At 56.1% G+C, this 56,182-nt stretch carries 57 protein-coding genes, 1 tRNA gene, 1 other RNA gene and 1 pseudogene (2 of these 60 running past the window's edge); 38 read left to right on the top strand and 22 right to left on the bottom strand.

Going from position 1 to position 56,182, the window contains the following annotated elements; all coding sequences use genetic code 11:
• Positions 1-712, bottom strand: the beginning of a protein-coding gene (locus JQR90_RS12630) for a phosphoethanolamine transferase (protein ID WP_010794991.1). It extends 974 nt beyond the left edge of the window; the window shows 712 of its 1,686 coding nt (coding positions 1-712); it begins with the start codon at positions 710-712; its stop codon lies off the left edge, out of view.
• A gap of 207 nt (positions 713-919) precedes the next feature.
• Here JQR90_RS12630 and JQR90_RS12635 point away from each other — a divergent pair, with 207 nt between their 5' ends.
• The 7 genes from JQR90_RS12635 to JQR90_RS12665 all read left to right on the top strand — a co-directional run bounded on the left by JQR90_RS12635 (position 920) and on the right by JQR90_RS12665 (position 11,315).
• The gene (locus tag JQR90_RS12635; protein ID WP_010794992.1) at positions 920-1,420 is read left to right on the top strand and encodes a thioesterase family protein; all 501 of its coding nucleotides are present in this window, start codon (positions 920-922) and stop codon (positions 1,418-1,420) included.
• Positions 1,421-1,703: 283 nt separating this feature from the next.
• On the top strand, positions 1,704-4,145 hold the full coding sequence (gene nirB / locus JQR90_RS12640; protein WP_010794993.1) for a nitrite reductase large subunit NirB: 2,442 nt from the start codon (positions 1,704-1,706) through the stop codon (positions 4,143-4,145).
• A gap of 95 nt (positions 4,146-4,240) precedes the next feature.
• Complete coding sequence (gene nirD, locus JQR90_RS12645; RefSeq protein WP_010794994.1) at positions 4,241-4,594, top strand: nitrite reductase small subunit NirD; 354 nt, start codon at positions 4,241-4,243, stop codon at positions 4,592-4,594.
• A gap of 51 nt (positions 4,595-4,645) precedes the next feature.
• Positions 4,646-7,381: a nitrate reductase gene (locus JQR90_RS12650; protein WP_434140037.1), complete on the top strand. Its 2,736-nt coding sequence runs from the start codon at positions 4,646-4,648 to the stop codon at positions 7,379-7,381.
• Positions 7,382-7,674: 293 nt separating this feature from the next.
• The gene (gene cobA, locus JQR90_RS12655; protein ID WP_010794996.1) at positions 7,675-8,433 is read left to right on the top strand and encodes a uroporphyrinogen-III C-methyltransferase; all 759 of its coding nucleotides are present in this window, start codon (positions 7,675-7,677) and stop codon (positions 8,431-8,433) included.
• A 185-nt stretch (positions 8,434-8,618) separates the two neighbouring features.
• Positions 8,619-10,205, top strand: a complete 1,587-nt coding sequence (locus tag JQR90_RS12660) for a putative bifunctional diguanylate cyclase/phosphodiesterase (RefSeq protein ID WP_010794997.1) — start codon at positions 8,619-8,621, stop codon at positions 10,203-10,205.
• A gap of 93 nt (positions 10,206-10,298) precedes the next feature.
• Positions 10,299-11,315, top strand: coding sequence for a ligase-associated DNA damage response exonuclease (locus JQR90_RS12665; protein ID WP_010794998.1), 1,017 nt, complete (start codon positions 10,299-10,301; stop codon positions 11,313-11,315).
• A 39-nt stretch (positions 11,316-11,354) separates the two neighbouring features.
• Here JQR90_RS12665 and JQR90_RS12670 read toward each other — a convergent pair whose 3' ends face one another.
• Complete coding sequence (locus tag JQR90_RS12670; protein WP_073449341.1) at positions 11,355-12,596, bottom strand: DUF2254 domain-containing protein; 1,242 nt, start codon at positions 12,594-12,596, stop codon at positions 11,355-11,357.
• Between the two features lie 222 nt (positions 12,597-12,818).
• Here JQR90_RS12670 and JQR90_RS12675 point away from each other — a divergent pair, with 222 nt between their 5' ends.
• The gene (locus JQR90_RS12675; RefSeq protein ID WP_073449343.1) at positions 12,819-14,537 is read left to right on the top strand and encodes an ATP-dependent DNA ligase; all 1,719 of its coding nucleotides are present in this window, start codon (positions 12,819-12,821) and stop codon (positions 14,535-14,537) included.
• Positions 14,538-14,563: 26 nt separating this feature from the next.
• Here JQR90_RS12675 and fecA read toward each other — a convergent pair whose 3' ends face one another.
• The 7 genes from fecA to JQR90_RS12710 all read right to left on the bottom strand — a co-directional run bounded on the left by fecA (position 14,564) and on the right by JQR90_RS12710 (position 20,661).
• The gene (fecA, locus tag JQR90_RS12680) at positions 14,564-16,948 is read right to left on the bottom strand and encodes a TonB-dependent Fe(3+) dicitrate receptor FecA (RefSeq protein WP_010795001.1); all 2,385 of its coding nucleotides are present in this window, start codon (positions 16,946-16,948) and stop codon (positions 14,564-14,566) included.
• An 83-nt stretch (positions 16,949-17,031) separates the two neighbouring features.
• Entirely contained in the window at positions 17,032-17,997 is a 966-nt protein-coding gene (locus tag JQR90_RS12685) for a FecR domain-containing protein (RefSeq protein ID WP_010795002.1), read from the bottom strand.
• Positions 17,970-18,482, bottom strand: coding sequence for a sigma-70 family RNA polymerase sigma factor (locus JQR90_RS12690; protein WP_010795003.1), 513 nt, complete (start codon positions 18,480-18,482; stop codon positions 17,970-17,972). Before JQR90_RS12690 ends, JQR90_RS12685 begins: the two co-directional genes overlap by 28 nt.
• A 148-nt stretch (positions 18,483-18,630) precedes the next feature.
• A complete protein-coding gene (locus tag JQR90_RS12695; protein ID WP_010795004.1) occupies positions 18,631-19,344 on the bottom strand; it encodes a DUF2726 domain-containing protein in 714 nt (237 codons plus the stop codon).
• Positions 19,345-19,492: 148 nt separating this feature from the next.
• On the bottom strand, positions 19,493-19,750 hold the full coding sequence (locus JQR90_RS12700) for a hypothetical protein (RefSeq protein WP_010795005.1): 258 nt from the start codon (positions 19,748-19,750) through the stop codon (positions 19,493-19,495).
• A 74-nt stretch (positions 19,751-19,824) separates the two neighbouring features.
• Entirely contained in the window at positions 19,825-20,502 is a 678-nt protein-coding gene (locus JQR90_RS12705) for a M15 family metallopeptidase (protein WP_010795006.1), read from the bottom strand.
• A gap of 24 nt (positions 20,503-20,526) precedes the next feature.
• A complete protein-coding gene (locus JQR90_RS12710) occupies positions 20,527-20,661 on the bottom strand; it encodes a hypothetical protein (protein WP_256205441.1) in 135 nt (44 codons plus the stop codon).
• 251 nt (positions 20,662-20,912) lie between these two features.
• Here JQR90_RS12710 and JQR90_RS12715 point away from each other — a divergent pair, with 251 nt between their 5' ends.
• The 8 genes from JQR90_RS12715 to pdeM all read left to right on the top strand — a co-directional run bounded on the left by JQR90_RS12715 (position 20,913) and on the right by pdeM (position 29,621).
• Complete coding sequence (locus JQR90_RS12715) at positions 20,913-21,692, top strand: transporter substrate-binding domain-containing protein (protein WP_010795007.1); 780 nt, start codon at positions 20,913-20,915, stop codon at positions 21,690-21,692.
• A 77-nt stretch (positions 21,693-21,769) separates the two neighbouring features.
• The gene (locus JQR90_RS12720) at positions 21,770-22,510 is read left to right on the top strand and encodes an ABC transporter permease (protein ID WP_010795008.1); all 741 of its coding nucleotides are present in this window, start codon (positions 21,770-21,772) and stop codon (positions 22,508-22,510) included.
• A complete protein-coding gene (locus tag JQR90_RS12725) occupies positions 22,507-23,217 on the top strand; it encodes an ABC transporter permease (RefSeq protein WP_010795009.1) in 711 nt (236 codons plus the stop codon). The genes JQR90_RS12720 and JQR90_RS12725 overlap by 4 nt, the downstream gene beginning before the upstream one ends.
• A 60-nt stretch (positions 23,218-23,277) precedes the next feature.
• The gene (locus JQR90_RS12730; RefSeq protein ID WP_010795010.1) at positions 23,278-24,390 is read left to right on the top strand and encodes a succinylglutamate desuccinylase/aspartoacylase family protein; all 1,113 of its coding nucleotides are present in this window, start codon (positions 23,278-23,280) and stop codon (positions 24,388-24,390) included.
• Between the two features lie 100 nt (positions 24,391-24,490).
• Entirely contained in the window at positions 24,491-25,255 is a 765-nt protein-coding gene (locus JQR90_RS12735; protein ID WP_416614402.1) for an ABC transporter ATP-binding protein, read from the top strand.
• 108 nt (positions 25,256-25,363) lie between these two features.
• Positions 25,364-28,003: a ligase-associated DNA damage response DEXH box helicase gene (locus JQR90_RS12740; protein ID WP_434140038.1), complete on the top strand. Its 2,640-nt coding sequence runs from the start codon at positions 25,364-25,366 to the stop codon at positions 28,001-28,003.
• Positions 28,004-28,094: 91 nt separating this feature from the next.
• Positions 28,095-28,877 carry a class D beta-lactamase gene (gene blaOXA, locus JQR90_RS12745; RefSeq protein WP_074823702.1) on the top strand — a complete coding sequence of 261 codons (783 nt, stop codon included), beginning with the start codon at positions 28,095-28,097 and terminating at the stop codon, positions 28,875-28,877.
• An 87-nt stretch (positions 28,878-28,964) separates the two neighbouring features.
• Entirely contained in the window at positions 28,965-29,621 is a 657-nt protein-coding gene (pdeM, locus tag JQR90_RS12750) for a ligase-associated DNA damage response endonuclease PdeM (RefSeq protein ID WP_434140039.1), read from the top strand.
• Positions 29,622-29,661: 40 nt separating this feature from the next.
• Here pdeM and JQR90_RS12755 read toward each other — a convergent pair whose 3' ends face one another.
• Together JQR90_RS12755 and JQR90_RS12760 are read right to left on the bottom strand one after the other, a co-directional pair.
• Positions 29,662-29,886 (bottom strand): hypothetical protein, encoded by a 225-nt coding sequence (locus JQR90_RS12755; RefSeq protein WP_010795015.1) that lies wholly within the window; start codon positions 29,884-29,886, stop codon positions 29,662-29,664.
• Between the two features lie 74 nt (positions 29,887-29,960).
• Positions 29,961-30,854 carry a polyprenyl synthetase family protein gene (locus JQR90_RS12760; RefSeq protein ID WP_150347007.1) on the bottom strand — a complete coding sequence of 298 codons (894 nt, stop codon included), beginning with the start codon at positions 30,852-30,854 and terminating at the stop codon, positions 29,961-29,963.
• Positions 30,855-31,012: 158 nt separating this feature from the next.
• Here JQR90_RS12760 and fni point away from each other — a divergent pair, with 158 nt between their 5' ends.
• The 6 genes from fni (at position 31,013) to JQR90_RS12790 (ending at position 37,707) form a co-directional block, all read left to right on the top strand.
• Positions 31,013-32,062 carry a type 2 isopentenyl-diphosphate Delta-isomerase gene (gene fni, locus JQR90_RS12765; protein ID WP_150347006.1) on the top strand — a complete coding sequence of 350 codons (1,050 nt, stop codon included), beginning with the start codon at positions 31,013-31,015 and terminating at the stop codon, positions 32,060-32,062.
• A complete protein-coding gene (locus tag JQR90_RS12770) occupies positions 32,063-33,340 on the top strand; it encodes a glycosyltransferase (RefSeq protein ID WP_434140040.1) in 1,278 nt (425 codons plus the stop codon).
• Entirely contained in the window at positions 33,337-34,518 is a 1,182-nt protein-coding gene (gene crtY / locus JQR90_RS12775; RefSeq protein ID WP_434140041.1) for a lycopene beta-cyclase CrtY, read from the top strand. The genes JQR90_RS12770 and crtY overlap by 4 nt, the downstream gene beginning before the upstream one ends.
• Positions 34,515-36,032, top strand: a complete 1,518-nt coding sequence (locus JQR90_RS12780; RefSeq protein WP_434140042.1) for a phytoene desaturase — start codon at positions 34,515-34,517, stop codon at positions 36,030-36,032. The genes crtY and JQR90_RS12780 overlap by 4 nt, the downstream gene beginning before the upstream one ends.
• Positions 36,029-36,955: a 15-cis-phytoene synthase CrtB gene (gene crtB / locus JQR90_RS12785; RefSeq protein WP_150347002.1), complete on the top strand. Its 927-nt coding sequence runs from the start codon at positions 36,029-36,031 to the stop codon at positions 36,953-36,955. Before JQR90_RS12780 ends, crtB begins: the two co-directional genes overlap by 4 nt.
• Positions 36,956-37,134: 179 nt before the next feature.
• Positions 37,135-37,707 (top strand): gluconate 2-dehydrogenase subunit 3 family protein, encoded by a 573-nt coding sequence (locus tag JQR90_RS12790; protein ID WP_125889267.1) that lies wholly within the window; start codon positions 37,135-37,137, stop codon positions 37,705-37,707.
• Between the two features lie 54 nt (positions 37,708-37,761).
• On the opposite strand, the gene JQR90_RS12795 is transcribed toward JQR90_RS12790, so the two are convergent.
• The 4 genes from JQR90_RS12795 to moaB form a co-directional block, all read right to left on the bottom strand.
• A complete protein-coding gene (locus tag JQR90_RS12795) occupies positions 37,762-38,262 on the bottom strand; it encodes a sterol desaturase family protein (protein WP_074823676.1) in 501 nt (166 codons plus the stop codon).
• 61 nt (positions 38,263-38,323) lie between these two features.
• On the bottom strand, positions 38,324-39,277 hold the full coding sequence (gene yegS, locus JQR90_RS12800) for a lipid kinase YegS (RefSeq protein ID WP_434140043.1): 954 nt from the start codon (positions 39,275-39,277) through the stop codon (positions 38,324-38,326).
• Between the two features lie 141 nt (positions 39,278-39,418).
• Positions 39,419-40,615, bottom strand: coding sequence for a molybdopterin molybdotransferase MoeA (locus tag JQR90_RS12805; RefSeq protein WP_434140044.1), 1,197 nt, complete (start codon positions 40,613-40,615; stop codon positions 39,419-39,421).
• Positions 40,612-41,151, bottom strand: a complete 540-nt coding sequence (gene moaB, locus JQR90_RS12810; protein WP_219652408.1) for a molybdenum cofactor biosynthesis protein B — start codon at positions 41,149-41,151, stop codon at positions 40,612-40,614. Before moaB ends, JQR90_RS12805 begins: the two co-directional genes overlap by 4 nt.
• A gap of 149 nt (positions 41,152-41,300) precedes the next feature.
• Here moaB and mobA point away from each other — a divergent pair, with 149 nt between their 5' ends.
• The 4 genes from mobA (at position 41,301) to JQR90_RS12830 (ending at position 43,362) form a co-directional block, all read left to right on the top strand.
• Positions 41,301-41,903 (top strand): molybdenum cofactor guanylyltransferase MobA, encoded by a 603-nt coding sequence (gene mobA / locus JQR90_RS12815; protein ID WP_219652409.1) that lies wholly within the window; start codon positions 41,301-41,303, stop codon positions 41,901-41,903.
• A 44-nt stretch (positions 41,904-41,947) separates the two neighbouring features.
• Positions 41,948-42,169: a YgdI/YgdR family lipoprotein gene (locus JQR90_RS12820; RefSeq protein WP_122042123.1), complete on the top strand. Its 222-nt coding sequence runs from the start codon at positions 41,948-41,950 to the stop codon at positions 42,167-42,169.
• Positions 42,170-42,249: 80 nt separating this feature from the next.
• Positions 42,250-42,326, top strand: a tRNA-Pro gene (locus JQR90_RS12825).
• A 211-nt stretch (positions 42,327-42,537) separates the two neighbouring features.
• Positions 42,538-43,362, top strand: coding sequence for a molybdate ABC transporter substrate-binding protein (locus JQR90_RS12830; RefSeq protein ID WP_434140045.1), 825 nt, complete (start codon positions 42,538-42,540; stop codon positions 43,360-43,362).
• A 35-nt stretch (positions 43,363-43,397) separates the two neighbouring features.
• Here the strand turns inward: JQR90_RS12830 and JQR90_RS12835 are convergent, their stop codons facing one another.
• From JQR90_RS12835 to JQR90_RS12850, 4 genes are all read right to left on the bottom strand, one after another.
• On the bottom strand, positions 43,398-43,637 hold the full coding sequence (locus JQR90_RS12835) for a hypothetical protein (protein ID WP_010795030.1): 240 nt from the start codon (positions 43,635-43,637) through the stop codon (positions 43,398-43,400).
• Between the two features lie 128 nt (positions 43,638-43,765).
• A complete protein-coding gene (locus JQR90_RS12840) occupies positions 43,766-44,080 on the bottom strand; it encodes a hypothetical protein (RefSeq protein WP_010795031.1) in 315 nt (104 codons plus the stop codon).
• An 86-nt stretch (positions 44,081-44,166) separates the two neighbouring features.
• The gene (locus JQR90_RS12845) at positions 44,167-44,382 is read right to left on the bottom strand and encodes a hypothetical protein (RefSeq protein WP_010795032.1); all 216 of its coding nucleotides are present in this window, start codon (positions 44,380-44,382) and stop codon (positions 44,167-44,169) included.
• Positions 44,383-45,238: 856 nt separating this feature from the next.
• The gene (locus JQR90_RS12850; RefSeq protein ID WP_010795033.1) at positions 45,239-46,048 is read right to left on the bottom strand and encodes an SDR family NAD(P)-dependent oxidoreductase; all 810 of its coding nucleotides are present in this window, start codon (positions 46,046-46,048) and stop codon (positions 45,239-45,241) included.
• A gap of 296 nt (positions 46,049-46,344) precedes the next feature.
• On the opposite strand from JQR90_RS12850, the gene ssrA reads away from it, so the two are divergent.
• From ssrA to JQR90_RS12900, 10 genes and pseudogenes are all read left to right on the top strand, one after another.
• Positions 46,345-46,698: a transfer-messenger RNA gene (gene ssrA, locus JQR90_RS12855) on the top strand.
• Between the two features lie 454 nt (positions 46,699-47,152).
• The gene (locus JQR90_RS12860) at positions 47,153-47,947 is read left to right on the top strand and encodes a hypothetical protein (RefSeq protein ID WP_010795034.1); all 795 of its coding nucleotides are present in this window, start codon (positions 47,153-47,155) and stop codon (positions 47,945-47,947) included.
• A 10-nt stretch (positions 47,948-47,957) separates the two neighbouring features.
• Positions 47,958-48,365 carry a hypothetical protein gene (locus JQR90_RS12865; protein ID WP_125912954.1) on the top strand — a complete coding sequence of 136 codons (408 nt, stop codon included), beginning with the start codon at positions 47,958-47,960 and terminating at the stop codon, positions 48,363-48,365.
• Positions 48,366-48,802: 437 nt separating this feature from the next.
• A complete protein-coding gene (locus tag JQR90_RS12870) occupies positions 48,803-49,087 on the top strand; it encodes a DUF4224 domain-containing protein (protein ID WP_010795036.1) in 285 nt (94 codons plus the stop codon).
• Positions 49,074-49,349: a hypothetical protein gene (locus tag JQR90_RS12875; protein WP_051370155.1), complete on the top strand. Its 276-nt coding sequence runs from the start codon at positions 49,074-49,076 to the stop codon at positions 49,347-49,349. Before JQR90_RS12870 ends, JQR90_RS12875 begins: the two co-directional genes overlap by 14 nt.
• 158 nt (positions 49,350-49,507) lie before the next feature.
• Entirely contained in the window at positions 49,508-49,795 is a 288-nt protein-coding gene (locus tag JQR90_RS12880) for a hypothetical protein (protein ID WP_010795037.1), read from the top strand.
• Between the two features lie 64 nt (positions 49,796-49,859).
• Positions 49,860-50,015, top strand: a pseudogene (locus JQR90_RS12885) (site-specific integrase); the annotation flags it as partial.
• Between the two features lie 42 nt (positions 50,016-50,057).
• Entirely contained in the window at positions 50,058-50,912 is an 855-nt protein-coding gene (locus JQR90_RS12890) for a hypothetical protein (RefSeq protein ID WP_010795038.1), read from the top strand.
• Positions 50,913-51,151: 239 nt separating this feature from the next.
• Positions 51,152-51,640, top strand: coding sequence for a hypothetical protein (locus JQR90_RS12895; protein ID WP_010795039.1), 489 nt, complete (start codon positions 51,152-51,154; stop codon positions 51,638-51,640).
• Positions 51,641-51,798: 158 nt separating this feature from the next.
• Complete coding sequence (locus tag JQR90_RS12900; RefSeq protein ID WP_122042118.1) at positions 51,799-52,002, top strand: hypothetical protein; 204 nt, start codon at positions 51,799-51,801, stop codon at positions 52,000-52,002.
• A gap of 199 nt (positions 52,003-52,201) precedes the next feature.
• Here the strand turns inward: JQR90_RS12900 and JQR90_RS12905 are convergent, their stop codons facing one another.
• A complete protein-coding gene (locus tag JQR90_RS12905; RefSeq protein ID WP_010795042.1) occupies positions 52,202-52,672 on the bottom strand; it encodes an Hsp20 family protein in 471 nt (156 codons plus the stop codon).
• A gap of 376 nt (positions 52,673-53,048) precedes the next feature.
• Between JQR90_RS12905 and JQR90_RS12910 the strand changes: the two genes are divergently transcribed.
• Positions 53,049-54,137, top strand: coding sequence for a hypothetical protein (locus tag JQR90_RS12910; protein ID WP_181591854.1), 1,089 nt, complete (start codon positions 53,049-53,051; stop codon positions 54,135-54,137).
• 182 nt (positions 54,138-54,319) lie between these two features.
• Entirely contained in the window at positions 54,320-54,652 is a 333-nt protein-coding gene (locus JQR90_RS12915) for a hypothetical protein (protein ID WP_010795044.1), read from the top strand.
• 119 nt (positions 54,653-54,771) lie between these two features.
• Here the strand turns inward: JQR90_RS12915 and JQR90_RS12920 are convergent, their stop codons facing one another.
• Both JQR90_RS12920 and JQR90_RS12925 read right to left on the bottom strand, forming a co-directional pair.
• Entirely contained in the window at positions 54,772-56,043 is a 1,272-nt protein-coding gene (locus JQR90_RS12920) for a cytochrome P450 (protein ID WP_010795045.1), read from the bottom strand.
• 135 nt (positions 56,044-56,178) lie between these two features.
• Positions 56,179-56,182 carry the final stretch of a DNA-3-methyladenine glycosylase gene (locus JQR90_RS12925; RefSeq protein WP_230382093.1) on the bottom strand. 554 nt of this gene lie beyond the right edge of the window, so the window shows 4 of its 558 coding nt (coding positions 555-558); its start codon lies off the right edge, out of view; the stop codon is at positions 56,179-56,181.

Here is a 56,182-nt window from a genome sequence, read left to right on the forward strand (position 1 = left end):
CGACCAGAACAGTCAATGTCTTGTGCGCACCGGCGCTGACGGGCGCCAGGCGTACAGCATCCGTACCGATCTCGCGCAGCGGACCCTTGGGTTTGGCCGTCGCGTCATGAACATAGCTGATCAAGGCACCCACAGAATTGCTGGGCGTCAGCTGCATATGGATCTCATGATGGTTACGGAACAGGGAAGACAGACTTTGATAGTTGAGCATGGCCACGCCGACTATAACCGCGGCGGTTAGGCCGCTGGCAATGGATTTGTTCAACAGCTCGCGCGGCCACCGGCGATACTGAACCGGTGTCCTCCAGAGCAGCCAGACCGGCAGCGCGCCGAGCAGAAGCAGATAGGCAGCCAGCTTGAATGACAGCAGATCCACCACTTCAGCCGTGTCAGTCTCCAGCGTGTTACGGAGCATCTCGGTATCGATCATGACACCGTACTGGTTCATGAAATAGGCAACCCCTGCGGCACTCAGAAAGAGCACACTTAGCAGCGGCTTGAAAACCCAGCGAAAGGCAAAAAAGGTCAGAATCAGGTTGAACGCTGCCAAGAACAGAACAGCCACTGCGCCCAAGGTGAGCACACCTTTCATATCGAGAGGTGTCACCACGTCGAACAGGTGAGTCCACAGTGGGACGTTGTAAAAAATCAGGAAAGCCGCACTCACGATCAGCGTGAGCCACTCGGGACGAACCGGTCTCAACTTCAGCATCTCGTACAACTCTTGAAATAAGATGACAAAAGTGTGGTGAGGGGCTCGTCAACGTTTCGTGAAGAAAGCCTTGTAAAAACGTTTCACTTAATTGCTTCTCAAACTGCCCCTCAAGGGTGTAAAAGAGAGAAGGAACCGTGATTCCAGACGGCATGCTTGCTAAGCTCCAAGCATAACCCTCAATAAGAAGATCATAGGGAGCTCCTCATGGCCCGCATCGAACTCAATCTTCCAAGCGACCAGTTTTATTTTACTACCCATCAAACGGTCCGCAGTACCGACATCAATGCCGGTGGCCACTTGAGTAACGAGTCGATGATTTCCATGATTTCAGAAGCTCGTACACGCTTCATGTTTTACTACGGTATCCGGGATGGTGCCGAGGATGGCATTGGTACCATGGTGACGGATCTTGCGACCGTTTATCTGGCTGAAGCCTTTGCAAGGGACAAGCTGCAATTTGACATTGGGGTCATGGACTTCAATAAATACGGGGGCGATATCATCTTCCGCATTACTCGGCCGGATACCGACACCACCATTGCGCTCGCCAAGTGCGGTTTTGTCTTTTACAACTATCGCGAAAAGCACATCGAGCCTATGCCCAAACCTTTCCACCGTATTTTCCCCAAGGTTAATTGGGTCAGTGATCGGCCAACGTCCAGTACGCAGAACGTCACGCCTATCAAGGAAAGTTCGCACGGATAGTGTGCAATGCGCTTCAAAGTGGTGCACAAAAGCTCAGAATAATCAGGATCTCCTGACAAAAAATAGAGCGCGGTCAGGCAGTTACATTCTTGGCACGTCCCCTGCTTAGTTTCTAGGCAGACATCAAGCGCAGCCTTCAACGGCGAACGGCAGCGCTCCCCCGACAGGCCTATGCAGGCCGATAACGGGACCGGACAAAGGCGTCCTCGCATTCATGTGCGGGACGCCTTTTTTGTTGCCTCGATTTCAAGCACGCCCGGTGGGCAGCTTGCGGAGACGCCTGATGAAAAAGCTCAAGCTGGTACTGATCGGTAATGGCATGGCTGGGGTACGCACCCTGGAAGAACTGTTCAAACTCGCCCCTGACCTGTATGACGTAACGGTCTTTGGCGCAGAACCACACCCGAACTACAACCGCATCCTGCTATCCCCCGTTCTGGCTGGCGAGCAGACCTTTGAGGAGATCGTCCTGAACGATCTCAACTGGTACGCCGAGCACGCTATCGAGCTGCATCTCAATCGCAGGGTTACGGAAATCGATCGCCAGAACCGCCGCGTCATAGCCGAAGACGGCACCGTGGCAGAGTATGATCGACTCATCATTGCCACCGGCTCCAACCCCTTCATTCTGCCCATTCCGGGCAAGGATCTGGAGGGTGTGATTGGTTATCGTGACATTGCCGATACCCAAGCCATGATCGATACGGCAGCCACGCATCGCCACGCAGTGGTTATCGGCGGTGGCCTCCTGGGTCTGGAAGCGGCCAACGGCCTCAAGCTACGCGGCATGGATGTCACCGTCGTTCATATCGGTGACTGGTTGATGGAGCGCCAGCTGGACAAGACGGCTGGCAACCTTTTGCAGACCGCCCTGGAAAGCCGTGGCCTCAACTTTCTGCTGCCCAAGCAGACCGCCGAGCTGCTCGATGACGGCAACGGTCGTGTCTGCGCCGTTCGTTTCGCCGATGGTGATCAAATACCTGCTGATCTGGTCGTGATGGCTGCCGGCATTCGTCCCAACTATACGCTGGCCGAATCGGCCGGATTGACCTGTAACCGCGGCCTGACCGTCGACGATACGATGCGCACCTCAGATCCAGACATCTTCGCCGTAGGAGAATGCGCAGCGCACCGAGGCATTGCCTATGGCCTGGTAGCCCCCTTGTTCGAACAGGCCAAGGTGTGTGCCAATCATCTGGCCCTTCAGGGCACCGCCGAATATCACGGCTCGGTGACGTCTACCAAACTCAAGGTTACGGGCATCGACCTGTTTTCTGCCGGGGACTTCATGGGCGGTGAAGGCTGTGAGGAGATCACCCTCTCCGATCCTATCGGCGGTATCTACAAGAAACTGGTGATAAGAGACGACATTCTCGTCGGCGCGTGCCTGTACGGCGATACGGCAGATGGCGGCTGGTACTTCCGCCAGATTCGTGAGAATCACAACGTTAGCGAAATCCGTGACCTGCTCATGTTTGGCGAGCATGCCATAGGCGATGCGGGCCATCAGGGGCAGGACAAGGCCATGCTGATGAGCGACGAAATGGAGGTCTGCGGATGCAACGGCGTCTGCAAGGGCACTATCGTCAAGGCCATCACTGAAAACAACCTGCTCTCCGTGGATGAGGTGAAAAAGCACACCAAGGCGGCCAGTTCCTGCGGCTCCTGCACCGGTCTGGTGGAGCAGATCCTGATCAATACGGTGGGCGGTGCGGCCGATGTAAAGCCCAAGAGCGAAAAACCGGTATGTAACTGCACTGACCATACCCATGGCTTCGTTCGTCAGGCCATCCGTGAGCAGCACCTGACGACCATTCCCGAAGCCATGACGGCCCTGGGCTGGAAAACGCCTAATGGCTGCGCCACCTGCCGCCCGGCACTCAATTACTACCTGATCTCCACGTGGCCGAGCGAAGCCAAGGACGATCCGCAGTCCCGCTTCATCAACGAACGCGCACACGCCAACATTCAGAAAGACGGCACCTATTCGGTTATTCCCCGTATGTGGGGCGGCGTAACCAGCGCAGCGGAACTGCGTCGTATTGCGGACGTGGCCGACAAATACAAGGTGCCCATGGTGAAAGTCACCGGAGGCCAGCGCATCGACCTGCTGGGTATCAAGAAGCAGGATTTGCCCGGGGTCTGGAAGGATCTGGACATGCCGTGCGGCCATGCCTATGGCAAATCCATCCGCACCGTGAAGACTTGCGTGGGCAGCGAGTTCTGCCGCTTTGGCACCCAGAACTCGACCCAGATGGGAATTGATCTGGAACATGCCCTGTTCGGCATGTGGTCACCGCACAAGGTCAAGCTGGCCGTCTCCGGGTGCCCGCGCAACTGCGCCGAATCCGGTATCAAGGACGTGGGCATCATTGGTGTGGACTCCGGCTGGGAGCTGTATATCGGTGGTAATGGCGGCATCAAGACCGAAGCTGGCGAATTCTTTACCAAGGTGAAAACGGCTGAAGAGGTCATGGAGTACAGCCTGGCCTTTATCGAGCTGTACCGCCAGGAGGCCTTCTACCTCGAACGGACCGTGCACTACATGCAGCGCGTGGGCCTTGAGCACATCAAGACTGCCATTCTGGACGATGCCGAGCGGCGCAAAGGCCTCTATCAGCAGCTGATGTTCGCCCTGTCGCTGGAACAGGACCCCTGGAAGGCGCGCATCGAACAGACGGCGCTCAAGAAGGAATTCGAACGGATTCCGGTGGCGGCGCTATAGACGTCTCTTGATCGATGGGTATCGCTTCGCTCACCACCCTCCTACGGAGCGGCCCATCGCGTATCCCTTTTACGCGACTTGAACAGGATTACCTCATGAACTGGCTGAACATCTGCGCATTGACCGATATCCCTCAACTGGGCGCCCGGGTCATCGAAGGTCCCAAAGGCGACATTGCTCTCTTCCGCACGTCTTCTGACGATGTCTTTGCCCTGGATGATCGTTGCCCGCACAAGCACGGCCCGCTGTCTCAGGGCATCGTCTTTGGCAAGACCGTGGCCTGCCCATTGCACAACTGGCAGATCGCTCTCGACTCCGGTGAAGCCCTGGCCCCGGATGTAGGGTGTGCCCACCGTTATCCGGTCAGGGTAGAAGACGGACGCGTCTATCTCGCTCTGGAGAAGACGCGCCGCAGCGCTCACATCATTGCCAGCACGACTGCCGCCTAATCGTTTGACCTGGCTCGCCGCCGGGCCCACGTGAACAGAATGGAGCACCCCATGACCATCCATCCTCACGAGCCGCGTGATGGCGCTGCTACCCAGATCACTGCTTCAACCTGCTGTTATTGCGGCGTAGGGTGTGGCGTGCTGATCGAACATGACGGTACTCGCATCCTGAATGTGACGGGCGATCCGGCTCATCCAGCCAATTACGGGAGGCTCTGTAGCAAAGGCGCTACGCTGCACCTGACCGGCGATCTGGATGCACGTGCGCTCTATCCCGAACTACGCCTGGGCAAGACGCTGGCACGCAGCCGGACCGATTGGGACAGCGCGCTTGACCACGCTGCCACCGTCTTTGCCGACACCCTCCGCGAGCATGGCCCGGACAGCGTGGCCTTCTATATCTCCGGCCAGCTGCTGACCGAGGACTACTATGCCTTCAACAAGCTGGCCCGTGCCCTGATCGGTACCAACAACATCGACAGCAACTCCCGGCTATGCATGTCGTCCGCGGTGGTCGGTTACAAGCGCAGCCTGGGAGCCGATGCGCCACCCTGCTCTTATGAGGATATCGAACACGCACAGACCCTGCTGATTGCAGGCAGCAACATGGCCTATGCCCATCCAGTCCTGTTCAGACGCCTGGAAGAAGCAAAGGCCCAGCGACCCGACATGAAAATCATTGTGGTCGATCCGCGCCGTACCGACACCTGTGAGTTGGCCGACCTGCACCTGGCCATTCAGCCGGGCACCGATGTTGCGCTCTTCCACGGCATCCTGCACCTGCTGCTCTGGGAGGGTTGGACCGACCGTCGCTATATCGATGCCCATACCGAGGGATTTGATGCCCTGAAAGCGTTGGTGCGAGACTATAACCCCAGCATGGTGGCAGAGCTGTGCGGCATTACCGTAGAAGCATTGACGACCTGCGCCCGATGGATTGGCGAATCGCCCGCGTTTCTGTCGCTCTGGTGCATGGGGCTGAATCAGTCCACTGCAGGCGTGGCCAAGAACTCAGCCTTGATCAACCTGCACCTGGCAACAGGCCAGATCGGCAAACCCGGTGCCGGTCCCTTCTCGCTGACCGGCCAGCCCAACGCCATGGGAGGACGTGAGACCGGCAGCCTGTCGAACCTGCTTCCTGGTCATCGTGAGGTAGCCGATCCTGTTCACCGTAGCGAAGTCGCGGCTTACTGGGGTATCGACGCGCTGCCTGAAACGCCCGGCCTTTCGGCTATCGAACTGTTCGATGCGGTGCACAGCGGCAAAATCAAGGCACTCTGGATTGCCTGTACCAACCCGGCTCAGTCCGTACCGGATCAGGCCAAAATTCATGAAGCCCTGGCCCGCTGTCCGTTCGTAGTGGTTCAGGAAGCCTTTTTCACGACCGAAACCTGTCGCTATGCCGACCTGCTGCTTCCTGCGGCCAGTTGGGGCGAGAAGGAAGGAACGGTAACCAACTCCGAGCGACGCATCAGCCATGTGCGCCGCGCCATCTCCGCACCGGGTGAAGCACGCTCGGACTGGGCCATCACGCTTGACTTTGCCCGCCGGCTGGAAAGCCGCCTGTACCCTGAGCAAAGCAGCCGATTCGCCTTCCCGACACCTGAAGCGCTCTTTGAGGAATACAAGCACCTGACGACAGGACGTGACCTGGACCTTTCCGGTATCAGCTATTCGCTGATCGATGCCCATGGGCCCCAACAATGGCCGTTTCCCACCGGCGCCAGCCAGGGCACGCCCCGCCTGTATGAAAACGGTGTGTTTCCCACAACGTCGGGGCGGGCACGCTTTGTTGCCGACGAGTACGCCGCGCCGAAAGAGAAGCGTGATGCCCGCTATTCGCTGACCCTCAATACTGGCCGCCTACGCGACCAGTGGCATGGCATGAGCCGTACCGGCACGGCGGCGCGGTTATTCAGCCATGTGGAGGAGCCACTTCTCTCCCTGCACCCGGACGACATGCGCCGCCGTCGGCTGATGAGCGGCCAGCTGACCCGTGTCAAAAGCCGTCGCGGCAGTCTTCTGGTCCGTGTCGAGTCGGACGAGAACATCAGACCGGGTCAAGCGTTCCTGCCCATGCACTGGGGGGATCGCTTTCTCAAAGGGCTCGGTATCAATGCCCTCACCCTCTCGGAATTCGATCCGCTCTCCAAGCAACCGGAGCTCAAACATGCCGGCATTGAAGTGGAAAAAGTAGAACTCCCCTGGGAGCTGTACGCACTGGTAGAAGGCCATGTACAAATGCGCTTCGAAACCCTGCGCCCACTGTTTGAAACCTTTAGCCATGCCAGTCTTACCCTGACTGGCCGTGACCGTCCGGCCCTGCTTATTCGCGCTGCACATGGGGAGTCACCGGACAAGGCCCTGCTTGCACAAATCTATAACAGTCTTAACCTGCTGGACGGACCGGTCATGGCCTATGACGATGCACGCCGCCAGGTGGGTAAGCGGGTTCGTATCGAGGCGGGCCGTATTACCGCGCTCTGCCTGACAGGTGAAACAGCAGCACGGCGCTGGCTCAAGAGCCTGTGGGAAGAAGGTCGAGCGGATCAGGACCTGCGCCGTTGGTTGTTGGCGCCCCTCAGCACGCCCCCTGGCAGCCAGACCGGGGTTAGTTGCAAAACGCTTTGCAACTGCATGAATGTCAGCGAAGCCGCCATTCGCGGCGGTATCGCTGAAGGACTTGACCTGAACGGGCTGAAGGCGTCGCTGGGCTGTGGTACGCAGTGCGGCTCCTGTGTTCCGGAGATCAAGCGCTTGCTGGCACGTACACCTGTCCATACCTGAAACGTCGGCAATAAGGCGCACCGTTTAGGTGCGCTAGTACCTAAACCTGTGCAAGAACACGGTAATGGACACTCATGATCATGATGAAAAGTGCTCTACACACCCACTTTCAATACTTGGCATAATCACTGCACTGATTTGTCTGACATAGGATGCGGCGCTCAACGGCGAGTGCGGCATTTTCTGAAGAGGCCTTCAAGGCCCGAACAGAACCGGACAAAGGCGTCCCTGCTGGTTACAGCGGGTGCGCCTTTTTTGTTTGTCCTGATTGAGTAGAACACGAGGGTATGTTCATGAATGCAAAAGTCTGGCTGATCGGCGCAGGCCCAGGTGATCCAGAGCTCTTGACCCTCAAAGCCGTTCGCGCATTGGGCGAGGCACAGGTAGTCCTGATTGACGACCTGGTCAATCCTGCCGTGCTGGAGCATTGCCCGCATGCACACATCATCAAGGTAGGCAAACGGGGCGGCTGCCGCTCAACGCCTCAAGCGTTCATTCATCGCCTCATGCTGCGTTATGCACGCCAGGGTAAGGTCGTGGCGCGCCTCAAAGGCGGCGATCCGTGCATTTTTGGCCGAGGCGGTGAAGAAGCCGAATGGCTGGCGAACCATGGCATTCAAAGCGAAATCGTCAACGGCATCACTGCCGGTCTTGCAGGTGCGACGAACTGCGGCATTTCACTGACTCATCGCGGCATTGCCCGTGGCGTTACGCTGGTCACAGCCCATACCCAGGACGACAGCTCATTGAATTGGGACGCCCTGGCCCGAAGTGGCACGACCCTTGTCATCTATATGGGCGTTTCGCGACTGAACGATGTACAGCAGGGGCTTCTGGCAGGTCAGATGGCTGCCTCTACCCCGGTCGCCATGATCGAAAACGCCTCCCTGCCGGAACAGCGGGAATGCCGAAGCACATTGGGAACCCTGTTAGCCGACGCAGCCCTCTTTCAGCTCAAGAGCCCAGCCATTCTTGTGATTGGCGAGGTCGCGTCTGCTGCCGAATCGCTTCGCCTGCCGCTTGAGCCTGTTCAGAAAACGCTTGTAGGATGACCAGAAAGCGCCTGCTCGTCACTGAGCGGGCGAGCCTTTAACTTCAAGTCACTTTATACATTCAAAGACTATATTCGTAGCATAATGCTACTATCAACTTTGCCAGCCTGCCGTCGATAACACGACAAGGACTTCACCTCAGTCCCAGGCCCTGCCCCTTGTTCGATCTTGCTACCGAGCTGCTCATGTCTCTGAAGACCTTTTTCTACTCACTGCATAAAAGGCATTTCAGAGACGTTGCCAGCATCATTGCCTTAGGTGTCTTACTGCTTGTCGTGATGATCGAATGTGATTTCTTCGAGCATCTTGTAGCCTTTAGCGCCAGACACGAAAGCTGGCAAGTCGACGAATGCATAACGGCATTCATCATCATTGGGTGGTGCGGCTTCTTCTTCGGATTCCGTCGCATCGCGGATATGCGTAAGGAAATCGAAGCACGCAAGCAGGCGCAGGAGGAAGCCTATCACCTGGCCAATCATGACAACCTCACGCACCTGCCGAATCGCCGCGCGTTGAATGAGCATTTCGCAAAAGCGATACGCGGCACGCGAGAGCCCTTCTTCCTAGCCATTTTCGACTTGGATGGATTCAAGGCCATCAACGATATATACGGCCATATTACGGGCGACCGGTTGCTCGAAGAGATTTCGCAGCGTGTGGCTACGGCTCTACCTAAAGGAGATTTTATTTGCCGCCTGGGTGGAGACGAGTTTGCTGTTCTGCTGCATTCCGCCAAGAGCGAGACCGCAGCCCACGCCATTCTGAAAGGACTGGCGGGTCTGGTTGCAACCCCGATGGTCCATGGTTCGACTGCACTGATGACGGCGGCCACATTTGGCGTTTCCCATTACCCCAATGATGGGCAGGACATCAGTACGTTGCTTCGTCGCGCCGATGTTGCGCTCTACCAGGGCAAACGCAACGGCAAGAACATCATTCGCTTCTTCGACATGGCCCAGGATCATATGCTGGAACAGCAATCCATGATTGCTCAGGCATTGCGCGAGGCCATCGAACACGGCTACGTCCGGCCCGAGTACCAGCCAATCGTTGCCTTGGATGGAATGACCATTGCCGGTTTTGAAGCGCTGGCCCGGCTTGATCATCCGATTCATGGATCCATCGTTCCCGACAAGTTCATTCCGGCGGCCGAGGAAAGCGGCCTGATGACCGAGTTGACGGATTATCTCCTGCGAAAAGCCTGTATCGATGCCAAATACTGGCCTACAGGCATTTATCTGTCCTTCAACCTGAGCGCGATCGATCTGCGCGATCCTCTGCTGCCGGACCGCATTGAACGTGTTCTGCTTGAGACCGGCTTTGCGGCCTCGCAGCTGGAAATCGAAATCACCGAAACCGCCATCGTCAAGGATATCCGGCAGGCCAAGCTCAACCTGGATCTGCTACGGGAGCTGGGCGTACGGGTCGCTGTCGATGACTTTGGCACGGGTTATTCCAGCATGGCGCAGATCAGCCGCTTTACCTTTGATAAGTTGAAAATCGATCGCGAGTTCATTGACTCCATGGCCATCAATGACAAAGATGACAAGATCGTGCGCTGCATGCTCGGGCTGGGACATGGTCTGAACATGCCATCCATTGCCGAAGGGATCGAACATGACTATCAAGTCCAGTGGCTACGCGAGGCAGGATGTGAATTCGGTCAGGGGTTCCTCTTCAGCAGGGCGGTGCCCAATTCCGAGGTTCCTGAGCTGCTGGAACGCCACGGTTGCTATAGGTCGGACGCCTCCCGCGCAGAGCCGGTGATTTAGGCCTACCCTTTCAGGTCACAAGGCGAGCGCAGCCCGCTCGAACTGATCCGCCCCGTTCCGCTCTTATTAGATAAGCCCATCAAGAGCGACACCATGGATCTTGTCATCGCCCGACCCGAAGGTCTCTATTGCCCTCCAGGGGATTTCTATATCGATCCCTGGCGCCCCGTCGAACGCTCCGTCATTACCCATGCCCATGGCGATCATGCGCGTGGGGGGAATCAACATTACCTGGCGTCAGCGCCCAGCGAAGGCATTCTTCGCTCCCGATTGGGGCAAGACATCAATCTGCAAACGCTGCACTACGGCGAAGTCATCGATCACCATGGCGTCAAAATCAGCCTTCACCCGGCTGGGCATGTTCTGGGCTCAGCCCAGGTCCGCTTGGAATACCAGGGTGAGGTCTGGGTAGCGTCGGGGGATTACAAGGTAGAACCGGACGGCACCTGTGACGCCTTCGAACCCGTGCACTGCCACACCTTCATTACCGAATCCACATTTGGCCTGCCTATTTATACCTGGCAGCCGCAGGCAGAGATTTTTGCGCAGATCAATGCCTGGTGGCGGCAGAATGCAGCGGAAGACCGCGCCAGCGTGCTGTATTGCTACGCCTTCGGCAAGGCACAGCGCATCCTGCACGGAATCGATGCGAGTATCGGCCCTATCCTGACCCACGGCGCTGTGGAACCGCTCAACCGGGTCTACCGTGAAGGGGGTGTGTACATCCCGGATACCCAGTATGCAGGGGACTTCAAGAAGAACGACCCTCTTCTGCGTAAGGCCCTGATCATTGCGCCGCCCTCGGCTGGCGGAAGCACCTGGATTCGCCGATTCGGCGAGCATAGCGATGCCTTCGCCAGCGGCTGGATGATGCTGCGTGGAACGCGTCGGCGTCGTGGCGTGGACCGTGGCTTTGTGCTCTCCGACCACGCCGACTGGCCTGGCCTGCTCTGGGCCATTGAGCAGACAGGGGCTGAACGGGTCATGGTGACCCATGGCTCTGTGGGAGTGTTGGTGCGCTACCTTCGTGAACAGGGACTGGATGCCCAAGGCTTTACCACGGAATACGGTGATGAAGACAACGAGCCCAACAACGAGAAGTCCGCCTAAGTGAAAAGAATATGCCCGTGCGCCTTTTGCTCGTACCAATCAATGCTTCAGCGCAATGTCATCAGGCAAGCGACTGTATCGAATCAAGGCGACCCGTTCATCATGCGGAACCCGCTTTATCAATGCATTCACCGAGTCGGCCAGCTTTTTGAGCACGGAAGGATTGGTCTGGCCAAAGTGATGAATCTGCTCGAATGCTAGCCCTACTGCCAACTCGAATGTCAGAGGGCGCTCGATCAACCGGATCTTTCCGTCGTCACCGCAATGTGTCCAGCAAGGCTTACGCTGCCCCAGGAACGTCAGTGTTTCACAAAGCCGGTCAATGGCTCGAAATGCCGTAGTAGGATCATTGATGGAAGGCGATAACGCCTTGATCGCGATATCTGCCATTTCTATCAGCCAATACTCGATATCCTGCTCGGGCGTACGATCCGATCCAAGAATGAACTTCTTTCTCAGCTCCGCCATGACAGTTGCATCAACCGCCTCGGCAGGCCAGATAGAGGCAATTGGATCACCGGGCAGGATAAAACTGCCGGTGCGGTGTTCCACACGAACCACCAGGCTCTGATTGTGCGCCAGCCTGAGCAGCCCCTTGCGGTCGATAGCCTGCAGGTATCCTCCCCGCTGCGTACACAAAGGATACCCGTTCTTATCCAGCGCCTCGCTCACATACGCATCGGGTTCGGCCCGGGGCTCATCGAGAGGTGCGAAGGCCTGTTCAATCTGTTCGTTGGCGCGGTGAGTCACCTGCTGCAGGATGACGGCAATCTGCATGGAGCGGGAGGCGTGATCGATGAAGTAGATGATCAAACCAACGCTGATCAACGCCAGCACTATGCCCAGCGCGATAGCGATCTGTGGAACGAAGGGGGCGGATGAGGGCGAGGCTGAGCGGATCATGCTCATGACAATCAAGGTGTACGTGAAGGTCCCGATCAGCAGGCCCAAGACCACTTGATTGGCTCGATCAGAAGTGAAGTTTCTGAGTTGACGCGGCGAGAACTGACTGCTGGACAGCTGAAGTGCAACGATCATGATGGAAAAGACCGTGCCCGTGACCGTCACCACACTGGTTCCAATCGCCGATAGCACTGAACGAGCCCCCTCCCCTGTACTACCCGCCAGCCACACCAGCCGATCACCTGCATTGATGATGCCCAGGCGCTCCAGGGACACGAGCGCCACGGCCAATCCGGCCGCCAGGAGCGCTATCACCATCGGGATAAACCAGAGACTGTCCCGGCAGGCGATCCAGATGAAGCGGATATGTTGGCCCATCTACTGCAACCTCATTGTCAGACAATCACTTAGAAGGCTGCAGTGGTCCTCCTGTTCCACGTCGCCTGATAAACCGGACAGGGGAACAGGAACACACCACATCACGAACTCCTTTCCCCATAACAGGCTCATAACAACAGCGAAGCGATATCGGATTAACAGAGGCTCGCGAGCGGCCCGTTACTGATTGCTTCTGAACGCTGTGTAGAAAGCGAGACCACGATGAAAGCCTTCGCCGACCTCTATGCCCGCCTGGATGCAACGACCTCAAGCAATGCCAAGCTTCAGGCCATGCAGGATTACTTCAACCAGGCCGAGCCTGCCGATGCAGCCTGGGCCGTTTACTTCCTGGCCGGCGGACGCCCGCGGCGAACGGTGCCCACGCGCCAGCTTCGAGAGCTGACGATTGCCGCCTCGAACCTTCCGGAATGGCTGTTCGAGGAGAGCTATCAGGCGGTAGGCGATCTGGCAGAAACGATGTCGCTGCTTATTCCTACCGCCAAGCATCTTTCGGATGAGGGTCTGGCGGTCTGGATGGAGGAGCGGCTTCTGCCCTTACGTGGCCTTGCGCCGGAAGAACTGGCTGAGCGCCTGCCGCAGCTGTGGTCGCAACTGGACCGGCCCAGTCTCATGGTCAGCCTTAAGCTTATTACCGGCGAGTTTCGGGTTGGCGTATCCAAGCTGCTGGTTACGCGCGCGCTCGCAACCATGGCAGGCCTGGATGCCAAGCGCGTAGCCCAGCGTCTGGTGGGCTATACGGACCTGTCCCATCGTCCGACTGCTGAAGCTTACCTTGCGCTGATCGCTCCCGAGTCGGACGATGAACATGCGCAGCGTGGCGGGCAGCCTTATCCGTTTTTCCTGGCGCATGCCCTCCAGCTACCCGTCGATCAATTCGATGCCCAGCTGGGGCCTGTCGAGAACTGGCAGGTGGAGTGGAAATGGGACGGCATCCGCTCGCAGTTGGTCAAACGCGACGGGCGCCTGTGGATCTGGTCTCGGGGCGAGGATCTGGTCACCGATCGTTTTCCCGAACTGCACGCGCTCGCCACCTGCCTGCCGGACGGCACTGTCATTGACGGTGAAATTGTCGTCTGGAAAGACGAGGAAAGCCCCGACCTGCTGATGAGCAGCAAAGAGGTCACCCACCAGCAGGCCGAACACGCGCCCGGCGAGCCTATTCCGTTTGGCGTCAAACCCTTTGCGCTCTTACAGCAGCGCATCGGTCGTAAAACCCTGAGCAAGAAGCTGCTCGACGATGTACCTGTAGTCATCCTGGCCTATGACCTGCTGGAATGGCAAGGCCATGACTGGCGCAGCCGCCCGCAGCATGAGCGTCGGGCGCAACTCGAAGCGGTCACCGCACAGTGCAACAGCCCTCTTTTACGCCCCTCCCCCCTTCTTGCCGGTGAAAGCTGGCAGGACCTTGCCCACCAGCGGGAGGGCTCCCGCACGCTCGGGGTGGAAGGCATGATGCTCAAGGCCCGGGACTCGCTTTATGGGGTGGGACGCACCAAAGACATGGGCGTCTGGTGGAAATGGAAGGTCGACCCGTTCTCGGTGGATGCGGTACTGATTTATGCCCAGCGCGGCCATGGCAGACGCGCCAGCCTATACACCGACTACACCTTTGCCGTCTGGGATGGCCCGCCGGGCACCGAGCGTACCCTGGTACCTTTCGCCAAGGCTTATTCGGGTCTGACCGACGAAGAAATGCGCAAGGTGGATGCCATTGTGCGCAAGACTACTGTCGAGAAATTCGGCCCTGTACGCAGCGTCCAGCCAACACTGGTATTCGAACTGGGTTTTGAAGGCATAGCCCTGTCCACGCGGCACAAGAGCGGCGTTGCCGTGCGCTTCCCGCGCATGCTGCGCTGGCGTCACGACAAGCCTGTTGAAGAAGCAGATACGCTGGACATCCTGCAAGGCCTGCTGGTTTAACCAGACAGGCCTCCTTTACAGACGTCTCAGAATGCGACCGATGTCTGTAGATAGACGGTACGCGGCTGCCCCAGGTATTTGCCCTTGTTGTTGTCGTCAAAGGAGCGGGTGTAATACTCGGTATTGAAGATATTCTTCACCCCGACCGCTACTTTCAGGTTGGACAGTTGCGGACCAAAGTCATAAGCCGCACGACTGTTCCAAGTCATGTAGCCAGGGATACGGCCGTTGCTGCCATCGGCGCTCTCCTCCACCGTATTGGCATTATCGGCGTACTGGCTGGATTGGAAGGCGCTGTCCAGATCCAGGCGCCAGGCATTGTGGGTGTAACCTACGCCCAGCGTACCCTTGTGTTTGGACGAGAACGGTACACGGTTACCCTTGTTTGGCCCCTCTTCACGAATGGTGGCATCCACGTAGGCGTAGGTTGCGTAGACATCAAATCCGGCCAGGCTCGGACTCAGGTCTTCCAGCTGATAAGCCACGCTGGCCTCAAGACCGCGGTGGCGTGTTTTACCACGGGCGATAACCGTATCCAGCGTCTGACTGCTGTCGTACTGGTTATCAAAATTGATAAGAAAGGCTCCCAACTCCGCCTTCAAGATCCCGTTATCGTAACGAGTACCCACTTCCCAGGTGCGTGCCTTTTCCGGCTTTACTTCACCAGCAGCAACCCGGTTCGGCATCTGGCTGTACTGGACCGAACCAAACGAGCCCTCTGTGTTGGCATACAGGTTCCAGGTGTCGGTTACGTGATACATCACGTTCAGCGCGGGCAGCGAGGCGTGGTAGTCACCTTTATAAGGCGTATTGTTGAGCTTGTTGACCTGCTCGGAATCGATCAGCTCGTAACGAATACCTGGGGTAAACGTCCATTTGCCGATGTCGATACGGTCGTCGATATAGAACGCATTGGCCTCGGTGCTGCCGCGGGTGTCGCGATCGTTGCGGCTGGACGTGGATGGCCGCTCCGTGGAGGTTATCGGTACCCGATATCGCAGCTCGTGACTGGCCTCGTTGACATAGCGGTAGCCGATGCCCACCTCATGCCAGCTTTCGCCTAGGGAAAAGCCCTGGGAGAACCGGGTTTCCACCCCACGCACCCAGTACTCGCGGGGGGATAGCGACTGGAATGTACCTTGATTCAGATAACCGCTGCGTAGGGTCTTGGTGAAGAACGTATTCACAGTGAACTTCCGCGCGTCTTCTTCATACTGATACCCCAGGCCGACCAGGGTACGACGGCCCCAGAATTTATCCAGGGGACGTGTGGACTGGTACGGATTGCTGTCGAAATCGGCAACTGACAAGCCACCCGGCATCTCTGCCTCGCCCTCGTAGTACTGGCCGATCGCCGTAAAGCTGTTGGCGTCATCGAGCTGGTATTTACCCTTGAGGATCAGATCATCAATCTGCGTATCACTGTGCTCACGGTAGTCACCGCCCCGTACGCCTGAATACAGCAAGGCGCCACCCAGACCGTTTTCCCCCGTACCGCCAATGAGCAGGTTGCCACTGGTCTTGATACCGTCATGACTTGAAGACGGGCTGAGTTCGTTCTGGATGCCGCCCTTGACGGTAAAGTCGTCAGGAATGGCACGGGTCACGAAGTTGACGATACCGCCCACGTTCTGCGGGCCATAGCGGACTGCACCACCACCGCGCACCACATCGACTGCATCCATGTTGCCCATGGAAATGGGTGCAAAGGACAACTGTGGCTGGCCATAGGGTGCAAACGGGACCGGGATGCCATCCATCAACACCGTCGAACGGGATGCGAGACGCGGATTGAGGCCTCGGATACCAAAGTTGAGTGCCATGTCATGACTGCCGGTTCCGTTGTTTTCCGGCGCATTCACACCGGGAATTCGGTTGAGCACTTCGCGCGCCGTGGAGGCGCCGACCCGCTCGAACTCATCGCGGCGGATCACATCCCGTGCCCCTGGATGCTCGAATACATCCTGCTGCTGCGCATCACCCAGCCAGTCACCTACCACGGTCAGGGTTTCCAGGTTGGCTGCTGCCCTCTCATCGTTAGTGGCGGATGCCGAAACAGCAGCGGGTTGCAGGCTATAGCCACCCTTCTGCGCGACGGCCTCAAGCCCACTTCCCTCCAACAGATGGCTCAACCCTTCGAAAATACCGAATTCACCCTCCAGCCCTTGAGTGGTGCGGTTCGTCGTCAGATCGGGACTGAACGCCACCATGATATTCGCCGTCTGGCCGAACTGGTTGAGGGCGGCCTCCAGCGGACCGGGGGCAATATGAAATGTTCGGCTCACCTCAGCCTGAGTAACCGTTTGCGCCGTTGCCATCAGCGGCACGCTGCCAAGCAGCACAGCTGTACCGAACACGACATGGCGAAGCGCCCGGCTTAAAGGGGTCAACATAAATGTAGAGGAAGACATGAGATCAGCCTGCAGTAAGGGTATCTGCCTTACTTGTCACGCAAGAAGTGGAAAAGGCTCACCGCTGACTGAAAATATTCAACTCACGCTGTGCGAGGCTGAATGCTGATCCAGTAGCGCGTCCGCCGCTGGATGCGCACCGGCTGGGTGACTTCCAGCATGGCCAGGATGGCTTCTATGTCCTTGAGTGGATACGTTCCTGAAACCAGCAGACTCTCAACGTGCTCGTCGCACTTCAGCCAACCGGGCTGATAGCGAGATAGCTCCTGGATGAACTGCCCAAGCGGCATATGGGCTGCCACCAGCAGACCGTCACGCCAGGCATCCAGACCACTATCGAGCGGTACTACCTTACCCAGGTGATGCGCGCTAAAGCGTACCTGTTGCCCCGCCGTCAGGGTCGTGGATAGATCCGGCCGCTCGGCACAACGCATCTGAACGCTGCCAGCAAAAACACTCAACCGGCAGCCATCGTCGAACTTGCGAAGATTGAAACGCCCCTGGGTTGTTGAGACCATGCCTGCCTGGCTCTGTACCGAAAATGGCAGGGCTGAATGGGCAGCGTGTAACAGTATCTCGCCACGAATCAGCATGAGCTGACGCTGCGTAGCCGTGATGCTGACATTCACAGCACTGTCGGTATTCAGATCAAGGCGGCTGCCATCGGTCAGGGTAACCGTTCGCTGTTCCCCAATCCGGGTGTGGTAGTCCGCCAACCAGGGCTCGGCACGCTCCTTTAAGAGCCAGGCGGCCGGGCCCAGGAGGGCAAACACCCCCATGAGCTTCAGCGCCTCGCGGCGACCGTATGCGGGCTTGCTCAATACAGCCTGACGCGCAGCCTTTGAGGGCAACCCCTGCAGCCGCTGGTTGATGGTCTCGATCCGCTGCCAGGCACGCTCGTGCTCAGGATCAGCGGCCCGCCATTGTTGCCAGGCCCGATGCTCTTCCTCGCCTGCCCCCGCCTGCAGCTCTACCAGCCACTGCACGGCCTGCTCGGCGATCTGGGGAGAGATGGGCGCTGTCACGCCATGCACTCCGCGAAATAACATTGCTGAGCAGCCTTGGCGATGTACCGCTTGACGGTTGCCAGCGAAATACCGAGGTGTGCGGCGATATCGGCGTATGGCATTCCGTCCAGCTGTGCCAATAGAAAAGCCTGTTTGATCGGTTCAGCCAATCCATCCAATACGCGAGCCAGCTCCAGAAGTGTTTCCAGAGCGATAGCACGAACTTCCTCGCTGGGAACCTCCTGCTCAGGCAAGGCCGCCAAGGCATCCAGGTAGGCCCGCTCGATATCCTGACGTCGGTAATGATTGAATAGGACACGCTTGGCAACAGTAATGAGAAAAGCCCGAGGTTCAGCAAGCCGGCCCAGCTCCTGACTTCCCAGGAGGCGAATGAACGTATCGTGGGTCAAGTCATCTGCACTATCGGAGCACCCCAGACGCCGGCGCAACCATCCAAATACCCAGGAGCGATGCTCATGATAGAGCTGGCCAAGATCCCCCTGTGGTGAAGTACTGCTGGCGTGCACACCGATATCCTTGCGCTAGAATCCTAGGCATTCACTTAATGATAATTGTTCTCATTATATGCAAGCCTGGATGATTACAACAAGGGTTAAGCTCAGCTTGCCACTATAAATGGGCTGGTATTACATAAAACGTTAGCGTCAGCGGACACTACTCCTCAATGCGTACGATGTTGCGGCAATCTGGAAAGGCGCTGCAGCCCCAGAAATAGGCGCCAGCATTGCTTCCTTGCCTGGCCTTGCGCATGACCATGGGCGAGCCGCATTTCGAGCATATCGGAGACGCTGCCTCGCTCGCCGCCTCCCCTTTGCTGGAGCGCCGGGCTGCTGTGCGTTTGCGCGAGGTCAAGGCCCCGCCCTTCTGTAAGACAGCCATGATCTCTTCCCGCACCTGCGCAGTCGAATAAGCCCCTTGTACCGGAATCTGGATAAGCGGCAAGGCAATCGCCCGACAGACGCCCGCCACAAAGAGGTCCCGCGCCTGCCGATCAGGCCGCTGGTGGGAGCTGTCATCCAGCTCGATAACCGCCACGAACGACAGGTCATCGCGGTTGCAGAGGACGTAGTCGAAATGCTTGGCGCTGATCTTGTTGAAGGCTCTGTACCAACTCTTTTGGTCCCGAATGGCTTTCACGCTAGCCACATCTGCAATGCGGACCTTGCCAAAGATGCGGTAGTCCTCACCAATCGCCTCATCGAGTACGGTTAAAAAGGCGCGTTCAGCAGGTGTAAACAGCGCTTCGTTAAGCACATAGGGAAACGCTCGCTGGGTATCACGCGAACGCAGCGCGATGACGATACAAAGAAAAACAACGACGCCAAGCCCGACATAAAGCCAGGGATGCGCTGACAACAGATGAACCATGAGATGACCAATAGCAGGAAAGGCGGATAAAAACAGATGCGTTATACGCCGGCAGCCTATAACGATGCGGTGTTCAGGATGAGTGATAGTACAGGCAAGCCGATGAACTCTTGCGCTTCCATCGGCTTAACAGGGATCAGCTAAGGGCTCAGCGCTTGCCAGCAGACTCGTATGCGGCCTTGAGCAGACTGCGCAGCCGAAAGCTTTCCGCCATTTTTATGAAAAAGGCCAGAATCCAGACGATGAGCGGCAATCCGTACTGCTGAGTACCGCGAGCGAACTCAACACACATGGCGATGGTACCGAAGAGTGCCAGAATGAGCGCAAGCACGAACAGCGCGACCGACTTACCATCATGTGCAGGAAGATCACCCACATGAGAGGCATTTGCCCGAGGCTCTTTCACCGTCAACTCCAGAAAACAATAAACCTTCGAATAGCTTAGCCTGAACAAGGTATCAGGGGTAGCACATCCAGAAGCTAGCGCTCGCAGATCATACGGACGTGTCGCTCGTACAGGTCCGGCAAGCGCTCGAGAACGGCCTCCCGCCCCAACATGGATGACTCGGCAACAACCTGCTCCAGCAGATCCAACGTCAGCCATTCGAGCGCAAGGGTTGCCAGCGGCTCATAACTGAGGTGCCAGGGCTCTTCATACATACCGCCCCGGTATTCCCGATAAGGTCGAAAAAAGCCGAACTGTTCGATGTGCGCATCGAGCCAGAGATGCAGCTCATGAAACACACCGCCGGGCTGCGTCTCCTCGGGTAGCAGCTGAACGACATACCCTGGCGGAGCCTGGGTCAGGTCAACCACATCGATTTCGGTGCCCCAGTGATGGCGGCTTGCGCCTGGCAGAGCTGACCAATTCAGAATGCAGTCGATGCGCTCATCCACGGCAAGAGCAGACTGATCACGCACCTGGCCGTTGCGGTCATACAACGGCTTTTCACCGGCAAACTTACGGTTCCAGATTCTGAGCTGCGTCTTGTAGTCACGAAAGGCACTGAATGGATGCAAGGTAAATCCATCCCTCCGTGCAGCCTCCTGCATTGCCTTGAACGGCGCATAGACCTCACGATGGATCGCATAGCGTGGGTTATCGATCTGCAACAGATGCGTTCGCGCCCTGCCTGTCAGCTCCCATTCGTCAAGCATTGCCCGCTCCCGTATACGTCTTGATCAATCCAGAAAGATCATGTCATCCAATCGTTTCGAATCCACCCACCGTTTCGCTGCGTTGCTACAAAGCGCACCTCCCTTGGGTGACACTTCCCAAATGGCATACCAGGCCATATGCACATCAATCAGTTTCAAGATGCCATCACCCTTTCGCACCAAAGCTGTGCAATCTCCTGCTCTCTTAGGGAGTTATGCACATTTTAGGTGCAGGATAGTGAATAAAGGCTGACTTATTCTTCCCGGACGAGACGCCTGGCCTACTCTGTGTTTATGGACATGACCTCAATATAGTGGCAGTTGGTTCGGTTATTGCTGCGAACAGCCCGTCATCTGCAGCGCGACCTCTGGTACGCACTCTATTGCAATTATCCGTATTAGGACGACCCATGAAAAAGAAATGGCTGACCCTCTCCGCAATTGCGCTGTGCCTTTCCGCGGGCTCTGCGCTGGCGAAGGACATCAAGGAGATTCGTTTCGGTGTAGACACCACCTATCCTCCTTTTGAATACAAGGCACCGGACGGAAGCTTTGCAGGATTCGACGTAGAACTGGGCAATGCCATTTGTGAAAAGCTGGCGGTGAAATGCCGCTGGATCGTCAGCGACTTCGACGGACTGATCCCAGGCCTGCGGGCACGAAAGTTCGATGGCATCCTCTCCTCGCTGACCGTAACGCCTCAGCGAGCCGAGCAGATCGACTTCACAGACCGCATGTGGTCAGGCAACTCGTCCATGATTATGAAGAAAGGTGCCAATCTAGAGCCTACGGCCGAGTCACTCAAGGGTAAGGTCGTTGGTGTTCAGCAGGGCACCATTCAGGAAAACTTTGCCAAGACCAAGCTAGCCACTGCCGGTGTCAAGGTACAGAGCTATCAGGACCAGGATCAGGTTTATGCTGACCTGACCTCGGGCCGCATCGATGTATCCATGCAGGACATGTTGCAGGCCGAAGGAGATTTCATGAAATCTCCTCAAGGCAAGGATTATGTCAACCAGTCGATTCGTGACGAGCTGCTGCCTGCCGATACCGCCATTGGCGTACGCAAGGGCAACGACGAAATGAAGGCCCTGCTGAACAAGGGAATCGCGGCCATCCATGCCGACGGCACCTACGAGAAGATTCAGAAAAAGTACTTTGGCGATCTGGATATCTATAACAACAAGTAAGATCCGCCTTAACGTCAGCGCCTCCCGCTTGTGGAGGCGTTGGCATTTCAAGACCTATAAGAACAGCGCGATCAAACATGCCGCAGACTTCGTTCGACACCTTTCTTGAAAACCTGGGGTTGGGCGCCTTCGCACTCCACGGTTACGGTCCTCTACTGCTGGAAGGCACCTGGATGACCATGAAGCTGGCTGTCCTGTCGCTGGTGGTGTCAGTCATCTTGGGCCTGCTCGGCGCCACGGCCAAACTATCCCCCATCAAGGCCTTTCGCCTGCCCGCCGCCCTGTATACCACGCTGATTCGGGGCGTCCCTGATCTTGTGCTCATGCTTCTGATCTTTTATAGCCTGCAGAGCTGGCTGGGTGAGTTCACTGATTACATGGATTGGGACTATATCGAAATTGATCCGCTTTCCGCCGGGGTACTGACCCTGGGTTTCATTTATGGCGCGTACTTCACCGAAACATTTCGTGGGGCGATCCTGGCGGTACCGCGGGGGCAAATCGAGGCCGCTACCGCATATGGCATGACACGTACGCAAACCTTTTTCCGGATTACCTTTCCGCAAATGATGCGCTTTGCCCTGCCTGGCATTGGTAACAATTGGCAGGTGTTGCTCAAGGCCACAGCGCTAGTCTCCATCATCGGCCTGAGCGATATCGTCACCGCGACTCAGGAAGCCGGCAAGACCACCTACAAGATGTTCTACTTCCTGATCCTGGGCGGCGTGATCTATCTGCTGATTACTGCACTGACCAACCAGGTCCTGAACTGGCTGGAACGTCGTTATTCTGCGGGTGTTCGGGAGGCTGTACGATGATCGAAATCCTGCAGGAGTACTGGCGCGCCTTCCTCTGGACGGATGGTTATGGTTTGTCGGGTCTTGCGATGACCCTGTGGTTGCTGACGGCCTCGATCGCTATCGGCTTCGTGGCATCGCTTCCGCTTTCCGTTGCGCGACTATCGCGCCACCGTCTCATTCGCTGGCCGATACAGTTCTATACGTATGTGTTCCGAGGCACTCCGCTCTATCTCCAGCTGCTGATCTGCTATACCGGGATCTACAGCATCGAAGCTGTACGCAACCAGCCACTGATGAACGAGTTCTTCAGGGATGCACTGAATTGCACCATTCTGGCTTTTGCTCTCAACACCTGCGCCTATACCACCGAGATCTTTGCAGGTGCGATCCGCAATATTCCCCATGGTGAGATCGAGGCAGCCAAGGCCTACGGCCTGACAGGTTGGCGGATGTACATTCACGTCATCATGCCGTCTGCGCTACGCCGCGCCCTTCCCTACTACAGCAACGAAGTCATTCTGATGCTGCATTCTACGACGCTGGCGTTCACGGCTACCGTGCCGGATATTCTCAAGGTTGCTCGTGATGCCAACACTGCGACATTCCTGACTTTTCAATCCTTTGGTATTGCGGCGATTCTGTACCTCATCCTGTCCTTCACGCTCATTGGCCTGTTTCGTCTGGCCGAGCGCCGCTGGTTGGCCTTTCTCGGCCCGGCCCGCTGACCCTTCATGCAGGATGCCACGACCCGCAGGGATGCGGGCTGATTCATTAGGAGTTACCTCATGCGTCACGCCACACACGACCTGATTTCTCCGGTGCCCGGCACCGATCGCAAGATCCACAGCTTTCATTTCGGACCGCAGGACAGCGGCCGCAAGATCTACATCCAGTCCTCGCTGCATGCTGACGAACTGCCCGGCATGCTGGTCGCCTGGAAACTCAAGAATCAACTCCGCACACTTGAAGACGCAGGCCGTCTGAAGGCCGAGATTGTGCTGGTTCCGGTTGCCAACCCTATCGGGCAGGATCAGCAGGTCATGGATATTCACCTGGGCCGCTATGAGCTGGAATCCGGGCAGAACTTCAACCGTCGCTTCCTGGACATGACCAGCAAGGTCATTGCTGAAATCGAAGGCACCCTGACCGACGACCCCGCACAAAATCAGGCGTTGGTGCGCAAGGCCTTCAAGGCAACACTTGAGCGTGAGACCGCGAATAATCAGCTGACGTCTCAGCGGCTGGTTCAACAGCGACTGGCCTGTGACGCCGAGATGGTGCTCGACCTGCACTGCGATTTCGATGCGGTAGAGCATCTCTACACCACACCGGAAGCCTGGGATCAGGTAGAGCCCCTGGCCCGTTACCTGGGCTCCAAGGCCAGCCTGCTGGCCACCGACTCTGGCGGTCAGTCATTTGATGAGTGCTTTACGCTTCTGTGGTGGAAGCTGAATCAGCAGTTCGGTGAACGCATTCCCATGGGCAGCTTTTCCGTCACGATCGAGCTGCGGGGCCAAATGGATGTGTCCCATGATCTGGCTGAGCAGGATGCCCAAGCCATTCTCGACTACCTGACCCACTATGGCGTCATTTCTGGCGAGGCGCCTGCACTACCGGAGCTGCCGTTCCCTGCCACGCCGCTGGCGGCCGTAGAGCCGATTGAAAGCCCTATAGGGGGTGTTCTGGTCCTGATGGCAAAGCCAGGCGATGTAATCGAAGCCGGACAGGTCATCGCCGAAGTGATCGACCCGATTGCCGATCGTGTGGAGCCTATCCGCAGCTCGGTGTCAGGTGTCCTGTATGCCTGCGCCAACCGCCGTATGGCCACAGCCGGCATGGCGGTCGCACGCGTGGCAGGCACCGAAGCCTATCGCAGCGGCTACCTGCTTTCGCCGTAAGGCTCGTTTCTGGCACACGGCGAGCCCGCGCAGACGGGCCGCCTTGTGGCCGTGCTCCGATGTCTGGAGCACGGCCGTTTGATTGGAACAAGGACTTCATATGTACAAGCTGACCGTCGAAGGGCTGCATAAGCGTTACGGCGATATCGAAGTGCTCAAGGGTGTCTCGTTACAGGCCCGGACGGGCGATGTGATCAGCCTGATCGGTGCCAGTGGCTCGGGTAAGAGTACCTTTCTGCGGTGTCTCAACTTTCTCGAAATGCCGGATGCCGGTGTCATGACGCTGGATGGGAATCCCATTCGCCTGGAGCGGCACGGGAATGGGCTGCGCGTAGCGGATCAGGCTCAACTGCAACGCTTGCGCACCCGGCTGGCCATGGTGTTCCAACACTTCAACCTGTGGAGCCATATGACCGTACTGGAAAACATTACCCTGGCACCTCGCCGCGTGCTCGGCTTGGGCAAGCAGGAAGCCGAAGAGCGCGCTCGCGCTTACCTTGACAAGGTAGGTCTTCCTCAACGCGCCGCCGATCAGTATCCGTCGTTTCTCTCAGGCGGCCAGCAGCAGCGTGTAGCCATTGCGCGAGCCCTGGCCATGGAACCGGAAGTCATGCTGTTCGACGAACCCACGTCTGCACTCGATCCAGAATTGGTAGGCGAAGTGCTCAAGGTCATCCAGGCGCTGGCCGAGGAAGGCCGTACCATGCTGATGGTGACGCACGAGATGGGCTTTGCGCGACAGGTGTCCTCACAGGTCGTTTTCCTGCATCAGGGCCGCGTCGAAGAAGCGGGGGCACCCGCTGAGGTACTGGTCAAGCCACAAAGCGAACGCCTGAAGCAGTTCTTGAGCGGCAATCTGAAATAGACCCTATGTCCTTGAGTGGCGGCTTTCTCTCTGCCGTTCAAGGACGTCAAAAAGGGAACCTGCCTACCGCTTGATACTCCGAAGCATAAGCATGACGGAGTCCATCAGTTGCCTGACGATACGATTTCTTCCCCCCGCCTGGGTGCCGCCTGGTTCGCTCAACGTGGCTGGTCGCCCTTCCCCTTTCAGGATGAAGTCTGGCGCGCGGTCGAGCATGGCGAATCGGGCCTGCTCCATGCGACCACCGGATCCGGCAAAACCTACGCCGTATGGCTCGCGGCACTCAACAGCTTTGCCAAGGACAAACCGCTAACGGCCAAGGGTGAACCCAGCAAACGCAAGCAGGCGGCAGAGCCACTGAGCGTACTGTGGCTGACCCCCATGCGAGCCCTGGCCGCAGACACAACGCGTGCATTGGAAGCCCCCGTCAATGATCTGGAACTCAACTGGACGGTCGGCCTGCGCACAGGAGATACCAGCAGTGCTGAGCGGGCCCGGCAGAGCCGCCGTCAGCCTACCGCGCTGGTCACCACGCCGGAAAGCCTCTCGTTGATGCTCAGCCGTGAAGACAGCCGCGAGATTTTTTCCAGCCTGCGCATGATCGTGGTTGATGAGTGGCATGAGCTGCTGGGCAACAAACGTGGCACACAAGTCCAGCTGGCCCTTGCACGGCTGCGCCAGTGGAACCCTGCACTGGTGATCTGGGGGTTGTCGGCCACGCTGGGTAATCTTCCCCATGCGCAGGAAGTGCTGTTGGCGGGTCATCCAGGCCGGCTGGTTCAGGGCAAGCTAGCCAAAGACCTTCTGGTAGACACGCTGTTGCCCAAGCGAGGTGTGGAGCGCTTTCCCTGGGCTGGGCACCTGGGAGTACGAATGGTGCCCCACGTTGCAGACGAGATCGAGCACAGCGCAACCACGCTTATATTTACGAACACCCGAGCGCAGGCCGAAATCTGGTATCAGGCACTGCTTGAGGCCCGTCCCGAGTGGGCGGGACTGATTGCCCTGCACCATGGTTCTCTGGACCGCGAAGTGCGTGACTGGGTTGAACTGGGACTCAAGGAAGGCAAACTCCGGGCCGTAATCTGCACCTCCAGCCTGGACCTGGGTGTGGATTTTCTGCCAGTAGAGCGCGTACTACAGGTGGGCTCGCCCAAAGGCGTTGCCCGTCTGCTGCAGCGCGCCGGGCGAAGCGGCCATGCCCCGGGACGTCCCTCCCGCGTCACGCTGGTGCCTACACATAGCCTGGAACTGGTCGAGGCGGCAGCGGCCCAGAAAGCCGTGGCCGCCCGGCGAATCGAATCCCGCAGCGCGCCGCCCAAGCCATTGGATGTACTGGTACAACACCTCGTCACCATTGCGTTGGGCGGCGGTTTCGATCCGCAGGCCTTGCTCAAGGAAGTCCGTACAGCCTGGGCTTATCGCGAACTGACGGACGAGGAATGGGCATGGTCCCTGGCCTTTGTTCGTCACGGCGGTCACTCGCTCACGGCCTACCCCGACTACCGCCGTGTAGAGCCGGATGAGCATGGTATCTGGCGCGTACCGGACCGCCAACTGGCCCGCCGGCATCGCATGGGTATTGGCACCATTGTCAGCGAGTCGGCCCTACGGGTGCAGTTCTGGACCAAAGGCGGCGGTGGCGGCAAGTTGGGCAGTATTGAGGAAGGTTTTATCGCCCGCCTGAAGCCCGGTGATCATTTTCTGTTTGCTGGCCGCGTGCTGGAACTGGTACGTGTGGAAAACATGACTGTCTATGTACGACGGGCCAGCAGCAAGAAAGCGGCCACTCCACGGTGGAGCGGAATGCGTATGCCGCTGTCGGACGAGATGGCCGAAGCCGTCATTGATGAGCTTACCGAGGCGGATCAGGCGCGGTTGACCTCTCCCGAAATGCAACTGGTCAAGCCGCTACTGGAGGTCCAGAAGCAGTGGTCTGCCCTGCCGACCCGCAATCATTTGCTGGGGGAAACGATGAAATCCCGAGAGGGCTGGCACCTGTTTCTCTATCCGTTTGCAGGACGACATGCACACCTGGGCTTGGCGAGCCTTCTGGCCTGGCGCATCGCCCAGAAACGACCGATCAGCTTTTCCATTGCCATCAATGATTACGGCTTTGAGCTGCTGTCGCCTAGCAAGGTGAACTGGGAAGAGGAGCTGAACGCCGAGCTGTTTTCCACCGCGACGCTTCTTGCCGATGTCATTGCCAGCCTGAACGCCAGTGAACTGGCACAGCGACGGTTCCGCGAAATCGCCCGCATCTCAGGGCTTATCTTTACCGGCTACCCGGGCGCGCAAAAAAGTACCCGGCAGCTACAGGCCAGCAGCAGTCTTTTTTTCCAGGTGTTCCAGCAATACGACCCTGAGAACTTGTTGCTTACCCAGGCTGAGCAAGAGGTACTGCGCCAGGAGTTGGATGTACGAAGGTTGGAAAAAGCCCTGAATCGCATGCAGGCACTTGAACTCAACCTGCACGCCATTGAGCGCCCTACTCCCTTCAGCTTTCCGCTTCTGGTCGAGCGTTATCGCGAAAGCATGAGTTCAGAGAAACTGGCGGACCGGATTGCACGTATGGTTCAAGATCTGGAAAACGCCGCCGGACCCGGTGATTACGAGCTGCCCGGCGAAGGGAATGACCTGATGGGATTAGGTGCAGGAGAATCAGACCTGCCCGCTCGCCGCAAGGGGCGTGCTCCGCGTCAGACCAAAACCGGGCTTCCTCGTACAAAACGGCAAAAGACTGTGTAGCAATTCACGCTTTATCAGCATAAAGGATGAGTGCAATATCACACAATTAATTGGCGCGGTAAAATTGACAACTGCTTCATAAGTAGTTGATATGAAAAATCTTTTTAGTGCCTTACTGCTATTGTTGTCGGCCAAGGCGCGTGCGCCCGAATGGCAGGAAAGTCCCACGTTGGCCCAGTTGTTCAAGCGAGCCAACCTCAAGGGTACATTCGTGCTTTACGATGTCTCGGCAGATACGTTTACCGGGTATGACCGGACACGTGCAGACACCCGTTTTGTTCCCGATTCCACCTTCAAGATCGTCAACAGCCTGATCGGTCTTTCCACCGCAACCATTCGTAACGTGAGTGAGGTACTGCCCTATGGAGGGCAACCGCAGCCCTTTCCTGAATGGCAGCGTGACCTGGGGTTACGTGATGCGATCAAGGTCTCCAGCGTACCGGTTTATCAGGAGCTGGCACGACGTATCGGCCTTGAACGCATGCAGGACTTTGTGCGCAGGCTCGAATACGGCAATGCGCAAGTAGGCGACAGTGTGGACGATTTCTGGCTGGCCGGACCGCTCAAGATCAGCGCCCTGGAGCAGGTACGCTTTTTGGCACGCCTGGCACAGGAACGCTTGCCTCTGCCCGAAACCGTACAGGCGACGGTACGCGACCTGATTTGTCTGGAGCAGGGAAAAGACTGGACGCTGTACGGTAAAACCGGTTGGGTTCAGAACCAAGACCCTGACCTTGGCTGGTGGGTCGGCTGGATTGAAAAACAGGGGCTGGTCTATACCTTTGCGCTCAATATTGACATGCCCAACCCTCAGGAACGGCACTTGCGCATTGATCTGGGTAGGGATTGCCTTAGATCGCTGGGCATCCTGTAGACGCCGGGCAGCCTGTTGTCTGCCCAGGCTACGCTCCCAGGAACGAGGCTGTTAAAGTGGCAGGCTTTCCGCTGTTCTTGCATGTGCATGCGTACCCATATTCCCGTATCCCTTGCCGGCACTGAGGTGTGGTTGCTGGCTGACAAGGCCGTCTACTGGCCCGAGCAGAAGGCGCTGTTGATTGCCGATATCCATTTTGGCAAGGCAGCTGCCTTTCGTGCCCTTGGGCAGCCAGTACCCCATGGAACCACCGCTACCAACCTGGCTCGCCTGGATGCACTGCTGGAAGCCTACCCGACCGAGCGCCTGTACTTTCTTGGCGACTTCCTGCATGCACCGGAATCCCACGCTCCGACTACGCTCAGTGCGTTGGCGCGATGGCGTAACGCAAACCCATCGCTGCTCATCACCCTGATTCGAGGTAATCATGATCTACGTGCAGGGGACCCGCCCGCCTTGCTCAAGATCAACGTAGTGCCCGAGCCGCTTTTGATCGGTCCATTGGCGTTACAGCATGAGCCGGAATCGCACCCCAGCCACGTTGTGCTGGCGGGCCATATCCATCCGGCGTTCAGTCTGAGCGGCCGGGGGCGCCAGCGTCTGCGCCTGCCCTGCTTCTGTCTGGATAATGATGTGCTGTTGCTGCCGGCCTTTGGTGACTTTACCGGCGGATGGGAGATCAAGGCCCTGCCGGGCCGAAGGATCTTTGTGGTAGGTGATGGTAGGATCTGGCCATTGGGCTGATCCTGGGAACGCTGCTACTGCAGCGTTCAACAGAGGTTCTTCAATCCATTTGGGCAATGCCAGAAATCATGATGCCGTAACGTTCCAGCAGCGCTACCGTGGGAGCCTCATAGTCCTGGGGCAAATCGGAACTGTCATAACTGTCGAGCGCCTGGTCCCGTACCAGTTGAGCGGCTTGCTCCATATCCGGTTTCTGTTCGGCTTCAGTTTCCACGACGGACGTGTTGCCATCATTGTTGGTATAGGTAATTTTCCACTTTGGCATCGCGCAAACTCCAGTAGCTTACTGAACTGTATCTTTAGACGCCGGATTGCGCCGCAGTTCTCTACGAAGCGCCTTTACCTGATGGGCTGCCCGAACAGCGCGTCCAGCATATGATCCAGCCCACCTCCCGTCAGCCCCATGCCTGCCAGCGTATTGCGTGCTGTGCTCAGATGGTTCTCGAGCTGCGCCTGTACCGACTCACGGCCCAGCAGCGCGACCAGCGTGGACTTGCCGTCATCCTGATGGGCATCTTTTCCCAGGCCATGTCCGTCCTGCAGGTCATCAAGCAGTTGGAAAGCCAGCCCCAACTCGGTAGCAAAACGATGCATCCCCTCCCGGACCGACGGCTTGGCACTGACGGCCAGAGTCGTCATGTCCAGCGCTGTCGTGAACAGGAGTCCGGTCTTGAGGTGATTGGTACTGTTGATAGCCTCCGCGCTGCGGCTTTTGGCTCCTTCGCGCAGGTCACGGTACTGCCCCCGCACCAGCCCTTGCGAGCCTACAGCGGATGTCAGCATGCACACCATCTGATTACGCAGGACAGGCGCAACACCTGATGTACTGGCGACGACGCAAAAGGCATGGCTGAGCAGCGCTACTGCTCCCAGAACGGCGACATCCTCACCAAACTGCACATGAATGGTAGGCCGACCGCGTCTGAGCGTGGCGTTATCCATGCACGGCATATCATCCAGAAACAGCGAGGCGGCATGCACCATCTCGACCGCGCAGCCCAGATCCAGAATAGCCGGCGAAAAGGCATCCAGATCCCGGGAAGCCAACAGCATGAGCAATGGCCGTATACGCTTGCCGGGCGCTAGGGCACCCTCACGCATGGCGGCTGCGATCAGATCATCATTCTCGACAGGCGGAAGCAGCTCCTCTAGTCGGGTATCGATACGGGCACGCTCTGTTACAAGCTCGAAAGCGCATTCCTTCGGAAGTTTTGGCACTAATACCGTTGCCATGAGTCGAGATACTCCAGCACATGTAAGCGAGCCGACGAATGGTCGACACCAGCGACTCAACAATTTCCCTGATCTGATCTTGCAGATCAGAGCCGCTTGACGTACTCATGACCACAATAGCCGACGAAAGGTCGATGGCAACAGGAAAAAGGTAACTCATGGTTGATTGGGAATTGGCAAGTCGCAAGAACGATCACTTGGATATCGTCCTTGATCCTGCACGTGCCTTGAGCAGTATCACGACTGGGTTTGAGCAGATTCAATTCCAGCACTGTGCCCTGCCAGAGCTGCACCTGAACCAGATCGATCTTGCTACCACGCTGCTAGGCAAGCCGCTCAAGGCGCCTGTTCTCATCAGTTCCATGACAGGCGGGCCGGAACGTGCACAGACCATCAACCGGCACCTTGCCGAAGCGGCGGAAACGCTAGGCCTGGCGCTGGCAGTGGGCTCGCAGCGCATTGCCCTGCAGAACGGTGGGGACAAGGGGCTGACCGGTCAATTGCGGCAACTGGCTCCGTCCATTCCCCTTCTCGCCAATATTGGTGCAGCTCAATTAGTGGCGGGTTATGGCGTGACCGAGGCCCGTCGGGCAGTCGACATGATCCAGGCCGACGCCTTGATCATTCACCTCAACCCACTCCAGGAGGCAGTACAGTCCGGCGGCGATCGCAACTGGCAGGGCGTCCTGGCTGCCATCGAACATCTGGTTACACATTTGGGCGTTCCGATCGTCATCAAGGAAGTAGGCGCAGGCATTTCTGCTGATGTCGCCCAGCAACTGACAGAGGTGGGTGTCGCCGTGATCGATATAGCCGGCGCAGGAGGAACCAGCTGGGCAGCGGTCGAAGCCGAGCGTGCCCATAACGACCTTGATCGTCAGGTTGCTCAGGCCTTCATCAACTGGGGCATTCCAACCGCCCAGGCGATTGCTCAGGTCCGTGAGCAATGCCCGGACATTCCACTCATTGCCTCGGGCGGTATCCGCAACGGCGTCGATGCGGCCAAAGCCATTCGCCTGGGCGCCGATGTGGTCGGTCAGGCTGCCGCCGTGCTGCATAGCGCAACCCTGTCTCCAGAAGCCGTTCTGAACCATTTCGAAGTCATGATCCGGCAACTGAAGGTAGCCTGCTTCTGCACCGGCTCGGCGAATCTGGCCGAGCTGCGCAAGGCCCGCCTGTTAAGACCCGTTTCGCTCGCGGAGACCTGAATGCCTCATTTCGCCCTCATCGCCCCTGCGTTTTCAAGCCATCTTCGCGCAATGGAAGCGATTGCCGAAACCCTGGTGGCGCGAGGGCACACGGTCAGCCTGCTCCATCAGGCGGATGTCGGCGAGCGGCTTCGTAGTAACGCCATCCGCTTTTACCCGATAGGTCTTGAGTCTCATCCGCCTGGCTCGCTGGACGCCATGATTCGCCGGGCCGGTAATCCAGGCGGCCCGCTTGGGCTGATGCGCGTTATTCATGATATGGCTCGCAGCACCGAGTTGTTTTGCCGCGAGGCACCGAAGGTATTGCGTGACCTGGCCGTTGATGCCGTAATTTCCGATCAGATGGAAGCCGCTGGGGGGCTTATAGCCGAGCATTTGCGCCTGCCCTACGTCTCGGTAGCCTGTGCCTTGCCGGTCAACCGGGACCCGCTTGTGCCTCTTCCCGTCATGCCATGGGGATACGACACATCGCCACGAGGCCGCCATCTCAATCAGGGCAGTGCCCAGGTCTATGACCTCCTGATGCATGAGCATGCCCGTGTCATCCAGCGATACGCAAAAACCTTTGGTCTTGAGCCTCGGTCAACATTGGCCGACTGCCTGTCGCCTTACGCTCAAATCAGCCAGTGCGTACCGGGATTCGATTTTCCCCGTACCGAGCTACCAGCCAACTTTCACGAAGTCGGTCCGCTGCGCCTGCCCGCAGCTTACGAGCCCGCTCTGAGCTATCCGATCCGCACCGACAAACCGTTTGTGTTCGCATCGCTAGGGACATTGCAAGGCGGACGTTTCCCCTTGTTCGAACGGATCGCACGCGCCTGCAAAACGCTTGATGTGCAATTACTCATCGCCCACTGCGGTGGCCTCAACCTGCAGCAATGCGATGCCTTGAGGCAGGCTGGCGCTCACTGGGTTACAGACTTTGCACCGCAGCGAGCCACGTTGGCGCGGGCCGATGCGGTCATTACCCATGCCGGTCTCAACACTGTGCTCGACGCGCTGGAAACAGGAACGCCCATGCTGGCGTTGCCAATTGCCTTCGATCAACCCGGCGTGGCTGCACGCATCGAGCATGCCGGCGTCGGCCTTCGCCTGAGCCCTAAGCGACTGACCTCCGGCAAATTGGCCCTCGCTCTGCAACGCCTTCTGACCGAACCGCATTTTCGTTGGAAAGCCCAGGCCTTTCAGCCTCGGGGTCAGGCAGCCGGCGGCGTACAAAAAGCCGCTGACCTTATTGAGGACGTACTCAGCAAGGTTGCCCTGGAGAGACCCGCATGAATACCTATGACCTGATCCTGGCGGGAGGTGGACTGGCCAACGGGCTGATTGCCCTGAAACTGCGCCAGACACGTCCAGAGCTCCGCATCCTGCTCATCGAGCAAGGCGACCGACTGGGCGGTAATCACACCTGGTCCTTTCATGAGCCGGACCTGACAACGGAGCAGCACGCCTGGATCGAGCCGCTGGTAGCCCATCGCTGGGCGGAGTATCAGGTATTTTTTCCTGGGCTTGAGCGGACACTGAGCAGTGGCTACGCCTCTATCAGCGCCGAGCGCTTTCATGATGTTCTGATGGAGCGCCTGAGTGATTCGGTACGTCTGAACGCTACGGTCAGCGCGCTTGGCCCCGCAGAGGTCAGGCTTGCCAACGGCGAAGCGTTTCAGGCGGCTGCAGTTCTGGATGGCCGGGGTCATCGTCCCAGCTCGCACATGGGGTTGGGTTTTCAAAAGTTTCTGGGTCAGGAGTTACGGCTCGCGCAGCCCCACGGGCTTTCCGGCCCGATCATCATGGATGCCACCGTTCCACAAACGGAGGGTTACCGTTTCATCTACGTCCTGCCGCTTACTCAGGACCGGGTCCTGATCGAAGACACCTACTATGCCGATGGACAGAACCTTGACCCTGATCGGCTGCGTGACCATATCGCCCGCTACGCCGCGGATCACGGCTGGACGATCCAATCCCTGATCAGGGAAGAGCATGGCGTGCTCCCCATTACCCTGAGCGGTGACATAGAGGCGTTCTGGGCCGAAGCGGGAGATATCCCGCCCACTGGCCTCGCCGCCGGGCTCTTCCATGCCACCACAGGATACTCATTACCTGAGGCGGTACGACTGGCGGAACTTATTGCCGGCTGCCCCCGTCTGGATACCTCTACCCTTGTTGATACGGTTCGCCGGCATGCGCTGCAACGCTGGCGAACCTATGGATTTTTCCGCCTGCTCAACCGCATGCTATTTCTGGCCGGCAAGCCTGAGCATCGCTATCGAGTGATGCGTCGCTTTTACGGTCTTCCGGAACCCTTGATCCAGCGTTTCTATGCCGGACAGTTGAAGCCCAGCGATAAGCTGCGCATTCTGACAGGCAAGCCACCGGTTCCATTACGCGAGGCACTGACGGCGGCACTGGCCAGCCGCACCGGTCAAACAGGCGGACCGATTAAGGACATCTCATGAATACAGACGTCGTTTCCAATTCCAGGCAGGCTGTTGTCGTTGGTGCCGGTTTTGGCGGACTGGCCCTGGCCATACGCCTGCAGGCCTCCGGGATTCGTACCACGCTACTCGAAAAGCGGGACAAACCCGGCGGGCGCGCCTATGTCTATGAGGACAAAGGCTTTACCTTCGATGCCGGCCCCACGGTCATTACCGATCCCTCGTCCCTGGAAGAGCTCTTTACTGTGGCAGGGCGCAAACTGTCGGACTATGTCGAGCTGCTGCCCGTCGATCCGTTCTACCAGCTGTGCTGGGAAGACGGCACCCGCTTCGACTATGTCAACGATCAAGCCACGCTCGATGCCCAAATCAAGTCACTTGACCCTGCCGACGTGGAGGGCTACCAGCGCTTTTTAGCGTATTCCCGCGCAGTCTATGAAGAAGGGTATGTAAAGCTGGGTAGTGTGCCGTTTCTAAGCTTTCGCGACATGGTTCGTGCCGGGCCACAGCTACTGAAGCTTCAAGCCTGGCGCAGTGTATACGATCAGGTCTCCAAGTTCGTTCGCAACGACAAGCTTCGTCAGGCACTCTCCTTTCATACGCTGCTGGTCGGTGGCAACCCGTTCGCTACCTCGTCCATCTATGCGTTGATTCATGCTCTGGAGCGCCAGGGTGGCGTGTGGTTTCCCCGTGGCGGTACAGGCGCTCTGGTCCAGGGTCTGGCCAAGCTGTTTCAGGATATTGGCGGCACATTGGAACTTAACACGCCTGTCGAGCGCATCCTGGTCGACAATTGTCGTGTAACAGGTGTCATTACCGCCCAAGGCAAGCAGATCAATACTGACCTGGTTGCATCCAATGCCGATGTAATCCACACCTACAAGAAGATGCTGGGTCACCATGTGCACGGTATCGTCGAGGCGAACCGTCTCAAGAAGAAGCGTCACAGCATGTCGCTGTTCGTGGTGTATTTTGGCCTGCGCCAGCGCCCTGAAGAACAGAAGCTTCAACATCATACGATCTGTTTTGGTAACCGTTACCAGGGCCTGATCGAGGAGCTATTTTCCGGCCCAGGCGTTCCTGAAGATTTCTCACTCTACCTGCACTCCCCGTGCGTGACCGACCCCTCCCTGGCACCAGAGGGCTGCAGTGCTCACTATGTGCTGTCGCCTGTCCCGCACCTAGGCAATGCACCGGTAGACTGGTCGGTTGAGGGCCCGAAGTACCGGGACCGAATTCTGGCCTACCTGGAAAAGCATTACATTCCAAACCTGAATCGCGATCTGGTCACCAGCCGAATTTTTACACCCGAAGATTTCCGCACCGAACTCAATGCGTATGTCGGTTCAGCCTTCTCCCTGGAGCCAATCCTGACCCAGAGCGCCTGGTTCCGGCCGCATAACCGAGACGCCGCTATTCCCAACCTTTATCTGGTCGGTGCCGGCACCCACCCGGGAGCAGGCATTCCTGGTGTAGTCGGCTCGGCCAAAGCGACCGCAAGTGTGATTCTGGGGGACCTTGGAGCAGCCATATGAATACGGCAGTCGTCGAACACGCAACGCAGTCCATCAATGTCGGCTCCAAGAGCTTTGCCGCTGCAGCCAAACTGTTCGACGAACAAACCCGTCAAAGCGCCGTGATGCTTTACGCCTGGTGCCGCCATTGTGACGATGTGGTGGACGGCCAGGACCACGGTCATGGACAGGTTGAAGGCGACCGGACGGCAAGCGAAGCCCGTCTCCACGAACTTGAAGATCTGACGCGCCGTGCCTATGCAGGCGAGCCCATGAGCGAACCGGCTTTTGCCGCCTTCCAGCAGGTCATCCAGCGCCATGCCATTCCCGAGCGCTATCCTCTTGAGCATCTGGCGGGTTTCCGCATGGATGTTGAAGAACGGGTCTACTACCGCCTCGACGATACCCTCCAATACTGCTACCACGTCGCCGGCGTGGTAGGCGTCATGATGGCAATGCTCATGGGTGCACGCGACGAAGACACGCTCGACCGCGCCTGTGATTTAGGCATGGCGTTTCAGCTGACCAATATCGCACGGGACATTGTGGAAGACGCCCGCATAGGCCGAATCTACCTTCCTAGGGAATGGCTCGATGAGGCAGGCATTCCCGTCGCCGAACTGGCTGATCCCGCGCATCGTGTCCGCCTGGCCACCCTGGCGCAGCGTCTGGTCGCGCTGGCTGAACCCTACTATGACTCAGCCGCTACCGGTATTGCCGACCTGCCTCTGCGCTCAGCCTGGTCGATTGCGACCGCTCGCGCCGTTTATCGGGAAATTGGTCTGAAAGTTAACGCACGAGGCCCTAGCGCCTGGGACAGTCGAGTATCAACCAGCACCGTTGATAAGCTTCGCCTGGTGATAAGAGGCGCTCTACGTGCACTGGCTTCACGGGCGGGCCGCTCTAGTCCGCGCCCCGCCGATCTATGGACCCGTCCGCGGTAAGTGAACGCACCGGGCGGTAGTGTCTCGTTACGAAATGAAGACTTGCGTCTTTTGCTGAAATTGGTCACAAACAAGGCGTCGCACGGCGACACTAAACCTAAACTTTTCAGTGGTATAGCAGGTCAGACATAAGCGACTACTTTAAGTCGCTCTACAGTAGTCAAGTACGGGATATATTTATGCACAAGACGGAATCGGCTGTTCCAAGAGATCTACAAAACGCACCGACCTCGCTCTTCTCGATCATCCCGCTTGTGCCGAGTGCACACACTACGGCCAGTCCGGACAGATCGCATACCTACAAACCGGAATTTTTCAACGAGAGCGAATGGGCGCTGCTCAAGGCAGCTTGCGAACGCCTGACTGCCACGACCAATCAAGGCACCAGTGAATCCCTGGTCGATCTGCCTATTTTCATTGATCAGCATATGTTGTCGCCTTATGCGCACGGCGACCTGGATTGTCTGCAAGACCCTTTCACCGATGCACCCGCCAAACTTCCTCAGGGTCGCCAGCCGCTACGTGATCTGGTACGTGCCGGGCTTGCGGATCTGAATCGCTACAGTCAACAAACGCATCAGCAGCTTTTTACGGCACTGTCAGCCGAAGAGCAGCAGCATGTTTTGAGCAATGCCGAAGCCGGTCTTCTGGGCACGCAAGCCCAGGAATTCATTTCCCTGCTTCGCACTGAAATCGATCACAGTCGCTTCGCCCACTCGTTGTTTCCGGCATACGAACCCCTGTCTGCTTGAACCCTCTGAACCGAATAAAAAAGCGCGCCTTATGGCGCGCTTTTGCGTGGTGCTTTACTCCTGATCGAACCGCCGCTTCTTGAGCGGGCCGTCATGCAGATCACGCAGCTGCTTCTTGAGCGCGGTCACTGATGGCGCATACAGGAAGCCAAACGAGACACATCCCTCCTTTCCATCCACGGCATGATGCATGCGATGGGCCTGATAGAGCCGCTTCAGGTATCCGCGACGCGGGACATATTTGAAAGGCCAGCGCTGATGGACAAGGCCGTCGTGAGCGATGAAATACAACAGCCCGTACGCCGTCATGCCGGCACCAATCCACTCGATCCGGCCATAACCGGACGTGCCGAAATAAATCAGGGCGATAGCAAGGCCGGCGAATACAACGGCATAAAGGTCGTTTTTCTCGAACCAACCGGTGCGCGGCTCATGATGGGACTTGTGCCAGCCCCATCCCCAGCCGTGCATGATGTACTTATGTGCGTACCAGGCAAACCACTCCATAAAGGCCACGGTGCCCAGCACGATTGAGGTATTGATTAAGATATCCATGTTCGGCTCCAGGATCGTCCTTCCACCTTACTGCCTGAAACCCATTTACGCACAACCTGGATCAGGAAACAGGGTCAGACGTCAGTAACAGGGTTGATGGGTTTCCCAGCAGCACGGAATCCGTGGGTAGATGTACATTCAGCGCAGCTGAGCGCACTACGAAACGTACCTTGGAACTGTGCATAGGCTCACCATCCAGGTTCATATCGACCCCTTCGCTGGCGGAAACCTCAACCCAGGGTAACCGGGTACGAATGAACAGATCCTCGCTGGCAAATCCGCCTGAAAACCAGGAGCCCAACGTTCCCATCAAATCCTGTGGCGTGGGCAGAATAGTCAGATCAAGCATGCCATCGTTGACGACTGCATTCGGGCACAGCACATGGCCGCCGCCGGCCTGCCGACCATTGCCAATCCCCATGGCCAAAAACTCGCCTTCCCATTCAAAATCCGGCCCTTCGAAACGACCGTAGGCGGAGCGCACTTCCGCAAAGCGCGTAAGGCCTGTCAACAGATAAGCCGTGCCACCCAGTACGCGCTTGAGTTCCGAGGACGTATTCGCCGTCACTTGTGAACCAAACCCGCCGGTGGCCATATTGAGAAACATCTCGCCGTCTGCTTCGATCAGATCGATGGGTTGCGCTGGCGTATCCAGTAGCGCCAGTGCCTCGGCAGGATCAGCTGGAATACCCGCCGCCCGGGCAAAGTCATTGGCAGTTCCCAGGGGCATCAGGGCCAACGACGCATCGGAGCGCGTACGAGCCAAGGCTTCGGCCACCAGCTTGAGCGTACCGTCGCCTCCGCCTGCTACCAGATGCGTATAACCTGCAGCGACTGCTTCCTCAACAAAACGGGCCGCATCGCCATTTTCCCAGGTGACTCGGACATCGACCGTTTTGCCGGTCGCACGTCGCGCCTCAACCGCTGCGCGGACATCGTCATTGGTGGCCTGATTACCATTGAGAATCAGCAGTGTTTTTTCATCGGAATCGGAGACGGTGACAGGAACATTCATGAACAGAGCACCCAGCAAAGTCGAGTGTCAGTAGGACTACGTCAACGGGTCCACGTTCCTTGGGAGCGACTTGATTTGTGATGAAGCAACCGCTCTGAAACCGACCTGGGAAAGCCGATGCGTTCCCAGGTCGGCAAGACTTCAGCCAATCAGCTCACTCATGGGAATGAAGCCCACAAGATCACCTTCGGCGATGGTTCTTCCTTCACGTACCTCTACCAACCCGTCAGCCCATGCCGCCGTACGCAGGACATTGGAACCCTGGTCGCGATGAGGCACGACCAGGCCATTTTCAAGCCGCGCCCGCTGGTACTCGCGTCGCTCGCCCACGCGCGTCCAATTAAACCCTGCTGCCACTTCCAGCTTGAGGGGTTCAACATCCTGAACGCCCATCCGACGCAGCAGATAAGGACGCGCCAGCAGCCCGAACGTCACCAACGTAGACGCTGGGTTGCCTGGCAGCCCGATAACCGGCACGCCGTTATAACGACCACAAGTGAGCGGCTTGCCTGGCTTGAGCGCCAGCTTCCAGAGGGTCAGCTCACCCGCCTCACGCAAGGCCTGGCCCAGGAAGTCCGCCTCGCCTACCGACACGCCGCCGGTCGACAGGATCAGGTCCGCCGAGTGCAGCTGCGCTAATTGCTCACGGGTACGCTCTAGATCATCCGGAAGAATGCCCGCATCGATCACCTCACAGCCCAGACGCTTGAGCCAGGACGCCAGCACCGTACGGTTACTGTTGTAAATCTGTCCCGGCCCCAACGGCTTACCTGGCTCGACCAGCTCATCGCCGGTCGACAGGATCGCTACCCGGGGGCGCCTGAACACATCAAGAGCCGCGCAACCCAACGACGCCGCAATACCTAGTTCGATCGGTCCCAGTCGCTTGCCAGCGTCCAGTACCGTATCGCCCTGGCGCGTCTCGTTACCCTTCAGGCGAACGTTTTTGCCTGCCTTGAGCGTCTCTACAAAGCGAATGCGGCCATCATGCAAGACTTCGGTGTTCTCCTGCATCTCCACCGTATCGGCACCTTCGGGCATGGGCGCCCCGGTAAAGATGCGCGCACAGGTGCCCGGCGTGAGCGGCTGCGGGCTTTGCCCTGCAAAGATACGCTGACTGACAGGCAGCGGTTCGCCCTGAAGATCCTCAAAGCGCAGCGCGTATCCGTCCATGGCACTGTTGGACCATGGCGGCAGGTCGAGCTCCGCTATCACGGACCGGGCCAGAACGCGCCCCTCGGCCTCCGCCAGAGACACACGTTGCGTTTCGGTGATCGCGTCGGCATCAGCCATCGACAGGAGACGGGCCAATGCCTCTTCAATAGGTAACAGACTCATCCGCGCGGTCCGCAGGGTTCGGCCTTCTTCAGATGCGGCACAAAATTGCAGGGACGATGACGGTTGTCCAGCTGCTCAGCCAGAATGCCGTCCCAACCTGTACGGCAGGCACCCGTCGAACCCGGCAGGCAGCAGACCAGCGTACCGTTGGCCAAACCTGCCAGCGCACGGGACTGAACCGTGGACGTGCCGATGTCTGTCGCAGAGATCTGACGGAAATATTCACCAAAACCATCGACCTGCTTGTCCAGCAGGCAGGCTACCGCTTCCGGTGTGCTGTCGCGGCCGGTAAAACCGGTGCCCCCGGTGATGACAACGACCTGGACGGTATCATCGGCAATCCAGTTGGCTACCTGAGCGCGGATTTTGTAGAGATCATCCTTGAGCAGTACGCGTGCAGCCAGAAAATGTCCCGCCTCGGTCAGACGGTCAACCAGCAACTGTCCCGATGTATCGGTTTCGAAGGTACGGGTATCACTGACAGTCAGAACGGCAATATTCAGCGGTATAAAGACCGCATCGGCCTTAGAGCTCATAACAATCATCCAAAACGGCAGGTAAGAGACATTTTTATATCACAGGCAGGACTACCACGTAGCGATCCAGACAGAGACAAACCGTCGCCCCGCCACATAGAGCCAAGCCGCGCTACACTGACGGCCCGTATTCGAGCCTGGACGTTCCCATGACCACACGCCTTTCCGACTGCTCCATTCTTCTGCTTGCCGGTGGCCGTGGTCAGCGTATGGGTGGAAGGGATAAAGGCCTGGTGGAATGGCATGGCCTTCCGCTGATCGAGCATATGCACAAGGTGGTCCGCCCCCTGACAGATGACCTCATTATTTCCTGTAACCGTAATGCCGAGCGCTACGCCCGGTACGCCGATCAGATCGTCAATGATGCCGAGCCCGACTTTCCCGGCCCGCTGGCCGGTATCCGTGCAGGGCTCAGGGCAGCTCGTCATCGCTGGCTGATCCTTCTGCCGTGCGATGCTCCGCGCATTGATCGTGATCTGCTTGCCCAGCTACACCGCTGCGCACAGGAGGCACCTGATGCTCCGGTCATGGTGCGTCAGGGAAATTTCTGGGAGCCCTTGTTTTCACTTATTCCTACCCGCTTGAAAGATCGAGTGGAAGAAGCCTGGCAGGCAGGCGAGCGCAGCCCCCGGGGTGTATTCATTCCATTGGGTGCCCGGGCGCTAATGATTGCAGAGCATGATCAGCGTCTCGCCAATGTAAATGATGAACACAGCCTGCTTGTCCTTTCATCGGAACCTGGCGGGAAGTGATAGGTCAGAATGTTGTTAAACGTGCGTTTAAAAGGAGACTGCACATGAGAACCCGGATTCTACCTGCCTGCTTGCTGGCTCTTGGTTTTACCGTCCTGGCCGGTTGCTCTACGCCTTCAGTGATCACGTTGAACGACGGGCGTGAGATCCAGGCGGTAGATACACCCAAGTACGACGATGACTCGGGCTTCTATGAGTTCGAACAACTGGACGGCAAGCCTGCCCGCATCAATAAAGATCAGGTCCGCACCATCAAGGAACTGTAAAGGTTTGCAGAGGGTACGCAAAAAATTTCACCTAAAACCTTGTCTCTAAAATGTTTTTAGGTAAAATGCGCGCCATCTTTCGGAGCGTAGCGCAGCTTGGTAGCGCGTCTCGTTCGGGACGAGAAGGTCGCTGGTTCGAATCCAGTCGCTCCGACCAGTATCCCGGTCTAACTCTGTTTAGACCAGCAAAGCCCGCCTTGTGCGGGTTTTGTTGTTTATGGCCTTAATGTTTTTGGCAGCATTTTGCCGTACACCTCGTCCTTTGCCTCCCACATAAGCGCCCTGTTCACGTAATATCCCGCCTCCGGTTGTGTTTACCTGTAAAAGGAAGCGATCCTGCCCTGTGCTCGGCGGGGTCAGCTCGGCTTATGAAAAATATCTTTTCCGCTTTCCTGCTCGCCCTGACCGCGGCGAGCCTTTCTGTGCATGCGGCCGCTCGCCCTGTGCCGCAACCTCCCCCTGCACTTCAGTTGTTTTGCGCTAAGGGTGCTCTGGACGTTGTCGAAAAAATCGGCCCTGTTTATGAAGAAACCTTTGGCAGAAAGCTTGTCAGCCATGTAGCGCCGGCACGTGGCAACGATGCCACCACCATTCCTAGTCGACTGGCCGAAGGTGAGCGGGCCGATGTCTTTTTGCTGGACCGCATGGCCATTTCCAAACTGCAGCAGCAGGGTCATATTGATCCAGACAGCTGCGCTGATTTCGGAAAGTCCTATATTGCGCTTGCAGTCCCCCACGGCCAAGGCCATCCGGCCATGACAAGCATGGAAGAATTCAAACAGATTCTGCTGGATACCAAATCAATTGCCTACTCCGAGAGTGCTAGCGGTTTGTATCTGGAAAATGTTCTGTTCAACCTCATGGGTATCAAGGAGCGAATTGCGCCCAAGTTGAAAAGAATCACGAACGAGTCAGTGGGCGACGCCATTGCCCGGGGTGAGGCGGAAATCGGTCTGGAACAGGTCAGCGAGCTGAGTCCTTTGCAGGGCGTCGATATCGTAGGACTCATACCCGATCAGGCGCAGAAGATGACGCTATACACCGCCTGCATGGCACCTGACACGCCCCATCCTGAAGAGGCCCGCCAGTTCATCAAGTACATCAGCTCCAATGCTTCATTCGAGCTGATCAAAGCCAGTGGATTGCAGCCCCTTGTCGATCCTGACTACGAGCTGCACTTCAAGAAAGGTTGATTACCCACTGCCGGGGCGTTTACAAAAGCCCCGCCTCATTCTGCCTGGATGGTAAACAAGCGCTCACCTTTAGCTGTTACCGCTGTGCCTTCGTCAATGTCTGCCAGGTAATTGTCGTCCATGTCATACACCTGTTCGCCCTCGATGCGGTAGATCAACCTACCCTGATCATCCGAAGCGCGTACAAAGCCGTCATTGTCAATCAGACCAATCTGAACGGCTTTGTCGCCGTATCCAAATACCAGGTAGCGCCCTTGACTGTAATCGGCAGCCATCTCGTTTCCTCCAAGCATTAGGGTTGTCCGATGGACAACCTCTATCCAACATCTGTCGCCCTGTATGAACAACAGTACGTTCTGAAGGTTGGAGTCACGCTCCAGGCAAGAGTGCCGAAAAGTCCCGATCAGAACGAGCTGACTACCAGAGTCATGACAGGCCGACTATCCGATAATGGATGGACCTTGAGCCGAGCGCCGGTGCTACAGGTGATGATTGAATGGTGGCTGCCCAGCATTGGCTTATGTTTGACGACTTCAGGGCAATCAAAGCCAAATGTCTTGCTAGCATGCCAGGCAAGATCGGCCTTGCTCAGATTCTGGCTCGTATTGGCCTTTTGAGGCTGGGTGTTGTAAAGCGACTGATCCGCGCGTGTAAGCTCGGCATGAACAGACCAGGATAACGACGATGCCAGCAATAGAACTGCAAACTCTTTGCGCATGAGAACTCTCTTGAACTGCCCGTGCAGCTTTGAACGTTCACTCCTTAATAAATAGCCAGCTATCACCTGAGGCACACCAGAAGCGTTTAGCGCTTGCGACCTACAACCTTCGCAACGACTAACGCATCCTCGATGGCCATCTGCACATCCCCGACAAGATCAGCCGAAACCCACTTGTCTGAGCTGATGACATCGAGCTTGGCCTGCTCTGCAATGGTGTCGGTATCAACACCTAGCTTCAGGGCTGCTCCAAACACAGAGGCCAGGGCCTGGCTATACACAACCAATATCCTGTCAGTCATGAATACTTACCTATCATCTTGAGCATCTAGGTGAACGTTCAGCACAACCTCAGTGACACTCCTTTGTCAGCACTGCGAACGGGCGGGGCAAAGCCTGCACCTTTCAAGTAATAGCTGATAAATTCAAGGACTTCCCGAGAATTTCAAACCATCCATCAGCTTGGCTTAAAGCACGCCGGAAAAGCTCCGATAACCTTTTAGCAAGCAGTTCACCCCTACTTCTGCTTGTCTCCATGGTCTTTAAGCCTCGACTCGTCGAGGCTTTTTTCTTTCAGCGCCAGTGCCTGCTCATCCTTACATTGGTATAGCAAGCACCATGCCTGAAAAAACGCCTGATTTCCGGCACTCGGCCGCTTCTAGCCATAAAAACGTCTATCAGAACCATTTCACGCTAGCGGCCTGAACTAATTTTGCGTTTACGGTCATACCAGAACGCACTGTCAGCGTGTCCGTCCCCACATGGAAGTAGCGGCAATCCTATGAACACTCTCGCCCTCTGGCTTACCTCCCTTGGCTTGGTTGCCCTGGCACTGCCCTACGAAGGGCTTTACGCCTGCAGTACCTATACGTGGTGTTATACCCAGAACCCTATATGGCTCCCGCTCTGCATCGTTGTGACATTGATGTCGTTCTGGATTTACAAAAGAGAGGGCGCATCCGGTAAGCCTCGGCGACAGAACACGGATCGATCATCCAGCAGTCTTCAGGCTTGGCCATCTGCGCCAAAAGACCTCACCTAATAGGATGCTATCTGCTCATCGTCTGCTCGTGCTATTACCTTGCGCAACGGCAGTGTGGCTCAGACACCGCCTGGAAAGGTTCTCGGACAAGGCGGGACGGCTACTGAGCTAAACGGCTAAGCCGAGCCTGGCTCAGACATCTGGCGATGACGCTCAGCTTTTTCCTGCTCAGACTCGGTGCGATTGGGACCTTCGCCTTCCTGCTCAACTTCCGGCCCGCCCCCATAGACCTCGGCTTGCCCGGCCATCAAGGCATTGAATCCCTGCTGCGCCACCAATGCGGGATCATTCTTCTTGCCTGAGCCGACCTGAGTATCATCCTCACCGGCCCGGTGGAAAAAGTTGGTTTCGGTCGGTCCCGGCATCAATACCGTTACGCTCACACCGGTTCCCTTCATCTCATTGCCAATGGCATTCCCAAACGACCGCACAAAGGCCTTGGACGCTCCGTATACCGCCTCGAACGGAACAGGTGAGGTTCCCGAAATCGAAGAGGTTAAAAGCATACGACCTCGCCCTTGAGCCACCATGTCCCGACTAAATAACTTGGCAAGGTGTACTACAGACACCACATTGATCTGAATGAGGTTAAGTTCGCTCTCCAGCGTCGTCTCCGCCTCGGTACCCGGTACGAAACTGCCGCCAACGCCTACACCCGCATTGATGGCAATCGCATCAACTGGGCGGTTCAATGCACGAAACGCCGAATAGAGCTGCTCCACTCCTTCATAGGTTGCGAGGTCAACCGCCGCATATTCGACCTGAGCGCCTAGGGCCTGCAATGTCTGCTGGGCCTCATCCAGGCCTTTGCCCCGCGACGCGATAAGCAGGTCGAAGCCGTTCTGAGCGAATTGCCGTGCCAGCTCCAGCCCTATGCCATTCGAGGCACCTGTTACCACCGCCAGAGGTTTGTTCGTCTGAGTCATGCGGGTTACTCCATAAGGGTCATAGGCGTTATGACCTACTGGAGGCCGGGGCGACTCCCTAACCAACCGTATAAAACTAGCCTGTCGCCACTACAAAACAGTTCTGGCAGCGAGTCGGTAGCCACACTAAACCATAGGGTGAAAATAAAACTTCACCTGCCCTTGAACAAACGAATCGCCTCCCCCATCTATGTAAATGCCGAAAGAGGAAAGCCCGCTTTCTTCAGATTCTGCCTTTTACTATCAGGCACTTGACAACTCGGCTGTTCATTTATACAGTGAGCAGTACTCATCAAGGGGGCGATTAGGATTCGACGCCGGTAACAAAACTTGAGGAGCATGCCGAGCTGGTAGCAGACCTCGTAAATTAGCTGCTGCAAACTTATAGTTGCCAACGACGACAACTACGCTCTAGCTGCTTAACGCGGCTAGCAGTCGCTAGGGGATGCCTGTAAACCCGAAACGACTGTCAGACAGAACAGGATCGCCGCCAAGTTCGCTGTAGACGTAACGGCTAAAACTTATACAGATCGCCCCAAGCGCCCTGCCCATCGGGCCGCTAAGGGTTAACTCTAGTAGATTGGGCTAAGCATGTAGCGCCAAGAGCGGAGAGCTGGCGGACGGGGGTTCAAATCCCCCCGCCTCCACCAAACAAGCCTTACAAATCAAGCACTTAGCCTAACCAGCAAGTGCTTTTTTTGTGCTTTTTGGGTGCATTTCGGCTCGGTAATGACAACAGAATGACAACTGTCACTAACCGTCTACTGGTAAGGCTAAAAGATCTTCAGGGGAACGGTATTGCTCTTAATCAAGAGGCATTAATAGGTTATCTAAAGGTTACCTATTGGAAGCCGATAACCTAGCCTAGCAAGGGAACCCTGCCCAATCGATTGCATCTACTAATCGTCAGGAAATAAAGCATTTGCTTGAAACCTCAATACCTGTCGACTAGTCTATGCACCATTGATCAGCGTAACGGTCACGCTATTGGATGGCATAAGCTGCTAATCCTACGAATAGGGATGCTACTGAACAGTAGCTCAGCCCTGCTGACCTTACCTGCTAATGTTTATTGCATGGAAAGCTTACTGGTTTGGAGAAACTATGCCTTTACCGCAAACGGTAAGTAACTCAGTCGTCGATATGATCAACGCTTTGGGTGACAAGGCCAAGCCGGAAGACATACGCGTTCCTCGTATACGTCGTGAAATTGAGTCTTTAAAAAAAGTTGATGCAGCTAAAGCTTTCATGCTTAGCGGCATGCTTAATGCGACATTGTATGATTATAAAGCCTCAATTGAAGATCACGAAGCATCTATAAGAAGAGCGCCAGGTAATTATATTTATCTGACTAACTATGCGATTTCGTTGAAGAAATTTAACTGCTTCAACGAAAGCTTAGACAAGTTGTTAGAAGCTTTCAAAGCTAACTATGGATCTATAGAAATACTGGAAACAGCGATTTCCATGGTGTTCGTTTCTGGAGGCTTTGAACAGATCAACTACATGCTTGAGGCTTGTATAAAAGCGCATCCAGAAAAAGATATTCGTGCTACACGCGATGTTTTACGAATGTATGAGTATTTCCTTGCATCTTTATCAAAGCTAGAAATAACTCAAGAAAAATATCAAATCGCCACGGAACATGTTATCTCCATTCTTAATAGAAATAAAGGAGTGGCATTTGATATCGGCTCAGTTGCTGAGCATTTTTTTGATGAAGACTCATATCTTTTCGTCGAGTTATCAGTAGATGTACCGGGCAATATGCTTGCAGAGATGAATGAGCAGCTAGCTGAATTAATCATTACTGACGAGCGGTTGAACAGCTGCTGGGATAAAATAATATTTAATTTTTGCGCCTCAGATAAACAAGGCGTTAACAAGTTTGCAGCGTAGGGATCTGCTGATGACTGTTTGCTATAGAGATATATTGCAGGAAGGTAGTCGAGTATTAAACTCAGCTTCAAGCAGTGAAGCAGCATATAGAACAGTAATTGGTAGAAGCTATTATGCTCTTTATCATGCAGCTCTGGCTTTTGCAGATACCCACTATGTTCCGCCCGTAAGCTCTACTAGTGGACATACTCACTCAAAACTTAGTGGATGTTTTATGGGTGACTATTCGCATGATCCAAGCAAACGCCTAGCTATGCGAAAAATTGGATACAACCTCAAGCGCCTACATGGGGTGCGGGTTAAAGCTGACTACTATATTGAAGAAACAATACAGAAATCAGATGCTGAAGCCACACTTTCCTCTTGTGAATTAAATATCAAAGCCGTAGAAGATTTAGCTCAAGAGGCAGCGGCTTAACTATTTAGCCTCTATTGATAAAGCCCAGCTTAGTGGGCTTTATCGTTTTAATTAGAAAAACTATGTCTTTTGCCTCTCACATGTGGCACTTCAGATAAAGACCTTATCGACCATTCCAAGTACATCATCGCTCCGCAGTTCAGATAATCCCTATCGGCATGACTGGTCTGCCACCGATAAAGTATATAGCCCGTTGCACCGTCATAGACAGCCAATTCCTAGCTGAAAAGTTTTAGCACAATCTTGTGCTTTAATTAGCTTGCAAGATTGTAGATCACGCAGAGCAATTACATTAATAACGATAGCCGGACACCATATAGCGTGGCTATCAACATGGCTAACTCCCAGACGACCCTCCTCCCTAGAATAGTTCGAGCAAGAGATGCTCAGCTACCTAAGAAGGTTTTACCTAAGAGCAAAGCAAGGAGGAGGTAGGTATGCCAGTTGAGTTTCTTACTCATGCTGAGGTTTGCGAGCTTACTGGAGCACGTACGAGAGCAGGTCAGATCAGAGTCTTAGCCAAAAATGGAATCAGACACACAATTAAAATGAATGGCTGGCCATGTGTAACCGCAGCAGCAGTAATTGGCTCTGTTCATCAGGTACCTGTAGACATTCCGAAATGGTCCCCCGTATCAGAAATGACTAACTCAACGGCGGCACTCATTCGAGAATTATTCGCGCTCGAGATGCCCATGATACCTTGGCATGAATCGGGATGAATTCAATAAAACTGTTCGCCCTTACGTTCGGGAGTTTCCGATAGGTCAGAGAGGTATTGGATTCGATCGCCAAGAATTAGATGCCTGGGCTGATGATTACATAAAGCGTAACGCTATACAAAAGGTCTCACCAAGCCGGATGGCATCTCAAATAAATCCTGGCAAAAGAAAGACTGAAGCTCAAATTGAAGAAGCGGTAGCGGCAGTCCTTTCTAAGCGAAAGAAGGCCCAAGCGAAACCTACTCACGCAACAAAGCAATAGCCAATCTGACCTGTATTAATCCAATACCTAAAAATCATCAAAGAAAGTTAGTGCTCCGACAATCGGCATATTCTCTACGCTCAAGAGCTAACGTAACCTTTGCTCCAGGACAGCCGATGGCTGGTTTCTTTTAGCAGTAGAAACTTAGGACTAGCTTTATGGGATATGGCAAGAAGAAAGACGGGCTTGTTGAATTGTTATTTGAGGCGTCAGGTCTGTTTTGGCAATTCGGAGCTGCTGTTACAGTTGGGCTAGTTATCGCCGCAGGTTTCGCCTTTTTGTTTGTGCATGACCACATTGTAGCTGCTGAAGCCAACCCCATGCTTGCGCCGGCCGCGCACGCTTATGGTTGGCTCTGCTACCTTCTGCCAATCATTCTTTTAGCGCTTGCTGCGATTTTTGGCAGAAAAACATTAGCCACTTACTTACAGCAAAATCGCTATTAGTCGCGCTCTTGGTTGGGGTGCTATTACACCTATAGAACCTCATCCACTAAGGTGCATCCAGTAACAGATGGGACACAAGGACTGGACGATGATCGCCCGCATCTATGGTCGCTGGATGCCGGCGGCGGATAGCAGTGCTGGGGGTAAAGCAGAACAGGCCTTTGGACAAATGCCCTCAGTGTCCGGAGTAGATAGCGGGATAAATCTCTCCAGCTCATAATAGTAAATTGATTAATCAAGACCACAAGGATGTTCGCAGAGCATGGAAAATAAAGAAATACAGGTACATTCAGATCACGAATTCATTGAAAACCTGGAAGCCCAGATGGAGCAGGCTTATTCTAAGTTTATATTTATAAATGAAGAATTCGACAGGTGCGAGCCGGATAGCCAAACAAGTAGAGCCAGCCGAATCGTAACATTGGAGCTCATAGCCTCAATCAAAAATATTCTCGACCAGATAACGTTCGAAGTATGGAGCTCAATATTTGGCGAAGACGGCAACGAGAAAGTAGCAAAGGACGTTTACTACCCTTATGCAGCTGACGAACAAATGTTTCGATCTGCTCTGGGGAAAATTACCAAGAACCTAGCAGTATCCAATTCATCGGAAAACGTAGAGAAATTTACCGATTGGTTAAGATCAACTCAGCCATTTGGAGGAATTGACTGGAGCCTCGTAACAGTTGGGAAATTGTCCAGACTGCATCATAGAAAACTGATAGATCAAAAGAAAACTAGATGCTATACGGTTGAAGCATACAGCCCTGGAGGTGGTGGAGCTAGCATGACTTTTCACAGCAAGCCAGGCCCCTTTACAATCTGGACATATACCGGACGTGCTGGGGTATCTACTGGAATGGGTAAATACCCGATAGTAAATAAAGAGGAAGACCCTGACGGCAAAGTTGTTGTCCACCGCTTTAACCCAGAAACTATGGACTTTGCGCACGTTGAAGGCGCTAGAACATCTGTAAGTGAGTTTATGGAGTGCAATGTAGAAGATATGCATTTCGATGCCTTGGATCTGTTCCAGAGATCGCTTGCAGCTGTAGGAGAAATCGTTGAGATCAGTCGTGATGGTGGCTATTTAGGTACGGCATCGTCCGATGCATAAATTATTGGAATGACAGCTTTATGCCAGCTTTCGACGTGAAGGCCGCGCCTGATGCGCCCTAGACGGGGGTTCAAATCCCCCCGCCTCCACCAAGCATAAAGGGCTAGCCAAACGGCTAGCCCTTTTTTATTGCCTAAAATCAGCTACTGTTAGAAATAAGGCGATACAATGGCATTTTGATATTTTTAATGTTCCACAGTCTGCACCATGGCAGGCGCTACTAACGACATGGTTGGATAATGAAATACAAGGCTTGGTTACTCGCCATAGCTGGATGCCTGGCTTCCCTGGCCGTCCATGCAGGTGAGCTGACGGATGAGAATGACGAGTTCAGAGAGCGGCGCTCCGTAATCTGGACGGGTGATAAATCTGCCAACGATCTGGTGTTTACCGTATCGGCTAGCCAGGCGACAACAAGCTCAGGCGGTAAGATCACAACATACATTGCCAAGCTGTCCAGCATTGGCAACGAAGCCCGCTTTGGCGATTGCCGCTTTGCTCGCTGGACGATTGACGGCAAGGTCTTCTATGAAATGGAAGGCAAATACAAGCTCAACACCTTTCGTGACATCTACGGCGAAGACTTCACGACGCCCGTGACCCGGGAAGCGCTCGAGTACGTTGCGTCCGGCCAGCGCGTGGAATACAGGGCCTGCGATGTTAAAGGCAAGCTATCTGACGATGATCTCGAAGGGCTTCAGCGCCTCTTGGATGTTACCGAAGGCTGACCTTTCCATCAGCAACTGGGCATTATTCGCACTATGCAATTACCGCTCATTTCAGACTAAAGGCTAACCGGAGTTAGCCGATACCGTAGATACCAGGCAGCAACGTGAGCTGCCGCACTCATTCGTGAGTAGTCTAAGACGCTGCTAAGGATAGAAAAGTGTTCTACTGTCTCGGCCTGATACTCTTTGCTGCAGGATCCTTCTGCCTGTTTTTTGCGCCAGAGGACCTTCAAATCGTTATCGAGGGTGTATTGCTGATGGCTATCGGCTTTACTTACATTCTTGAAGGCAAACGCAGCCAGCGCAAGCTAAAGGCACTGGCATCCTGCCGCTATTCAAGTCTGCATATTCCCGGTCGATAATAAGGCGGGTCTGGCAGTTTCCCTCTCTTTCTGCCCGACCCTAAGCCCCGAGCAATCGGGGCTTTTTATTGCCTGCGTCTATCGCGGCTGAGCATGCCGATAAAGACGCACCAAATGGAAACAGGGTCTTTTAAGAAGCCCCATACAAAAGGGGATGTTCATGACATCCCCTTTCTCTAGTGCCTTATCGCCGCTGTGCTTAGGCGGCTTGCCCTTCCAGCGCAGGCTTTTCATCGGCACTCAACTGACCGTTGATAGCGATGCGCTTGGGCTTGGCCTCTTCCGGTACTTCACGTACCAGATCGATGTTGAGCAGGCCATTCTTCAAGCTCGCACCCTTCACCTCAATGTGATCGGCCAGGCGGAAGGACAGCTTGAAGGCACGCTGGGCGATGCCCTGGTGCAAGTAGGTCACGCTGTCGGCGCTCTTCTCACGGCGGCCGCTCTTCACGGTCAACACGCCCCGCTCTACTTCGAGATCAAGGTCGTCTTCGGCAAGGCCGGCAGCCGCGATCACGATGCGATAGCGATCGTCGCCGTGCTTTTCCACGTTATAGGGTGGGTAGGAGCTACCCGACTCGTTGCGCAGCGCGGATTCGAACAGGTCATTGAAGCGGTCGAATCCAACGGAATGGCGGAACAAGGGAGCAAGAGAGAATGCGGTATTCATATAGGGAATCTCCTGAGTCATCAGCAAGTTTCAACGCAGGGCCCGACTTCGGCGCCCTGCAGGATTCGATATAGGAACCCGCTCGCTTTTTTCAAGTAGCACACCCGATGAACGGTAAATCATGGATCTATAGTCGGACTGATCGAACCAGATAAATCAAACAGAATGGAGCAGGATTTAATCCTGATAGACGACGTTGGCGACCAATAAACCATCTTTTGGGCGATAGCCTATTCACGACCAGCCATAGAGACTTGGCCCGTTTTGCCTGATTGCCATGAGCGTTAGGGCGAAACTCCAGGCTGGCGTCCCGAGGGGGCAGGCAGTGCGGGCGATCCGTGCATGGACGTTATCAACGATCAAGGAGAGAGTCTCTATGTTCAGTTTGAAACCTCTTGTACTGGCGGTATCTGCTCTGACCAGCTTTTCGGCCATGGCAGCATTCGATTCGGCCACACTAACTCAGGAAGGCAATAACAACGAGGTAACCCTCAACCAAAGCGCCGGAACCTACAACACGGCGACGCAGACGCAAACTGGCGATGACAATCAGGCTATTGCCGAACAGACAAACAGTAACAACAGCACGATAGAGCAGGTTCAAGCTGGCAACGCCAACCTAAGCCGAGCAACTCAGGCCTATGCCGAAGAGAGCAGCATCACCACTGACCAGAACGGCAGCAATAACACGGTACTGGCAGGACAGGATGACGTTTCAACCAGTACGATTACCGTCACTCAAGGCGGTGATGCCCACACGGTAGCTGTCCAGCAGATCGGTACGACCGACTCTACCGTTACGGTTTATCAGGAGGGCACTGGACATACCGCATCCATTACCCAGGCGGGCTCAAACCATCTGGCTGAAGCCTATACCTACGGCAGCAACAACACGGTGAATGCCAGTCAGCAAGGCGCTTTCATGGGCGGTCAATACGGCTCGGATCTGACGATGTTTTTTGGGCAGAGCGGTGATTCGAACGTGGTGAATGCCAGCCAGCAGGGATTCGATAATGAACTCTGGACCGGCCAGTATGATGCGAATAACACCATAACGGTTGAGCAGTCCGGCTTTGGTAACGGTCTTCGACTCGCTCAAGATGAAAACAATAACGTCATGACCAGCGAGCAGGCTGGAAGGAACAATACGCAGGCCATGACTCAGTCCGGCAACAACAACGAATTGAATATCAGCCAGGACGGCATGGACCAGCGCGCAACCTTGATCAGCCAGGGAGACAACAACGAAGTCAACATCACCCAGAACGGTACGATTGGAGGGGTAGATATCACGCAGACAGGGAATGACAACCTCGTCAGTACCACCCAGAGCGGAGACTTCCTGCTCTCTACCATCACCCAGACCGGCGATATAAACCAAATTCAGCTCAACCAGACCAACGCCTGGAGCCAGGCCTATATCCAGCAAACAGGAACAGGCAACTCCGCAACAGTTAGCCAGTAATCGTGTCTTTCAGGTGGTTGGCCAAACGGCGCCAGCCGCCTGAGTTTCATAACCAACCGTTTATCTGTCAGTAACCGGCCTTACACAACCTTTACCTTCCTCCTCTTTTTCTTTACAGCGCTTCGTTGTTTTATTGAATGGCCGGCTTTTCATACAGCCGGGCTCCTGAGGAGGAGACATTCATGATTCGCCAGTTACCCAAGATTGCGCTTTTGGTAGGTTGCCTCGCTGCGGCTGGCCAAGCTTCCGCTCACGGTGGGCACGGCCCAGGGCCTGCCATTTTCGGGGCCGTGGTCGGGGCAGTCGTTGGCGGAGCGATTGTGGCTAACTCACGCGCAGCTGAAGCGCCTGTCTACGTACAGGCGGCCCCACCGCCGCCCCCGCCACAGGTGGTTTACTACCCGGCGCAGCCTGTCTATTACGAGACCCAGGTTGTACGCGTAGCTCCTGCTCCGCCGCCACATTATTACTATGGCCCGCCACCTGGCTATTACGGCCCCCCGCCGCGCTGGTAGCTGAAAGAAGCCTCGCTTGATGCGAGGCTTCTTTTTATGAGGCCAAGGCGCTGCTGATCCACAGCCGTTGCAATGACGCACAAGCGCTAAAGGTTCGAATGCTGAGCCTTAGCCTTCGCTCATTGAACCCTCTCCGCAGACTCACGTACCACCGACCGCACATGGCTGATCACAAAACGACTTTCCGGGAGAGCTGGAATACGCGTGATATCGATCGAAAGATCCTGCGGGGGTACGTCATAACGCATCCACTGCGTAAGCGCCTTGATTGCCACCTTTAGCAGCTCGATCGTAATCCACTCACCGGGGCAGCGATGGTTCTGATGATGGTCGCCACCGCCTTGAGTGACAAAACCGAACGGGTTTTCATCCCAAGTCAGAAACCGCTCAGGATCAAATCGCTCAGGGTCCTTCCAGATTCTCGCATCGTGATTGATGCCATAGAGATCCAGCAGAACGCGAGTTCCCTTGGTAAAGGGATAGCCTTTCCATTCGAAGTTCTTGCGAACACGCGCCACTGTAAAGGGAAAGAACGAAAAGACGCGCCGCACTTCTTGTACAAAGGGTTCCAGCATGCTCGGCTCGTCGCGCAGCCGTTGTTGCCACTCGGGGTGCTTGTTCAGGACCCAGGCAGCAAAGACTACAAAGCGTGCAACCGCTACGGTAGGCCTCAGCACATTGAGAATTTCGACCGCAGCCGTTTTAGGATCAAGCCGGTTACCATCACTGTCCTTATGGTGGCTGAAGACGTACAAGGCCGTTTGCGGAGCCGGATTCAACGCACCCTGACGCACCTGCGCGACGAGATCTGCAATCCAGGCTTCAGCTTCTTTGCGGGCCTTTCGGCCATTGAGGTGCCGAAGCCCTATCCCACCCGCGCCATCGATCAGAGCGGTGAGCTGTGAACGGCGCTTGGCTACATCACCCTCGGGCAGCGGCACGCCGGACCACTCACAAACGACCCGGCAGAGCTGAAACTGGGCTGCATAGAGCAGGATAACTTCGTGATTACCGGTCCAGGCGGAAATGTCTCGCTGCCATTGCTCGGCGTACCGGGCCGTCAGTCGTTGGATATTGTCGGGCGTCATCAATGACATGAACATCTGCTTGCGCACGCGGTGCGCCTGCCCGTCCAGCCCTTGAATGGAGCCAAAGCCAAACAGGGTCTTTTTCAACATACGGGGGGCGGCCGCTTCCCGCATGAAAAGCGACTCGTCGTAAAATAGCCTGGCCCCCTCCTCCCCGGACAGACAGATAGTGTTCTGCATGAGCAGGCGCGCCTGAAAGACATCGCTCTGGTAACGACGGCAGCGCTCAGGGATGTAGCGGTATCCCTCCTTGAGCAAGGTGATAGAGCTGTCCAGATGGGGGTCTTTAGGGATCGCTGACATAAACGACGGCACTCCAATTGATCGACTTGCACATTGTCGTAACGCTCTGCCGATGGGCAGGCGAACGCACGCGTGATGCCTTAATCGACCCTGCAGACACGCCAAAGGTGCTGTATGTAGCGACCAGCCGTCAGACTAG

This window comes from Pseudomonas sp. JZ114 (assembly GCF_051027705.1).
GTDB lineage: Bacteria > Pseudomonadota > Gammaproteobacteria > Pseudomonadales > Pseudomonadaceae > Chryseomonas > Chryseomonas luteola.

What these genes read in the sequence shown, in the direction of transcription:
- JQR90_RS12840 (WP_010795031.1), bottom strand. Translation starts at nt 44,080, where the DNA reads ATGCGCAAAGAGTTTGCAGTTCTATTGCTGGCATCGTCGTTATCCTGG.
- JQR90_RS12870 (WP_010795036.1), top strand. Translation starts at nt 48,803, where the DNA reads ATGCCAGTTGAGTTTCTTACTCATGCTGAGGTTTGCGAGCTTACTGGA.
- JQR90_RS12730 (WP_010795010.1), top strand. Translation starts at nt 23,278, where the DNA reads ATGCGTCACGCCACACACGACCTGATTTCTCCGGTGCCCGGCACCGAT.
- pdeM (WP_434140039.1), top strand. Translation starts at nt 28,965, where the DNA reads ATGCGTACCCATATTCCCGTATCCCTTGCCGGCACTGAGGTGTGGTTG.
- JQR90_RS12650 (WP_434140037.1), top strand. Translation starts at nt 4,646, where the DNA reads ATGACCATCCATCCTCACGAGCCGCGTGATGGCGCTGCTACCCAGATC.
- JQR90_RS12685 (WP_010795002.1), bottom strand. Translation starts at nt 17,997, where the DNA reads ATGTTATTTCGCGGAGTGCATGGCGTGACAGCGCCCATCTCTCCCCAG.
- JQR90_RS12860 (WP_010795034.1), top strand. Translation starts at nt 47,153, where the DNA reads ATGCCTTTACCGCAAACGGTAAGTAACTCAGTCGTCGATATGATCAAC.
- JQR90_RS12660 (WP_010794997.1), top strand. Translation starts at nt 8,619, where the DNA reads ATGTCTCTGAAGACCTTTTTCTACTCACTGCATAAAAGGCATTTCAGA.
- JQR90_RS12890 (WP_010795038.1), top strand. Translation starts at nt 50,058, where the DNA reads ATGGAAAATAAAGAAATACAGGTACATTCAGATCACGAATTCATTGAA.
- fecA (WP_010795001.1), bottom strand. Translation starts at nt 16,948, where the DNA reads ATGTCTTCCTCTACATTTATGTTGACCCCTTTAAGCCGGGCGCTTCGC.
- JQR90_RS12725 (WP_010795009.1), top strand. Translation starts at nt 22,507, where the DNA reads ATGATCGAAATCCTGCAGGAGTACTGGCGCGCCTTCCTCTGGACGGAT.
- JQR90_RS12760 (WP_150347007.1), bottom strand. Translation starts at nt 30,854, where the DNA reads ATGGCAACGGTATTAGTGCCAAAACTTCCGAAGGAATGCGCTTTCGAG.
- JQR90_RS12715 (WP_010795007.1), top strand. Translation starts at nt 20,913, where the DNA reads ATGAAAAAGAAATGGCTGACCCTCTCCGCAATTGCGCTGTGCCTTTCC.
- JQR90_RS12880 (WP_010795037.1), top strand. Translation starts at nt 49,508, where the DNA reads ATGGGATATGGCAAGAAGAAAGACGGGCTTGTTGAATTGTTATTTGAG.
- JQR90_RS12720 (WP_010795008.1), top strand. Translation starts at nt 21,770, where the DNA reads ATGCCGCAGACTTCGTTCGACACCTTTCTTGAAAACCTGGGGTTGGGC.
- moaB (WP_219652408.1), bottom strand. Translation starts at nt 41,151, where the DNA reads ATGAGCTCTAAGGCCGATGCGGTCTTTATACCGCTGAATATTGCCGTT.
- JQR90_RS12845 (WP_010795032.1), bottom strand. Translation starts at nt 44,382, where the DNA reads ATGACTGACAGGATATTGGTTGTGTATAGCCAGGCCCTGGCCTCTGTG.
- cobA (WP_010794996.1), top strand. Translation starts at nt 7,675, where the DNA reads ATGAATGCAAAAGTCTGGCTGATCGGCGCAGGCCCAGGTGATCCAGAG.
- fni (WP_150347006.1), top strand. Translation starts at nt 31,013, where the DNA reads ATGGTTGATTGGGAATTGGCAAGTCGCAAGAACGATCACTTGGATATC.
- JQR90_RS12755 (WP_010795015.1), bottom strand. Translation starts at nt 29,886, where the DNA reads ATGCCAAAGTGGAAAATTACCTATACCAACAATGATGGCAACACGTCC.
- JQR90_RS12780 (WP_434140042.1), top strand. Translation starts at nt 34,515, where the DNA reads ATGAATACAGACGTCGTTTCCAATTCCAGGCAGGCTGTTGTCGTTGGT.
- nirB (WP_010794993.1), top strand. Translation starts at nt 1,704, where the DNA reads ATGAAAAAGCTCAAGCTGGTACTGATCGGTAATGGCATGGCTGGGGTA.
- crtY (WP_434140041.1), top strand. Translation starts at nt 33,337, where the DNA reads ATGAATACCTATGACCTGATCCTGGCGGGAGGTGGACTGGCCAACGGG.
- JQR90_RS12920 (WP_010795045.1), bottom strand. Translation starts at nt 56,043, where the DNA reads ATGTCAGCGATCCCTAAAGACCCCCATCTGGACAGCTCTATCACCTTG.
- JQR90_RS12695 (WP_010795004.1), bottom strand. Translation starts at nt 19,344, where the DNA reads ATGGTTCATCTGTTGTCAGCGCATCCCTGGCTTTATGTCGGGCTTGGC.
- JQR90_RS12835 (WP_010795030.1), bottom strand. Translation starts at nt 43,637, where the DNA reads ATGGCTGCCGATTACAGTCAAGGGCGCTACCTGGTATTTGGATACGGC.
- mobA (WP_219652409.1), top strand. Translation starts at nt 41,301, where the DNA reads ATGACCACACGCCTTTCCGACTGCTCCATTCTTCTGCTTGCCGGTGGC.
- JQR90_RS12665 (WP_010794998.1), top strand. Translation starts at nt 10,299, where the DNA reads ATGGATCTTGTCATCGCCCGACCCGAAGGTCTCTATTGCCCTCCAGGG.
- JQR90_RS12865 (WP_125912954.1), top strand. Translation starts at nt 47,958, where the DNA reads ATGACTGTTTGCTATAGAGATATATTGCAGGAAGGTAGTCGAGTATTA.
- yegS (WP_434140043.1), bottom strand. Translation starts at nt 39,277, where the DNA reads ATGAATGTTCCTGTCACCGTCTCCGATTCCGATGAAAAAACACTGCTG.
- JQR90_RS12905 (WP_010795042.1), bottom strand. Translation starts at nt 52,672, where the DNA reads ATGAATACCGCATTCTCTCTTGCTCCCTTGTTCCGCCATTCCGTTGGA.
- JQR90_RS12735 (WP_416614402.1), top strand. Translation starts at nt 24,491, where the DNA reads ATGTACAAGCTGACCGTCGAAGGGCTGCATAAGCGTTACGGCGATATC.
- JQR90_RS12850 (WP_010795033.1), bottom strand. Translation starts at nt 46,048, where the DNA reads ATGACTCAGACGAACAAACCTCTGGCGGTGGTAACAGGTGCCTCGAAT.
- JQR90_RS12675 (WP_073449343.1), top strand. Translation starts at nt 12,819, where the DNA reads ATGAAAGCCTTCGCCGACCTCTATGCCCGCCTGGATGCAACGACCTCA.
- JQR90_RS12805 (WP_434140044.1), bottom strand. Translation starts at nt 40,615, where the DNA reads ATGAGTCTGTTACCTATTGAAGAGGCATTGGCCCGTCTCCTGTCGATG.
- JQR90_RS12910 (WP_181591854.1), top strand. Translation starts at nt 53,049, where the DNA reads ATGTTCAGTTTGAAACCTCTTGTACTGGCGGTATCTGCTCTGACCAGC.
- JQR90_RS12635 (WP_010794992.1), top strand. Translation starts at nt 920, where the DNA reads ATGGCCCGCATCGAACTCAATCTTCCAAGCGACCAGTTTTATTTTACT.
- nirD (WP_010794994.1), top strand. Translation starts at nt 4,241, where the DNA reads ATGAACTGGCTGAACATCTGCGCATTGACCGATATCCCTCAACTGGGC.
- JQR90_RS12795 (WP_074823676.1), bottom strand. Translation starts at nt 38,262, where the DNA reads ATGGATATCTTAATCAATACCTCAATCGTGCTGGGCACCGTGGCCTTT.
- JQR90_RS12705 (WP_010795006.1), bottom strand. Translation starts at nt 20,502, where the DNA reads ATGCTTGACGAATGGGAGCTGACAGGCAGGGCGCGAACGCATCTGTTG.
- JQR90_RS12820 (WP_122042123.1), top strand. Translation starts at nt 41,948, where the DNA reads ATGAGAACCCGGATTCTACCTGCCTGCTTGCTGGCTCTTGGTTTTACC.
- JQR90_RS12875 (WP_051370155.1), top strand. Translation starts at nt 49,074, where the DNA reads ATGAATCGGGATGAATTCAATAAAACTGTTCGCCCTTACGTTCGGGAG.
- JQR90_RS12670 (WP_073449341.1), bottom strand. Translation starts at nt 12,596, where the DNA reads ATGGGCCAACATATCCGCTTCATCTGGATCGCCTGCCGGGACAGTCTC.
- crtB (WP_150347002.1), top strand. Translation starts at nt 36,029, where the DNA reads ATGAATACGGCAGTCGTCGAACACGCAACGCAGTCCATCAATGTCGGC.
- JQR90_RS12895 (WP_010795039.1), top strand. Translation starts at nt 51,152, where the DNA reads ATGAAATACAAGGCTTGGTTACTCGCCATAGCTGGATGCCTGGCTTCC.
- JQR90_RS12830 (WP_434140045.1), top strand. Translation starts at nt 42,538, where the DNA reads ATGAAAAATATCTTTTCCGCTTTCCTGCTCGCCCTGACCGCGGCGAGC.
- JQR90_RS12770 (WP_434140040.1), top strand. Translation starts at nt 32,063, where the DNA reads ATGCCTCATTTCGCCCTCATCGCCCCTGCGTTTTCAAGCCATCTTCGC.
- JQR90_RS12915 (WP_010795044.1), top strand. Translation starts at nt 54,320, where the DNA reads ATGATTCGCCAGTTACCCAAGATTGCGCTTTTGGTAGGTTGCCTCGCT.
- JQR90_RS12790 (WP_125889267.1), top strand. Translation starts at nt 37,135, where the DNA reads ATGCACAAGACGGAATCGGCTGTTCCAAGAGATCTACAAAACGCACCG.
- blaOXA (WP_074823702.1), top strand. Translation starts at nt 28,095, where the DNA reads ATGAAAAATCTTTTTAGTGCCTTACTGCTATTGTTGTCGGCCAAGGCG.